General features: G+C 41.5%; 48 protein-coding genes, 5 tRNA genes and 1 riboswitch (2 of these 54 running past the window's edge). Of the genes, 24 read left to right on the top strand and 29 right to left on the bottom strand.

Translation table 11 applies throughout. The features are described 5' to 3' along the window. Positions 1 to 112, bottom strand: partial view of a phosphoenolpyruvate synthase gene (gene ppsA, locus QQK06_RS17840; RefSeq protein ID WP_284246157.1) — the start only. It extends 2,267 nt beyond the left edge of the window; 112 of the gene's 2,379 nt are visible here — the first part of the coding sequence; the start codon lies at positions 110 to 112; its stop codon lies off the left edge, out of view. Between the two features lie 158 nt (positions 113 to 270). Between ppsA and ppsR the strand changes: the two genes are divergently transcribed. The 6 genes from ppsR to QQK06_RS17810 all read left to right on the top strand — a co-directional run bounded on the left by ppsR (position 271) and on the right by QQK06_RS17810 (position 5,091). After that, a complete protein-coding gene (gene ppsR, locus QQK06_RS17835; RefSeq protein ID WP_284246155.1) occupies positions 271 to 1,080 on the top strand; it encodes a posphoenolpyruvate synthetase regulatory kinase/phosphorylase PpsR in 810 nt (269 codons plus the stop codon). A 136-nt stretch (positions 1,081 to 1,216) separates the two neighbouring features. Beyond that, positions 1,217 to 2,269: a 3-deoxy-7-phosphoheptulonate synthase gene (locus QQK06_RS17830; protein WP_284246154.1), complete on the top strand. Its 1,053-nt coding sequence runs from the start codon at positions 1,217 to 1,219 to the stop codon at positions 2,267 to 2,269. Positions 2,270 to 2,407: 138 nt separating this feature from the next. Continuing rightward, a complete protein-coding gene (locus QQK06_RS17825) occupies positions 2,408 to 3,040 on the top strand; it encodes a GyrI-like domain-containing protein (protein ID WP_284246153.1) in 633 nt (210 codons plus the stop codon). 31 nt (positions 3,041 to 3,071) lie between these two features. Further along, positions 3,072 to 3,458 (top strand): Rcs stress response system protein RcsF, encoded by a 387-nt coding sequence (gene rcsF / locus QQK06_RS17820; RefSeq protein WP_284246152.1) that lies wholly within the window; start codon positions 3,072 to 3,074, stop codon positions 3,456 to 3,458. After that, entirely contained in the window at positions 3,459 to 4,172 is a 714-nt protein-coding gene (gene tsaA, locus QQK06_RS17815; RefSeq protein ID WP_284246150.1) for a tRNA (N6-threonylcarbamoyladenosine(37)-N6)-methyltransferase TrmO, read from the top strand. Positions 4,173 to 4,203: 31 nt separating this feature from the next. Next, a complete protein-coding gene (locus tag QQK06_RS17810) occupies positions 4,204 to 5,091 on the top strand; it encodes a DMT family transporter (protein ID WP_284246148.1) in 888 nt (295 codons plus the stop codon). Between the two features lie 70 nt (positions 5,092 to 5,161). On the opposite strand, the gene QQK06_RS17805 is transcribed toward QQK06_RS17810, so the two are convergent. The 5 genes from QQK06_RS17805 to sbcD form a co-directional block, all read right to left on the bottom strand. Then, the gene (locus QQK06_RS17805) at positions 5,162 to 5,656 is read right to left on the bottom strand and encodes an FKBP-type peptidyl-prolyl cis-trans isomerase (protein ID WP_284246147.1); all 495 of its coding nucleotides are present in this window, start codon (positions 5,654 to 5,656) and stop codon (positions 5,162 to 5,164) included. A 57-nt stretch (positions 5,657 to 5,713) separates the two neighbouring features. Further along, complete coding sequence (locus tag QQK06_RS17800; RefSeq protein WP_284246146.1) at positions 5,714 to 6,601, bottom strand: DMT family transporter; 888 nt, start codon at positions 6,599 to 6,601, stop codon at positions 5,714 to 5,716. Positions 6,602 to 6,731: 130 nt separating this feature from the next. Beyond that, positions 6,732 to 7,307 carry a DJ-1/PfpI family protein gene (locus tag QQK06_RS17795; protein ID WP_284246145.1) on the bottom strand — a complete coding sequence of 192 codons (576 nt, stop codon included), beginning with the start codon at positions 7,305 to 7,307 and terminating at the stop codon, positions 6,732 to 6,734. Positions 7,308 to 7,321: 14 nt separating this feature from the next. Then, complete coding sequence (locus tag QQK06_RS17790; RefSeq protein WP_284246143.1) at positions 7,322 to 11,083, bottom strand: AAA family ATPase; 3,762 nt, start codon at positions 11,081 to 11,083, stop codon at positions 7,322 to 7,324. Continuing rightward, positions 11,080 to 12,384 (bottom strand): exonuclease subunit SbcD, encoded by a 1,305-nt coding sequence (gene sbcD / locus QQK06_RS17785; RefSeq protein ID WP_284246141.1) that lies wholly within the window; start codon positions 12,382 to 12,384, stop codon positions 11,080 to 11,082. Before sbcD ends, QQK06_RS17790 begins: the two co-directional genes overlap by 4 nt. 217 nt (positions 12,385 to 12,601) lie before the next feature. Here sbcD and ybaK point away from each other — a divergent pair, with 217 nt between their 5' ends. Continuing rightward, complete coding sequence (ybaK, locus tag QQK06_RS17780; RefSeq protein ID WP_284246140.1) at positions 12,602 to 13,069, top strand: Cys-tRNA(Pro) deacylase; 468 nt, start codon at positions 12,602 to 12,604, stop codon at positions 13,067 to 13,069. 3 nt (positions 13,070 to 13,072) lie between these two features. On the opposite strand, the gene QQK06_RS17775 is transcribed toward ybaK, so the two are convergent. Then, the gene (locus tag QQK06_RS17775) at positions 13,073 to 14,122 is read right to left on the bottom strand and encodes a zinc-binding dehydrogenase (protein ID WP_284246139.1); all 1,050 of its coding nucleotides are present in this window, start codon (positions 14,120 to 14,122) and stop codon (positions 13,073 to 13,075) included. 210 nt (positions 14,123 to 14,332) lie between these two features. On the opposite strand from QQK06_RS17775, the gene QQK06_RS17770 reads away from it, so the two are divergent. From QQK06_RS17770 to QQK06_RS17740, 7 genes are all read left to right on the top strand, one after another. Next, the gene (locus QQK06_RS17770) at positions 14,333 to 14,788 is read left to right on the top strand and encodes a methylglyoxal synthase (protein ID WP_284246138.1); all 456 of its coding nucleotides are present in this window, start codon (positions 14,333 to 14,335) and stop codon (positions 14,786 to 14,788) included. 115 nt (positions 14,789 to 14,903) lie between these two features. Beyond that, the gene (locus tag QQK06_RS17765) at positions 14,904 to 16,049 is read left to right on the top strand and encodes an efflux RND transporter periplasmic adaptor subunit (RefSeq protein WP_284246137.1); all 1,146 of its coding nucleotides are present in this window, start codon (positions 14,904 to 14,906) and stop codon (positions 16,047 to 16,049) included. Between the two features lie 12 nt (positions 16,050 to 16,061). Then, complete coding sequence (locus tag QQK06_RS17760; protein WP_284246136.1) at positions 16,062 to 16,769, top strand: ABC transporter ATP-binding protein; 708 nt, start codon at positions 16,062 to 16,064, stop codon at positions 16,767 to 16,769. A gap of 2 nt (positions 16,770 to 16,771) precedes the next feature. Continuing rightward, positions 16,772 to 17,977, top strand: a complete 1,206-nt coding sequence (locus QQK06_RS17755; protein WP_284246135.1) for an ABC transporter permease — start codon at positions 16,772 to 16,774, stop codon at positions 17,975 to 17,977. Next, positions 17,978 to 19,174 carry an ABC transporter permease gene (locus QQK06_RS17750; protein ID WP_284246134.1) on the top strand — a complete coding sequence of 399 codons (1,197 nt, stop codon included), beginning with the start codon at positions 17,978 to 17,980 and terminating at the stop codon, positions 19,172 to 19,174. 139 nt (positions 19,175 to 19,313) lie between these two features. After that, positions 19,314 to 19,619, top strand: a complete 306-nt coding sequence (locus QQK06_RS17745; protein ID WP_284246133.1) for a ComEA family DNA-binding protein — start codon at positions 19,314 to 19,316, stop codon at positions 19,617 to 19,619. Between the two features lie 105 nt (positions 19,620 to 19,724). Further along, a complete protein-coding gene (locus QQK06_RS17740) occupies positions 19,725 to 20,198 on the top strand; it encodes a DUF2947 family protein (RefSeq protein ID WP_284246131.1) in 474 nt (157 codons plus the stop codon). Positions 20,199 to 20,397: 199 nt separating this feature from the next. On the opposite strand, the gene QQK06_RS17735 is transcribed toward QQK06_RS17740, so the two are convergent. From QQK06_RS17735 to QQK06_RS17720, 4 genes are all read right to left on the bottom strand, one after another. Continuing rightward, entirely contained in the window at positions 20,398 to 20,901 is a 504-nt protein-coding gene (locus QQK06_RS17735) for a hypothetical protein (RefSeq protein WP_284246130.1), read from the bottom strand. Between the two features lie 202 nt (positions 20,902 to 21,103). Then, entirely contained in the window at positions 21,104 to 22,171 is a 1,068-nt protein-coding gene (locus QQK06_RS17730) for an AI-2E family transporter (RefSeq protein ID WP_284246129.1), read from the bottom strand. Positions 22,172 to 22,294: 123 nt separating this feature from the next. Beyond that, positions 22,295 to 24,850 carry an ABC transporter permease gene (locus tag QQK06_RS17725; protein ID WP_284246128.1) on the bottom strand — a complete coding sequence of 852 codons (2,556 nt, stop codon included), beginning with the start codon at positions 24,848 to 24,850 and terminating at the stop codon, positions 22,295 to 22,297. Beyond that, on the bottom strand, positions 24,850 to 25,587 hold the full coding sequence (locus QQK06_RS17720; RefSeq protein WP_284246127.1) for an ABC transporter ATP-binding protein: 738 nt from the start codon (positions 25,585 to 25,587) through the stop codon (positions 24,850 to 24,852). The genes QQK06_RS17725 and QQK06_RS17720 overlap by 1 nt, the downstream gene beginning before the upstream one ends. Between QQK06_RS17720 and QQK06_RS17715 the strand changes: the two genes are divergently transcribed. Beyond that, the gene (locus QQK06_RS17715; RefSeq protein WP_284246126.1) at positions 25,586 to 26,203 is read left to right on the top strand and encodes an arylesterase; all 618 of its coding nucleotides are present in this window, start codon (positions 25,586 to 25,588) and stop codon (positions 26,201 to 26,203) included. The two genes, QQK06_RS17720 and QQK06_RS17715, sit on opposite strands and share 2 nt — an antisense overlap. Positions 26,204 to 26,209: 6 nt before the next feature. Then, a complete protein-coding gene (locus QQK06_RS17710; RefSeq protein WP_284246125.1) occupies positions 26,210 to 27,778 on the top strand; it encodes a cation:proton antiporter family protein in 1,569 nt (522 codons plus the stop codon). Between the two features lie 86 nt (positions 27,779 to 27,864). Here QQK06_RS17710 and QQK06_RS17705 read toward each other — a convergent pair whose 3' ends face one another. Genes QQK06_RS17705 through QQK06_RS17695 form a run of 3 tightly spaced genes read right to left on the bottom strand, consistent with a single transcriptional unit; the run spans position 27,865 to position 37,505 of the window. Further along, positions 27,865 to 36,657 carry an Ig-like domain-containing protein gene (locus tag QQK06_RS17705; protein WP_284246124.1) on the bottom strand — a complete coding sequence of 2,931 codons (8,793 nt, stop codon included), beginning with the start codon at positions 36,655 to 36,657 and terminating at the stop codon, positions 27,865 to 27,867. Positions 36,658 to 36,681: 24 nt separating this feature from the next. Further along, entirely contained in the window at positions 36,682 to 37,227 is a 546-nt protein-coding gene (locus tag QQK06_RS17700) for a hypothetical protein (protein ID WP_284246123.1), read from the bottom strand. Next, the gene (locus QQK06_RS17695) at positions 37,215 to 37,505 is read right to left on the bottom strand and encodes a sulfotransferase (protein ID WP_284246122.1); all 291 of its coding nucleotides are present in this window, start codon (positions 37,503 to 37,505) and stop codon (positions 37,215 to 37,217) included. The genes QQK06_RS17700 and QQK06_RS17695 overlap by 13 nt, the downstream gene beginning before the upstream one ends. Before the next feature lie 115 nt (positions 37,506 to 37,620). Here QQK06_RS17695 and QQK06_RS17690 point away from each other — a divergent pair, with 115 nt between their 5' ends. Beyond that, positions 37,621 to 38,133 (top strand): GNAT family N-acetyltransferase, encoded by a 513-nt coding sequence (locus QQK06_RS17690; RefSeq protein ID WP_284246121.1) that lies wholly within the window; start codon positions 37,621 to 37,623, stop codon positions 38,131 to 38,133. Between the two features lie 43 nt (positions 38,134 to 38,176). On the opposite strand, the gene QQK06_RS17685 is transcribed toward QQK06_RS17690, so the two are convergent. The 8 genes from QQK06_RS17685 to QQK06_RS17650 all read right to left on the bottom strand — a co-directional run bounded on the left by QQK06_RS17685 (position 38,177) and on the right by QQK06_RS17650 (position 41,113). Next, on the bottom strand, positions 38,177 to 38,803 hold the full coding sequence (locus tag QQK06_RS17685) for a phage tail protein (protein ID WP_284246120.1): 627 nt from the start codon (positions 38,801 to 38,803) through the stop codon (positions 38,177 to 38,179). A gap of 32 nt (positions 38,804 to 38,835) precedes the next feature. Beyond that, positions 38,836 to 39,465, bottom strand: a complete 630-nt coding sequence (locus tag QQK06_RS17680; protein ID WP_284246119.1) for a phage tail protein — start codon at positions 39,463 to 39,465, stop codon at positions 38,836 to 38,838. A gap of 50 nt (positions 39,466 to 39,515) precedes the next feature. Beyond that, positions 39,516 to 39,806 (bottom strand): DUF6916 family protein, encoded by a 291-nt coding sequence (locus QQK06_RS17675; RefSeq protein WP_284246118.1) that lies wholly within the window; start codon positions 39,804 to 39,806, stop codon positions 39,516 to 39,518. A 179-nt stretch (positions 39,807 to 39,985) separates the two neighbouring features. Next, positions 39,986 to 40,061 (bottom strand) — tRNA-Glu (locus tag QQK06_RS17670). A 207-nt stretch (positions 40,062 to 40,268) separates the two neighbouring features. After that, positions 40,269 to 40,344, bottom strand: a tRNA-Glu gene (locus QQK06_RS17665). Positions 40,345 to 40,551: 207 nt separating this feature from the next. Continuing rightward, positions 40,552 to 40,627, bottom strand: a tRNA-Glu gene (locus QQK06_RS17660). A 217-nt stretch (positions 40,628 to 40,844) separates the two neighbouring features. Beyond that, positions 40,845 to 40,920, bottom strand: a tRNA-Glu gene (locus QQK06_RS17655). Positions 40,921 to 41,037: 117 nt separating this feature from the next. Continuing rightward, a tRNA-Ala gene (locus QQK06_RS17650) sits at positions 41,038 to 41,113 on the bottom strand. Between the two features lie 398 nt (positions 41,114 to 41,511). Here QQK06_RS17650 and QQK06_RS17645 point away from each other — a divergent pair. Continuing rightward, the gene (locus QQK06_RS17645; RefSeq protein WP_284246117.1) at positions 41,512 to 42,444 is read left to right on the top strand and encodes a gluconeogenesis factor YvcK family protein; all 933 of its coding nucleotides are present in this window, start codon (positions 41,512 to 41,514) and stop codon (positions 42,442 to 42,444) included. Positions 42,445 to 42,474: 30 nt separating this feature from the next. On the opposite strand, the gene dcd is transcribed toward QQK06_RS17645, so the two are convergent. Both dcd and apbC read right to left on the bottom strand, forming a co-directional pair. Beyond that, positions 42,475 to 43,068: a dCTP deaminase gene (gene dcd, locus QQK06_RS17640; RefSeq protein WP_284246116.1), complete on the bottom strand. Its 594-nt coding sequence runs from the start codon at positions 43,066 to 43,068 to the stop codon at positions 42,475 to 42,477. Between the two features lie 40 nt (positions 43,069 to 43,108). Beyond that, a complete protein-coding gene (gene apbC / locus QQK06_RS17635; RefSeq protein ID WP_284246115.1) occupies positions 43,109 to 44,209 on the bottom strand; it encodes an iron-sulfur cluster carrier protein ApbC in 1,101 nt (366 codons plus the stop codon). Positions 44,210 to 44,347: 138 nt separating this feature from the next. Here apbC and metG point away from each other — a divergent pair, with 138 nt between their 5' ends. Beyond that, positions 44,348 to 46,399, top strand: coding sequence for a methionine--tRNA ligase (gene metG / locus QQK06_RS17630; protein ID WP_284246642.1), 2,052 nt, complete (start codon positions 44,348 to 44,350; stop codon positions 46,397 to 46,399). A 105-nt stretch (positions 46,400 to 46,504) separates the two neighbouring features. Next, a complete protein-coding gene (locus tag QQK06_RS17625) occupies positions 46,505 to 46,933 on the top strand; it encodes a GNAT family N-acetyltransferase (RefSeq protein ID WP_284246114.1) in 429 nt (142 codons plus the stop codon). Between the two features lie 75 nt (positions 46,934 to 47,008). Here the strand turns inward: QQK06_RS17625 and QQK06_RS17620 are convergent, their stop codons facing one another. The 3 genes from QQK06_RS17620 to QQK06_RS17610 form a co-directional block, all read right to left on the bottom strand. Next, positions 47,009 to 48,097 carry an efflux RND transporter periplasmic adaptor subunit gene (locus tag QQK06_RS17620; protein WP_284246113.1) on the bottom strand — a complete coding sequence of 363 codons (1,089 nt, stop codon included), beginning with the start codon at positions 48,095 to 48,097 and terminating at the stop codon, positions 47,009 to 47,011. Positions 48,098 to 48,114: 17 nt separating this feature from the next. Beyond that, on the bottom strand, positions 48,115 to 51,234 hold the full coding sequence (locus tag QQK06_RS17615) for an efflux RND transporter permease subunit (protein WP_284246112.1): 3,120 nt from the start codon (positions 51,232 to 51,234) through the stop codon (positions 48,115 to 48,117). A 369-nt stretch (positions 51,235 to 51,603) separates the two neighbouring features. Beyond that, a complete protein-coding gene (locus QQK06_RS17610; protein ID WP_284246111.1) occupies positions 51,604 to 52,332 on the bottom strand; it encodes a methyltransferase domain-containing protein in 729 nt (242 codons plus the stop codon). A 205-nt stretch (positions 52,333 to 52,537) separates the two neighbouring features. On the opposite strand from QQK06_RS17610, the gene QQK06_RS17605 reads away from it, so the two are divergent. Then, positions 52,538 to 53,128 carry an AAA family ATPase gene (locus tag QQK06_RS17605; RefSeq protein ID WP_284246110.1) on the top strand — a complete coding sequence of 197 codons (591 nt, stop codon included), beginning with the start codon at positions 52,538 to 52,540 and terminating at the stop codon, positions 53,126 to 53,128. An 88-nt stretch (positions 53,129 to 53,216) separates the two neighbouring features. On the opposite strand, the gene QQK06_RS17600 is transcribed toward QQK06_RS17605, so the two are convergent. Then, the gene (locus tag QQK06_RS17600) at positions 53,217 to 53,561 is read right to left on the bottom strand and encodes a DUF3718 domain-containing protein (protein ID WP_284246109.1); all 345 of its coding nucleotides are present in this window, start codon (positions 53,559 to 53,561) and stop codon (positions 53,217 to 53,219) included. An 88-nt stretch (positions 53,562 to 53,649) separates the two neighbouring features. Beyond that, a riboswitch (cyclic di-GMP riboswitch) is annotated at positions 53,650 to 53,734 on the bottom strand. 151 nt (positions 53,735 to 53,885) lie between these two features. Between QQK06_RS17600 and QQK06_RS17595 the strand changes: the two genes are divergently transcribed. The 3 genes from QQK06_RS17595 (at position 53,886) to QQK06_RS17585 (ending at position 57,196) form a co-directional block, all read left to right on the top strand. After that, entirely contained in the window at positions 53,886 to 54,224 is a 339-nt protein-coding gene (locus QQK06_RS17595) for an RNA-binding S4 domain-containing protein (RefSeq protein ID WP_284246108.1), read from the top strand. Positions 54,225 to 54,343: 119 nt separating this feature from the next. Continuing rightward, positions 54,344 to 55,330: an ion channel gene (locus QQK06_RS17590; protein WP_284246106.1), complete on the top strand. Its 987-nt coding sequence runs from the start codon at positions 54,344 to 54,346 to the stop codon at positions 55,328 to 55,330. 153 nt (positions 55,331 to 55,483) lie between these two features. Continuing rightward, the gene (locus QQK06_RS17585) at positions 55,484 to 57,196 is read left to right on the top strand and encodes a proline--tRNA ligase (RefSeq protein WP_284246105.1); all 1,713 of its coding nucleotides are present in this window, start codon (positions 55,484 to 55,486) and stop codon (positions 57,194 to 57,196) included. 96 nt (positions 57,197 to 57,292) lie between these two features. On the opposite strand, the gene QQK06_RS17580 is transcribed toward QQK06_RS17585, so the two are convergent. After that, positions 57,293 to 57,671, bottom strand: the end of a protein-coding gene (locus QQK06_RS17580) for a Gfo/Idh/MocA family protein (RefSeq protein WP_284246104.1). Its footprint extends 599 nt past the window's final position; only the last 379 of its 978 coding nucleotides appear in the window; the start codon falls outside the window, past its right edge; it ends in the stop codon at positions 57,293 to 57,295.

The raw sequence follows: 57,671 nt of genomic DNA, 5'->3' as shown, positions 1-57,671 counted from the left end.
CACCAACATTTGCTAGGTTTGAAATCATCTCCCCTAATGATGCGTTTTTACCACCAACACGGTCAACATCATTCATTCCTAAGTCTTCATACCAAAGTACGTTCTCTTGCACGACAAAATCTCCAAATAGGACAAAAAGTTAAGTATAGTATTTAATTATAGCGGTGATCATTTTACACTGCTCAACCAACAAACTAAAACACATTTAGAAAGTTTTCATATTTATTTTCATTCTTAGATATACAAAACTTATTACGTAAGGAATTTGTCATGCGCACCGCGTTTTATATCTCTGACGGCACAGCGATCACCTCTGAAGTTTTTGGTCATGCGTTGTTGTCGTTATTTCCGGTTGAATTTAATCACGACACCATTTCTTTTGTCGAAACGCTCGATAAAGCTTATGAAACCAGGGATAAAATTAATCGCGCAGCTAAACGAGCAGGCGAACCACCGTTAGTGTTTCACACCTTTGTTAATCCGGAAATCAGAGAAATTATCGACAGTAGCGATGCCATTATTTATAACTTTTTAGAGCATTTTGTCTCGCCACTCGAACAACAATTAGGCGTTAGCGCTAAACCCAAAGCTCATCGTACTCACAGTATTCATGAGAACAGCTATGATTACCGTATTGATGCGGTTAACTACTCGCTTGCCAACGATGATGGTTCTAATATTTCCAATTATGAACACGCTGATGTCATTTTAGTCGGAGTGTCCCGCTCTGGTAAAACGCCAACATCACTGTATTTAGCACTGCAATATGGCATTAAAGCCGCAAATTATCCGTTTACCGATGATGATATGGATGATTTAACTTTGCCAGATTTTCTTATTCCCCATAAAAAGAAAATTTTTGGTTTAACCATAGATGCCCCGCGACTGATGGACATTCGGGAAGGCAGAATGGCAAACAGTAAATACTCTTCCGCGCGTCAATGTCGGATGGAAGTCCGAGAAGTAGAAAAGCTCTATAAAAAAGAAAAAATTCCATATTTAAATACCACTAAGTTCTCGGTGGAAGAAATTACCGCAAAAATATTGAATGAAACCGGACTGCAAAGATATAAATACTGATCTGTTTCAAGTTATTTAAACTTTTACTAGCAAAGCTGTTCACAACGCCAGTGATTTTCTGTATGTTAGCGCGATAGAGTTGAGTCGCTGCATTGTATTTAGCTAAATACAATGCAGCCGAAAAAAAGTTACTTACATGACCATCAAAACAGATGAATTTAGAACGACACTCATTGAGAATTTAGTGTCGCCTGCTGAGCTTGCTGAGCAAATCCCCCTATCGGACCAAACCGCCGAATTTATTATCAAAAGCAGAAAAGAAATAGAAGCTATTATCAATGGTGATGATGACAGATTACTCGTTATCATTGGCCCTTGCTCTATTCATGACACTGAAGCGGCGATAGATTATGCTAAACAACTGAAGCAACTGCATCAGAAGTATCAAAACGAATTACTTATCGTCATGCGGGTTTATTTTGAAAAGCCCCGCACTACCGTTGGTTGGAAAGGCCTGATCAGTGATCCGGATTTAGATAAATCTTTTCATGTAGCTAAAGGGTTAAACCTGGCAAGAACGCTGTTAATGGAAATCAACGAGTTAGGTTTACCTGCCGGTACTGAGTTTCTCGACATGGTTACCGGTCAATATATTTCAGACTTAATTTGCTGGGGCGCCATTGGTGCTCGTACTACCGAAAGCCAGGTTCACAGAGAATTAGCCTCAGCATTATCTTGTCCGGTGGGGTTTAAAAATGGCACTGATGGTAATATTCAAATCGCCGTTGACGCCATTAAAGCATCCAGTGTACCGCACGTACTGTACTCACCGGATAAAAGCGGACAAATGTGTATTTATCAAACCCATGGCAATCCACATGCTCATGTGATTTTACGTGGCGGTAAAACGCCTAATTATTCCGTTCAAGATATTGAGCAAACATTAACTAAGTTAGCTGAAAATCAAATACATTCAGGGATAATGATCGACTGTAGTCACGGTAATAGCTATAAAGATCACACTAAGCAAATGGATGTCGCTCAAGATATTGCCAAGCAAATCACTCAAGGCCAACAAAAGATTTCCGGAGTGATGATAGAGAGCTTTTTGGTTGAAGGTAAGCAAAGAGTCATCGCAGATCAGCCGCTAACTTACGGTCAGAGCATCACTGATGCCTGTGTTGATCTTGAGGTCAGTGAAGATATGCTTGAATTGTTAGCAAACGCTGTCACTCAAGCCAGAGAATAATATTTAAAAAGAGCAGCTAGTCTGCTCTTTTTTGCCTTTAATAACCATCTGCATTTTTATCAACTTTTACTTGTTGACTTCCACTTTAAAACACTGTTATTTTATACAGTCACCTAACAGAGTGATAGTAAAATAATAATGTCAGCAAAATATGAATGGCGAAAACAAGAAAAAGCAATCTATCTGCCAAAAAACAAGCCTGAAATCATCAACGTACCAGCAATGAATTTTATTACCCTCGCTGGTGAAGGCAACCCTAATTCTGAGCAATTTACACAGCATATCGCCACTTTATACGCTGTTGCCTACGCGATCAAAATGACCTTAAAAAAAGCAGAAAATACGCCGGCAAATTATCAAGACTTTACCGTCTATCCCCTCGAAGGCATTTGGGATATTAACGAGCAAGCAAAACAACAATTTAACGGCACCATCAGTAAAGACGATCTGGTCTATCAGCTAATGATCCGCCAACCACATTTTGTCAGTGAACAATATTTTCAGCAAATGCGTGAACAAGTCGTAGAGAAAAAAGCAAATCCATTGCTTAAACAGGTAAAATTTGAAACTATCACCGATGGAAAGAGTATTCAGATGTTGCACTTAGGAAAGTTTGAAGATGAACCACTAAGCTTTGAGCAAATGGAAGCCTTTGCTGACGCTGAGGAATTAGTCCGCTTATCAAAAACTCATCGAGAAATTTACCTTTCAGCCCCCCGGAAAGTAGCGCCAGAAAAACCAAAGACCGTGTTACGTTTTTCGGTAGAATAGTACATCAAATACCAACATTAAGATCTTGCATATGAAACACATCATAGTAATCATTATCACCAGTTTGCTACTTAGTGCATGCGCACAACATTATTCAGTATCAACCAACCTAGATAAAAAAAATTTCACTGAGTATTTTTCTCCTGCTAAGGTAAAAATTTATCCAAATGAACAAGCTTTCAATGCTAAATATCATTATTTAGCCGCTGTTGAAGGAGAGTCTTGTCAAACGGACAGTCGCCACGAACCAGCAAACGAAGTTACCGCTCGTACTAACACCAGACGCAATGCGTTTGAGCTTGGTGCCAATGCCATTATTTTTACCGGCTGTACCTTAATTGATTCTGCGGAATCAGATAAGCAATGCATTACTACCCGCGTCTGTTACGGCAAAGCCTATCAAGTAGAGCAGCGCTAAATGACACACTCAGCAACCTTTCAATTAAACACTTTAGGGGTGGTGACATCTCCATATGATGAAAAGTTTGCTATTCCTCGCCAACCCGGGCTTGTTAGCGCCGCTAAAGGGAAAATAACATTAACAGGTGATGCTAATAACGTCGAGTTAGTGCGCGGATTAGAGCAGTTTAGCCACATTTGGCTATTATTCATCTTCCATGGCACCGCCGAACAAGGATGGAAACCTTTGGTTAGGCCCCCCCGATTAGGCGGTAATAAGAAACTCGGTGTACTGGCAACCCGCTCCACTTTTCGGCCAAATCCTATCGGTATGTCGGTGGTAAAGTTAGATGAGATAAAAGTTAATAATAAGCAGGTAGAGCTGCATATTTCCGGTCTGGATTTACTGGATAACACCCCAATTATCGATATTAAACCTTATATCCCGTATTCGGATGCGTTAACAACTGCCAATGCCGGATTTGCCGATCAAGCGCCAGATAATAAGCTTGACGTTCATTTTACCCTCGCAGCACAATCAACTTTACAGCAGCTTAACGATAAAATCCCTGAATTAAAATCACTGATCACTCAGGTATTAGCACAAGACCCTCGTCCGGCCTATAAGCAAGCAAAGGGCGATAACAAAATTTACGGTATTCGTTTGTATCAGCGCAATATTAAGTGGCGTCTGATTTCCGCCAGCACGATTGAAGTATTTGAAATAAGCTAACACTTTAATTTATCTCGCAAGGAAAGTAACTATGATAGTTCGTCCGATAGTTGAACTGCCGCTACTCGCCGCCATTTGGGGTGGCTCATTTTTATTAATGAAAATAGGCGGACCGGAATTTGGCCCTATACTATATATGGCACTACGTACTATTATCGCTAGCATATTTTTACTGATTTTACTCGCTCGCAAGCAGCAGTTAACAAGCTTAATATCCCATAAAAAACAACTGTTTATTGTTGGCTTAATGAATACCGCGATCCCCTTTGTCTTATTTGGCTGGGCAACTTTAACCTTGTCTGCAGGCAGTACATCCGTACTCAATGCCACGGTTCCTATGTTTGGTGCTATCGTTGCGTTTTTCTGGCTAAAGGACAGGCTAAATATCACTGCAATACTAGGTTTATGCCTTGGTTTTCTAGGTGTTTACGTATTGATGCTGGATAAAATCAATGCGCCTGATAGTCAGGTAATTATACCGATGTTTGCCGTACTATTAGCGGCATTGTTCTATGCCATTGGCGCAAATTACACTAAAAAATATTTAACCGGATTAAAGCCACTGACCTTAGCCACCGGCAGCCAGCTCGCCGCAAGCTCGGTGTTATTACCACTGAGCATGTTTTATTTTCCAAGCCAATTGCCGAGTATTGCCGCCATTAATTCAGTATTATTATTGGGAGTACTATGTACCGGCTTTGCCTATATTTTGTTTTTTCGCTTAATTGCTGAAATGGGACCGACTAAAGCGATTTCCGTCACTTACTTGATCCCGGCCTTCGGTTTGTTTTGGGGTGCTGTATTTCTTAAAGAAACCATCACGTTAACCATGCTAGCCGGTTGTGCCTTAATTTTAATAGGGGTTGCATTAACCACGGGGATGTTGGCAGTATTTAAACGTACCGCCCTCAGTAATTAATAAAGCGTAAAGTCAGCAAAATAAAAAAAGCCGACAAATTGTCGGCTTTCTCATATGGTAAACTGATTATTTAATGATGATGACCACCAACGCCGTGGGCATGACCATGCTCGACTTCTTCATCAGTGGCATCGCGCACATCAATCACTTCAAGATCAAAAGTTAACACTTTACCAGCAAGTGGTGGATTAACATCGACAGTAACCATAAAACGTCCTGGCTTAATCACAGTCACTTGACGTTGCCCCTGCTCGGTTTCAACCACAGCGACCATCCCCGGCTTCCACTTAGCATTTTTAGACGGCAGACCTAATAAATGTTTAACCGGTACACGTTGGATCAGATCTTCTTTACGCTCGCCATAAGCATCTTCAGGTTGTAGGGTCACCGAAAACTTATCACCCGCAGCTTTATCCGTTAGCGCCTTTTCAACACCAACCAACATATTGTTAAACCCATGCAAATAGGCTAGCGGATCAGAGCCTTTTGAAGACTCCAGTTCTTTACCGGCTTCATCTTTTAAAGTGTAGTGAAACTGCACAACTTTTTTATCAGTAATTTTCATTATCTTTCCAAATGGACAATTGTTTTGCGCGAGTGTAACAAAAAGCAATAGCAGGCTCTACGCCCATAGCAACAAAATCACCACACTAGCAATAATTAACACCATCCCCAGATACTCTCTTAACGAAATTTTTTCTTTAAAAATACGATAAGTAAGGATCAAGGTAATAAAAAACTCCACTTGCCCTAACGCTTTGACATAAGCGGCATTTTGATAACTAGCACCGGTAAACCAGCCAATAGAGCCAAGCACACTGGTAATGCCTACAAACAAGCATAAACGCCATTGTGACACCATAGTTTTTAACTGCTTGCTATCAGTAACAACGATATAAATTAATGAAATCAACGATTGCGTCACGATCATAAATACTAAAGCGGTCGCTGCACTGACCATCAAATCGGTATTTAATGCCAGACTGGCTTCACGAATAAGCAAAGTAGTAATCGCAAGTCCTAAGCCTGATGCCAGACCAAAGCCGGCGCCCGGATTTTGAAAAACGTCGGCGTAGGTAAACCTAACTTTCGAGACAATCAATACCCCAATAACACCGATGATCACCGACAACCAACCGAGTAAACTCAATGACGCAGAAAATACGATAGCACCGACCACCGCCACTTGAATCGCTTCAGTTTTTGACAAACTGGTCGCCACGGCAAAGTTGCGATATTTAAATGCCGCTACTAAACAGGCCGTGCCGAGAATTTGCATCACACTGGCAATAAGTGCATAGATAACAAAGGACTCAGTTAACTCAGGTATGGGGATATCGCGATAGTCTACTATCCAAACCAGGTAGCCAATCGCAAAAGGTAAGGCGTAGAGGTAGCGCACTGCCGTTGTTGCCATGGCATTAAGATGCCCTGATAATTGTTTTTGTCCTGCAGTACGTACCGCCTGCATAAAGGCGGCGAGTAAAGTGAAATAAACCCAGGTTTCCAATTCAGTAACCTATTCAATGGATGAAAATAGAAAAGACTAGTATTTTAAATAACTTAATCACGGATGTCGTTAAATTATTCAGTCCAAAACGTTATATTTGATACTCACTATTTCTCGCTTTCTTTGCGGGTTAATTAGTTTGCCAGTCAAATTCCATTTGTTTTGCCGTTTGTGTAGCCAGTTGCCGAGAGTACAGCCGTTCTATTAAGTGCAAGCTCATATCTATACCAGCAGAAATGCCTGCCGATGTAATAATTTTTCCTTGATCAAGCCACCTGAGATCAGAGCAAACCTCGACATCAGAATATCTGGCCTGTAAATTGGCAATATCCTGCCAATGAGTCGTCACTTTTAATCCTGACAATACCCCTGCTTCTGCCAGTAAAAATGCGCCAGTACACACCGAGGCTAAAACATTCACCCTAGTGTACTGCCTGGCTATCCAGTTAATCACAGGTTGATTAAACATTTCCTGGTCATGGATACCGCCAGCAACAATCAGCACATCAAGTGGCGGATGCTCCGCAATGGAATAATGTGGCGTGACAGTAAAACCGCCGCGCGCCTTAACCGGCGCAGTGCTTTGTCCAATAAGCAGCACCTGATGCGGCTGTTCAAGAAAACGATTAGCGGTTGAACACACTTCAAATGGCCCGGAAAAGTCCAGCACCTCTGAATTCTGGTAAATATAAATGCCAATATTCATATTATTTCCTTATTTTAAGCCTCAGCTGTTACTGCAGTGAAACGATACTGTTTATCCAGTTCACTGATACCAAGCCCTGCTTTTTTATGGACCTTAATTTCCACCGGAATACGTTTTTTTAACTCTTCAACATGACTGATCACACCGATCATTTTGCCACTAGCGTTTAAGTTATCGAGCGCATCTAATGCGATATCTAAAGTTTCGCTATCTAACGTACCAAAGCCTTCATCTAAAAATAGTGAATCGATACTGGTTTTCGCACTGGCAAGCTCAGATAAAGCTAATGCTAACGCCAAGCTCACTAAAAAGCTTTCTCCGCCGGATAAGGTTTTAGTATCTCTGACGCTATCTGCCTGCCAGGTATCAACCACCAAAAGACTAAGCTTTTCATCATCGCTACAACTGAGTTGATAACGGGCGTGTAATCGAGCCAACTGAATATTCGCTAGATGTACCAAGTGTGCCAAGGTCAGGCTTTGGGCGAAACGGCGGAATTTATCTCCGGTTGCCGAGCCAATTAAACCGTTAAGGTAAGATAAATCATCAGCAAATAGCTGCTGCTGACTAATTTGCTCTGCTAAGCCTAGTTGCTTCACCTTATTTTGCTGATCTTGTTTCAATTGTTGCTGTTTCTGTCCCTGCAATTGCTGGGTTTGTTTTAATATTTGAGATAACGCTGCTAATTGCTGCTGACAATATTCAACATCATTCGCTCTAGTTCCTGCGTTATTAAGCTTTTCCTCCTGACTAATTAAACCCGCCAATTGCTGCTGATAATTGGCTAATTGCACATTCGCTTTTGCTATTTGTTCTTCTATTCGCTTGGCTAACGTGGTTAGCATTTGTTTTTCATCAGCCGGTAATAATGCGTCGATAAATGCCGCTTGGCTATCAAACTCACTGTCTGCCAGTGCTTGTTGCCATGCAAGATGCTTTTGCTCATATTCAGGGGTTAGATCACTTAACTGGGTAGTTAAGCTATCGATGCGTCCTTGTATTTTTGCTTGCTCAGCCTGCTTGTTATTAAGATTGCGCTGATTTTCCGTTAACTGCTGAGCAAGCTGTTGTTTGTTATGGCTTAACTGCTGGCGAATTTCTTCGGCTGATAGTTCGCCAACAAGTGCCTGACGCTGCGCAATTAACGCCGTTAATTGTTCGTTGTACTGACTCACCGTTTGACTCATTTTAGCCCGTTCGTTAACGCTTCGTTCAATACTAAGAGTTAATTGCTCAATCGCCTTTTGTTGTTCTTTTAATTCGTCATTGACCGTGGTTGATTGTTGCTGCTGTTGTTTTAACTGCGCAAGCTGTTGCTGCTGTTGTTGACACCAGCTGAGCAAATTATCCGGCGCGATCAGTTGCTGCCCGCCACTCGCATTTTGAATAAATGCTAATGAATGCTCTGGTAAATATTGGCGAATTTCACTTATAAGCGCTTGCTGCTCAGCAGTTATTTGTTGCTCGGCGCTGACTAATTGCTCAGTTAATTGTTGCGCCTGTTTTTGCAAATGAGATAACTGATTTTCTTTAACTGCCAGCTGACTTTTTTGCTCATTTTGTTGTTGCTGTACCCCATTTATTTGCTGAGTTAATTGTTCTATCGCCTGTTTATCGGCGATAAACTGTTGTTGTTGCTGTTCTAATTGTTGCAAGAGACTTTGATTATTTTCTTTTTGTTTTTCAATTAGTTCAACGTCCCCCTTCAACAAATCACCTGGTAACGCATAACTAAACTCTTGCATTGAATGTTGCAGGTTTGTCTGACTTTGTTGCAATTCAGCGATGCGCTGCTGGCAATGGAAAATATTATTATCGGTGGTCGCCAATTCGGTTTTAATGTGATTACCGTGCGTTTCTAAATCAGTCAATTGCTGTTTTAATTGCGTCAGTCTGTGCTGCTGTTCATCACTCACGCCATGCTGATACTGCTCAACATAAGGGTGCTCAGTTGAGCCGCATAACGGACAAGGCTGCTCTGCCTGCAGCTGCGTCCTTAACTGTTCAAGTGAACGAATAGTTTTTTGCTGTTCGACAATGGTTTCCATATCCTGAACACTGTCTCGGCACTGCTTATATTGAGTACGACATTGATTAATTTTTTGCTCAAGCTGAGCTTTCTGTTGTTGCTGACTGACTAGTAAATTTTGCTGTTCCGTTAATTGATCAGAGGTTTGCGTAAGTTGCGTGGCCAAAGTGATTAACTGTGAAAACCCTTGCTGACGCTCTCTTATTTGTTGTAACTCCTGTTGCAATCCAGTTTCATTGTCACAATTCACACTAGCTAACACTTGTTGCTGCTGCTCATTAAGTGATTGCAATTGCTGATTAAATTGCTGTAAAACTGGCTCTGTTTCAGCCAATTGCTGCTGCACTTGATTTAGTACTTGTTGTTCTTGCGCTAGTTCTTTCTCTATCCCTGATTGTTGTTGAGTTAACAGGCTTATTTGCTGTTGTTGCTGAAGCAACTGTCCGCCTTGATGTTGCCATAGCGGTAACTTATCTTCGAGCGATAATAAATAATGTTGTTGCGACAACTCCTGCTCTAATGCTTGTAACTGAGTACGCTGTTGTTGTTCAACCTGTTGCAGATCGGCTAACTGCTGTTGCTGCTGTTTAAGCTCAGCCGTTAATTGTTGTTCATTCTCGTTACTGGTCTTTAATTGCTCATGGGTAAAACTTATTTGGCTATCGAGTGGCATGACCTGTTCGACCAGCTGCGTTTCTTTTTGCTCAAGCTCTTCAACTTGTTGCTGATGGTGCTTTTCAGTCTGCTGAAATTGCGCTTCAACGCTTTGTAGTAAAATTTGTCCCTGCTCACCTTGCAACTGACTTGCTTTAAGCTGATCAGTAAGCTGCTGCTGCTGGGCAGATACTTGTTCAAACACACTAAATACCGGCCGTAAGTATTCTGCCGGCTCAGCCAATGCCAATTTAGCAAACGCACTTTGATTATCAACAGCAAGCTGTTTGCTATCAGTAAGCGCTTGTTCAGCCTGTTGCTGCTTTTGCGCTAATTGGCTTTGCTGCTCAAGATTATTAAGCAGTGCTTGCCAGCTTTTCTGACTTTCAAGTTGCGCTTTTTCTTGCTCAGTCAGCTCTAATAATTGCTGCTCAATCTCAGCTATTTGCTCGTTACTTAACAGTTCAATGTCACTGCTCTTTTCCTGTAAACGTTCAAGTTGTTCCTTTGCCGTTTTGTTTTGTTCAAATACCCGCTGAGAGATCAAGCTATAAATCTCAGTACCGGTTAATTGCTCTAACAGCTCGGCGCGATCTTTATCCTGAGCGTTTAAAAATGCCGCGAATTGCCCTTGTGATAACATCATCGACTTGGTAAAACGAGCAAAATTAAGGCCGGTGATCTGCTCTACTTGCTGCTTAACGTCAGATATTTTCGATGCGAGGATATCACCGTCGAGTTCTGCCAATTCCGCCACTGGCTTTTGTAGTTTACCATCAATCGCCCCTTTCGCTCGGCGCTGGCTCCAAAATGCCCGATAGCCTTTACCTTTTACCTCAAACTCAACTTCCACTAAACAGCTGGCGCTATGTCGCGTCATTAACTGATTTTGATTATCAGTAACACTGCTAATTCGTGGTGTTTGATGGTACAACGCTAAACAAATAGCGTCGAGAATGGTGGTTTTTCCGGCACCGGTTGCGCCAGTAATAGCAAATAGTGCGCTGGAGTCAAATGGCGGCTGGCGAAAATCAATGCACCAGGCACCTTTTAATGAATTGATATTTTCAAATCTTAGTGAGAGTATTTTCATTTGCTCGCCTGCTGTTGTTCTTCCTGCAGCGGCTGTTGTTCTTCAATAGCTTCCTGGTGGCTCACTTGATCGGCAATTTCATTAAACAATGTCGTTAAGCGCGTTTTACGCTGCTCTGCCTGTGGATCAGGCCAGCTTTCCAGTGCTAAACGCGTATCAAACACATCTTGCAATCTGAGCTCTGCTAAGGTCGTATTTTCCTCAGTCACCGAATTTAGCGCTCGGTTTTTCTTTGCCCTGCGCACTAAAATCACTTCAACCGGAAAATCGTGAACAATTTCATCAACCCGCAAAGTTAAATCATTCAAATAATCACTATGACTTAACTCGATATCGAGCCAGATCCTACACTGTTCATCACTTTCTCCTGCTTGTTGTTCGGCTAAATGATCAGTAGCCGTTAGCATTGTTAGCCGCTGCTTAAGACTATCGAGATCTGTTTTTACCATCTCCATCGGCTGAAAACACGGAATAGCAAGTTCAGTAACCTGAGCAAGTTTGCCTTGAGAAAAATCAACTAGATTAACGCTCTTTTGCTGCGCAGCTTCATCAAAGCTTAATGGAATAGGAGAACCGCAATAACGGATATGCTCAGATTTTGCAACCTTTTGCGCCTGATGAATATGACCAAGCGCGATATAATCTACTTCGGGAAAACACTGTGCAGGGAATGCCTCTAAAGTACCAATATAAATATCACGCACTGACTCACTGCAACTGACGCCAACCGTGGTTAAATGACCGGTTGCCATAATTGCCACTTGTTCACCATATTGCTGATGTGCTTGTTCAACAAGTTGCTGATAATGTGCCTGAATTGCCTGCTGTAACTGCTGTTGTTTATCTTTTGCCGACTGCCCACTGCTACTGACAACAACATCTCGTGGTCGGATAAATGGGATCGCGCAAACCACGAGTTGCTCCCCTTTGGCATTAGTCAGTGAAAGCAATTGTTGCGCTGTGACACTAGATGCTTGGGTAACCACATAACAGCCTAGCTGTGCCAATAACGATTGAGATTCACCTAACATAGCAACCGAATCATGATTGCCCGCCAAGACAATCAGTTGACAATTAAGCTGGTGCAAGCGAACGATAAAATCAAAATACAGCTCTCGCGCATAACTTGGCGGTGTCCCGGTATCAAAAACATCCCCCGCGACAACAATTGCGTCAATTTGCTGTTCCGTTACCTGTACTAATAGCCAGTTAATAAACCCCTGATGCTCTTTAAGACGACTTTTGCCGTAAAAATTTTGTCCTAAGTGCCAATCAGAGGTGTGTAAAATCCGAAATGTCATTCACTATGAAATTATTGTTTTTATGATAGTAAAATTTTACCTTACTTTTGGGACGAACAGAATCGCATTTGCAAATTTGTCCTAAGCAATACATAGTATTTAAACAAAAAGTTAAGATACTTATTCTTGATATTCTCATAGATGAAGTAACTTGCATTACCATGCTAAAACACAGAAGAAACACTGTGTCGAATAATAAAGTTTAAAAGGTTAATACGTGACCCCAGCAGTCAAACAGTTAGAAAAATTAGCAATTTATTATCAGTTACATCAATATCATCATGATAAAACCAATCACAATTATGGTTTAGAAGCGGCAGAAAAACTGAACATAGCGGCAGAAAAAATTTTTAAAACACTGGTCATTGAAACTGAAGCGCATCAATTCGCTGTTGCTATCGTACCGGTAGCTCAACAGCTAAATCTCAAAGCTACGGCTAAAGCACTTAACGCTAAAAAGGCGATCATGGCCGCTCCAAAAAAAGTACAAACTACTACCGGGTATGTTTTAGGCGGAGTAAGCCCTTTTGGTCAGAAGAAAAAGTTGCCGACGATAATCGACAGCAATGCACTCAAACACAGCGAGATTTACGTTAGCGGTGGTAAACGTGGTTTAGAAATAGCTATTGCGCCAAGTGATTTACTTTCAGTACTTAACGCTATTCATGCCGACATTGCCGATTAAGCATCACTGCTCGGGTTTAAGGATGACCTTACCATCACTTTTATGTTGGGCATAATGATCTAGTGCTGCCGGGAAATCTTCAAAGCCGGCTGTTTGATAAATATCGGTATGAAAAATACCCTGCGCAAACAACGATTGCACACGCCGGCTCAACTGGAACACTTGTAACGGATTAGCGTCCCGCATATATTTAGCTAGCCAGAAGCCTTCAATTTTAATATCACGAAATATTACATCAGCGACGGAAAATAGGCCGCCTAGCGGGTGATACGTTTCCGTTAATCGGCCATAGACAATAGCGGTCGAGCCATTAGGCATAGCTTTTAACACCCTAGGAGTATCTTCAGCAGCTACGGAATCAAGTAGCACACTGGCCTGATAGTGCTGACAAGCATTAGCTAACTGCTCACTATATTTTTCATCCGTCGTTAATAGCACCTTATCTGCACCTAGTTGCTGCAATACTTCAAGATTTGACTGACTACGTACTGTCGCAATCGTTTTTATATTATGGCGCTTAGCATAACGGATCACTCCTTTGCCAACCTGACTAGCCGCAGCATTAATCACAATCGCTTTCGCACCAAGTTGTTTTGCCCGTTCAACTAAACACACCGACGTACAAGGGTTAACAATCAATGTTGCAGCCTGTTCATCACTAATCGACTTGCGCACTGGCAGACAATAATTGGCTTTAGTTATCGCATACTTTGCCCATAAGCCATCTTCTCCGGGTTGCGCCGAAACTGCCACTCGCTTACCGGTTAACCATTTACCATAAAGCCCAGCATTAGCATCAATGACAATACCGACACCTTCAAAACCAACATAAGCACCATTATTGGGCGCAAGGCCATACTTTCCTAATAAATACACCAGATCAGACGGATTAACTGGCGCTGCCAGCATCTTGATTAGCACCTGTCCCTTTTTTAGGGCCGGCACTGGTTTTTCTCTCAGCTTGATACGCTTTGATGAAGGTAAATTTGCATCGTCGGCCAGATTTAACGCATAGCCAAGATTAATCATTTTTTGTTGCGGGCGCTGAGACAAAATAAGGTTCCATTATCAATATAATTGCAATCAAGGTTAACAGGTCTTACCACTATTAAAAAGCTGAAACACGGCAAAACAATACATTCAATAATCATGGTCACGACTGTGGTAACTATAGTGGAAACATTTCACTTAACAAAACAGTAAAACTACAGAAAGTGTTTATGCTAATCTGAAAGTGAAGCTAAACCAAAATGAGCACAGAACATGCAATATAAAACCATTAACGCACCTGAAACAAAATCAATTTCCTTAGTCGCCCACGACAATATGAAAGCAGAATTAATTCAGTGGTGTAAGGAATACCAAACTACATTGCAAGCTCATACTCTCTACGCAACCGGTACCACAGGTCTGCATATCGAAAAGCACACGGAATTAACCATCAATAAACTGATCAGTGGTCCATTAGGGGGTGATCAGCAAATTGGCGCTTTAATAACCGAGCAAAAGATCGATGTCATGATCTTTTTCTGGGATCCTCTGGAAGCCCAGCCGCATGATCCTGACGTCAAAGCGCTATTACGACTTGCTGCAGTATGGAACATTCCCGTCGCCTGTAACCGAGCAACTGCGGACTTGTTGGTAACTTCACCGCTATTTTCATCAAGCTACGCAAAGTCAATTCCTGACTATCAGCAATATATTCAATCGAGGAGCTAATTTTTCTAACGCTTGCGACAGTTACAATTTTTAAACAATAACTCTTAATCTAGATCATTGTTGTCAATGACTATTTCCCCTAGTATAAAATAGTGTTGAACAATGGATTAATACTATGTGGAAATGGTTACGTTGGTTATTGCTGGCACTGCTATTAATGGCCCTTTATTTATGGCTTAGCCAAGATAAAACCATAAAAATCAAAGTAGTGCATGCCAGTCATGGTACCGTTGAACAAACAATCGCAAATACTCGAGCGGGCACAGTTACAGCATGTCAGCGAGCAAAAATGTCACTCCCTATAGGCGGGCAAATAGAAAAAATACTGGTAAAAGAGGGGCAACATGTCAAACAAGGCCAGCTGTTGTTGTCTTTATGGGCTAAAGACAAACAGACGAAAAAACAACAATTACTTGCCTTAGTCCGTGCCAGTCAAGGTCACAAAAATCAGGCCTGTATCTTGTCAGAAAAAGCGCAAAAAGATGCCAAACGGCAAGTGAGTTTGTTACAACAAAAACTGACTTCAGAAGAAAACTTAGAACAAGCACAAGCACAAGCAGATGCTGCTCACGCCAACTGTTTGGCGTTAACCGCTGAAGTTCAGGCTAATCAGGCAGCGGTAAAAAATATTGATGCCTACTTAGAACAAAATTATTTAACCGCACCGTTTGACGGTATTATTGCCGAAATCACCGGCGAAATAGGTGAATACACCACCCCGTCTCCACCTGGCGTTGCCACACCACCAGCTGTGGACATATTAACCGATGATTGTCATTACATTAGCGCGCCGATTGACGAAGTTGATGCCGCTGATCTAGCAATAGGTCGACCGGTAAAAATCACTCTAGATGCCTTTCGCGGTCAAACCTTTGCAGGCACGTTAAAGCGTATCGCCCCTTATATTCAAGATTACGAGAAACAAGCGCGTACCGTGACAGTTGAAGTCGCTATTGATAACCACCAGTCTCCCCACTTTCTGGCCGGCTATAGCGCTGATATTGAGGTTATTTTAGCAACGAAAGAAGATGTGCTAAGACTGCCTTCAGATCTGATCATAAATAACGAGCACGTTTTAGTGGTTAATCAAGATAATATTATTGAGCGCCAACCTATAAAAACCGGGATCAGCAACTGGCAATTCACTGAAATTGTCCAGGGCCTGAGTACAAAAGATAAAGTAGTAGCCTCTATCGGTTTAACGGGCGTTACTACAGGTGCCAAAGTCGCTATTGAGACACAGCAGACAACAGGGAACTAAAAGAGCATTACTATGAATGAAATTGCCATTAAGCTCACTGATGTCAACAAAAGTTATCTGATGGGAGAACAACCATTACATGTACTCAATCATATTAACCTGACCATTCGTTCTGGTGACTATATCTCTATTATGGGGCCGTCGGGTTCAGGTAAATCTACCTTACTTAATATCATCGGCATGTTAGATCAAATCGATTCCGGTGCTTACCAGCTTCTATCAAAGGAAACATCACGATTAGATGAAGAACAACGTGCACTGTTACGACGACAACATATTGGCTTTATTTTCCAGAATTTTCATCTGATCCCCAGATTAACTGCATTTGAAAATGCCAGCTTACCCTTGATGCTCGACGGTAAACCCCTGACAGAACGCCAGGAAATTGTGACACCACTATTTCAACAACTCGGCATTGAACATAGACTCCATCATTTACCAAAGCAGCTTTCAGGCGGACAATTGCAGCGTGTAGCAATTGCCAGAGCAACCGTGATGTCGCCCAATATATTGCTAGCGGATGAGCCGACAGGTAACCTCGATCAAGCTTCCGGCATTGAAGTTATCGAGTTACTCGAACGTTTAAATACTCAGGGCATCACCTTAATTGTCGTGACCCATGATAAAGCCCTGGGCAAACGCGCACGGCGACAGTTAACTATGGTAGATGGCCAGATAGTAAAAGACAGCACTAACGCAATAGAAACCGAGAGTAGCTAAGCATGCGCGTACTCGATAACCTTCAGTTTTGCTATATCGCACTTGTGCGCCACAAAATACGCACCGGGTTATTGTTATTAGCAGTTGCTATCGGTGTTACTTCCGTTTTATTGTTAACCAGCTTAGGCGAAGGGGCACGGCTATTTATCGAACAAGAATTCTCCTCTCTTGGTAATCAGATGCTAGTGGTGCTGCCGGGAAAAAAGGAAACCACTGGCGGTGCAGTGCCTATTTATGGAACGTCTCCTAGAGACCTCACTATTGACGATGCTAATGCGTTAAATCAACTGCCCAGCGTTGAAACTACGGCTCCTATTATCGCCGGTACTGCGTTGGTCAATTATCAGGGATTAAGCCGTGAGGTGATCACCATTGGCAGTTCAGCCGCGTTTTTTGAGGTCAGACAACTAAAATTACAACAAGGGAAAATATTACCACAAAACAGCAATGACCGCGCATCAGCCGTATGTGTCCTCGGCTATAAATTAAAAAAACTCCTGTTTGGCCAGCAGCAAGCATTGGGCCAATGGCTGAAAATTGGTGGTCAGCGTTTTCGCGTTATTGGCGTATTGGAAGAGCGCGGTGAATCCATGGGACTCGATATGCGTGATATGGCAATTATCCCGATACGCTCAGCAGAAAGTTTGTTTAATGCCCCTAGCCTGTTTCGTATCGTACTGACGTTAAAACAAGCGGGCAGTGAAAGCTATACCGAAAAAAGAATTCGAGAAGTGATCGCGAAACGTCACGATGGAGAAGACGATATTTCCATTGTCAGTCAAAACGCCCTGCTTAATTCCTTTAACAACATCATCACCTTAGTAACGGCAGCAATTGGTGCTATTGCCGCCATTAGCCTGATCGTCGCCGGCTTTTTGATCATGAATGTTTGCTATGTCTCTGTCAGTCGCAGAAAAAGTGAAATAGGACTGTTAAAAGCATTGGGAGCCAGTAAAAATGAAGTCCGTCGGCTGTTTTTAACCGAATCGGTAATCTTAGTCAGCATAGGTGTGACCATTGGTGTACTTGTTGGTTACAGTCTGGTTTTTCTTGCTCATCAATTATGGCCTGGCTTTCCATTACGCATCCCCTGGTGGGCGACGATATCAAGTACCCTGCTTGCTGCCATTATCGGTATTCTCTTTTCCTGGTTACCAGCTTCCATGGCGGCTAAACAAGATCCTGTTATCGCATTACGGGGTAGCTAGATGAAATTTAGTGATATTTTTTACTGGGTTAAAACCTCGATATTATCTCAACGGATCCGTGCATTATTAACCATTGCCGGCTTTGCAACCGGCATGGCAGCCGTAGTGCTAATGAACTCTATTGGTGAAAGCATGAGAAATTATGTATTGCAAGAGTTTACCCAGTTTGGCAGTAATATTATTGCGGTAACGCCAGGAAAAACAGAAACTTTTGGTATGGGTGGATTACTAAATACCGTCCGACCATTATCATTAAATGACAGTGAATATTTAAGTCATTTATCCGCGATCAAATATGCTGTACCTGTGTTAATGGGCACAGCCAAAATAAAGTACGAACAAAAAGCAAGATACACGGATGTTGCCGGAGTCAGTGATAAAGCGATAGACGCCTGGCAGCTAACGCTAGCACAGGGCAAGTTTTTACCTGCCGATGATATGTTAAGACCAAGAAGTTTTGCCGTACTTGGTGCTAAACTCAAGCGGGAATTGTTCGGCAGCTCTAGCGCTGTTGGTCAGAATATTCATATCGGCAGTCAGCGATTCAGAGTCGTTGGTGTATTAGCAGACAAAGGCCAATTTATCGGACAGGATCTCGATGATATGATCTATATTCCAGCCGCTAAAGCAATGCAGCTATTTAATCGCGAAAGCTTAATGGAGCTCGACTTATTCTATCACCAAGGGATATCAACTGAGCAAGTCAGCAAGTTAGTGAAATCTAAACTTATTCAGCGCCATGGTATGGAAGATTTTACCCTGATCACTCAAGATGACATGATAAAAAGTTTAGATAATATACTGGTTATTATCAAAATGGCGGGTTCAGGATTAGGCTTGATCTCATTGATTGTCGGTGCCGTTGGTATCGCTACGATAATGTCGATAACCGTCACCGAACGTACCAGTGAAATCGGTTTACTACGGGCACTGGGATTTTCAGCCCTTGATATTCGTAATTTGTTTTTAGCCGAAGCGATTTTGCTGGCAGTATTTAGCGGAGTTATCGGCTACTTCATTGTTTTCATTATCTTGCTGGTAGCGAAATTACTCTTAGTCAGTGTACCTGTCACACTCAATATTATGGTATTAGTAATTGCCGTGCTGTTTTCAGCATTGATCGGTTTAGTTGCTGGCGTATATCCGGCAATGAATGCCGCAAAACTAACGCCTATCGATGCACTTAGAACGGAATAAAGCGCCTGTCTGTTCATCTAACAACAGCAAAATAACAAAAGCGATTTGACAAATCTTGGTTATTTTTCTAAACCTAAAGATGTTAATACCAATGGTGTTAACCATCTTAAATGGAAGCAACAATATAAGGACATTAACCATGAAAAAAGTCATTTTTAGTGCGATTGTGATCGCGTTTTCCACCCTAAGTTTTGCTAATCATGCGTTTGATAACGATTCTGGTAAAGCAGTAGCAACCAGCGTCGTTTCAGACAGCGTGATTAATATAAATCAGGCTGACACTAAAGCATTGGCCCTGTTAAAAGGCATCGGTAAGAAAAAAGCACAAGCGATAGTCAGCTATCGCCAAGCGCATGGCGACTTTTCTTCTATCGACGATTTATTAAAGGTAGAAGGCATAGGCAAAAAAATCATAGAGCAAAATAAAGCTCGTCTAAGCATTTAAGCACAACAAAATGTGCCAACATTTCAATTTTGTTGGCACTCTCCATCAACAAAACATTTAACTACTGATATAATAGCGCGCAATTTCCCAGTCATATAAAAACAAATGAACTACATTCCACTCGATAATTTTAAATACGCCTGGATTTTTAAACACCAAAGCATGCCGGTAGCCACTAGTGCTCTACCACAAATAAAAGTAATGACAGAGCAACGTGCCATGGTGTTATGGGATACCTTTATCAGTAAATCAGCAGATCACCCTGACTTTTTTAAAGCAGGTGATTGGCCCTTTGATAAAAAGACCTGGAGTGATAATGGCAAGTGGCAAGGTATATGGGAAAATGATGAGCAAGCATTACCGCAAGCTATTAGTACTCACCTTCAATGGGACGATAATACCGTTGTCTATTACTGCCTCAGTAGAAAGCAGGTGATTGAAACGAACTGGAACATTTTTAAAACTTACTGGAAAAACTTTCTCTTTCTCGATGATGGCAGCCTACTAATCGGCAAAAAGCGCAATGAAGTTGTGCAATTTAGCGCAAATGGCCAATTTAAAATTGGCAATAAGAGCTAGCGCAGTCTAAGGAAAAATAAAAGGAATGTTCCTTTTTAACTATCGGTTATTACTCTAGTCCATGGATAAATAAGAATGTTGCTATGGCGATAAGAGCAAGCGTTCCGCATGAATGTTAGTGTTGAACGTCCATGGACGGAGTTGCAGTATTTTGCTTGTATATCTAGCAACAGTTATCGAGAAAATAGCCATTAAAAAACTAAAAAAATACCGTTAGCTTCACTCCGGTAAATACCTGGTTATCGGCTTTCCAATACTCACCATCAATTTGACGATAGCGGCTAAAGGCTTCTATGGCGAAATGCTCTAACTTTACCCCTAGGCCTGCCCCCAGATAAGCATCAACATCGTTATCCTGATCATAACGTTTACGAGACTCGCCAAACAACATAGCATCAGCTATTTCAATAACAAGCTCGCCATCATAATGCCGCTCATCGTATTCGTCTTCATCGCGATCTTGTAAAATTAATTCACTCAAATCTACCCCAACTTCGACATAAGCAAAGACATCAGAAAAATACCCATATTTAATGCCAAAATCCCAACTGATAAACTCTTGTTGCCAACCTTCAGTATCTTTAACTTTGCCTTTGCCCAAACTGCTACTGACTGCCAAGCCCAAATTAGATAAGTTATCAGTCAGCCATAATTCAGTACCAATACCATTAATATAGTCATCACCGTTAAATTCAGATTTCACAAAAACAGCTAACTGATCATGCTGACTAGCCAATGTAGGTAAACAAAGCAAAGATAACAAACAGAATAATAGGTATATTTTAAACATTAATAGTGAGGAATAAACTGACATGGCGGTATAATATCGAACACCGCCAGTAACTTACAATGGCAAATAAGTAAGAAAAATAAGGATATTTGTTAGATAGTGTAAGCGCTAAATACTATTCAGATTTTTGCGCTATCTTTTGCTGATAATCCGATAAATCATCACCGGCGAGCATTACCGCAAACCAACGCCCCTCTTTTGAGCTTTCCAGCGCAATTTTAATTACCATAGTTAAAGGTACAGATAACAGCATGCCAACGGTGCCCAGTAGCCAGCCCCAAAAAATTAAGGATAAAAATACCACTAACGTGGAGAGTCCAAGTCCGCGACCAAGATACCTAGGCTCTACCATATTCCCCATCACAGTATTGATCACCATATAGCCTAAACCAATAAAGCCGGCTTGTGCAGCACCAAGTTGCAATATCGCAAGCGACATCGCAGGAACAGCGGCAATAATAGAACCAATATTAGGAATATAATTTAATAAAAATGCCAACACCCCCCAAAGCAGTGGAAAATCTAGACCAAACAACCATAACATCAGCGAGACACAGGCACCTGTAGCAATACTCACTAAGGTTTTAATCGCTAAATAATGATTAACAGAGGATAAAAACCGATCGATTTGTTTAATACGCATTTGCGGATCATCGAGCGCTAGATGCAATTTTTTAGCCAGTGACGGCGCTTCAAATAACATAAAAATCACAGTAATAATGATCAAAAATAAGTTCGCCATGACATTGCCTAAACCGCTTAGCATGTCTGCCGCCAGCCCCATAGCTGCGGCGGGATCGACATATTCCGTCACTAACGCTGATGACAGCACGATATTAAAATGAGCCAGTTGCTCTATCACCCAGGATAACTGGCCTTTTAACTGCTCCCGGTATTGCGGCATTAACGCAGACAATTCACCCAAGGACTTCCCAACTAAACCGGCCAGTGAAACCACAATAATGACAAATAACGCAATGACCAATAACACAGCTAACGGCTTAGGTAATCGATATTTCTGCATTTTCATCACCAACGGATTACAAATAATAGCGATAAAGGTCGATAACAAAAATGGCACAATAATATTAGTTGCGGTTTTAACACCGGCAAAGACAATAAATAACGCAGCGGTTACTAGTAATGCCTTTAAAATCCCTGTTGTTTGTTGATTCAATGCCATAATTAAATTTATTTTTATTAAATGAATACCAATAATATACGTGAAATAACTCAAAGGGTAGGAAACTTATTGCATAACGTTTCCTACCCTTACTGACTAACCCGAATAATTGCTTTATAACGGCTACATGGTTCTGCGGATCAAGGTAACGCTAGTTAAATGCAACAAACGCCAACAACTGAGCATACCGATGGTACCAACAAATGCGGCCCCCGATAAAATCCCAACTAACCAATAGCTAAAGTGGAATGTAGGATCCATCTCGAAGGTTTGAGTTTGTAAAATAAAAACACCTATTTCCATACCAACACTTGCCATAAAACCGGCAATTGCACCGAGGGCTACAAATTCAAATAGTACACTGTTTCTTAATAATGAACCTCTTGCGCCTAAGGTTCTAAGTATCGCTAGCTCACGTTCGCGCTCTTCCATACTAGCTTGTACTTGGGCAATCAGCACTAAACTACCAGCAAGTACTACCAGCACTAAAATCAATTCGATTGCGATAGTTACTTGCTCAATCATTTCATTCAGCTGTTTCATAATGACATCAAAATCTATCATCGAAATCGTTGGATACTGTGCAATCAAATCATAGAAGGCATCTTTCTTTTCTGGTGCAACATTCCAAGCAGATATTGAAGTCGTTGGAAAGTCTTCAAATACCGCTTGGTTAAATACCATGATGAAGTTTAACTGCCGAGTTTTCCAATCAACCTCACGAATGCTAGTAACCGGCACGGAAAATGTGCGCCCGCCTAGATCAAACGATAACTCATCGCCTAATTTTATTGCTAATCGCTCAGCAACGCCTGATTCAATAGACACTTGTGGCGTTGTATCACCTTGTTGCCACCAACTTCCTTCAAGAATTTCATTTTGATACGGTACATTATCTTGCCAAGTTAAACCAAGCTCACGTCCCATACCTCGACGACCTTCACTTTCTTGCTCGCCATCGGTTTTTTCAGTGTTTGATTGTTCACCTTGTTTTTCGTCATCGCGATCGATACTCACCGTTTTTTCACCATTAATTGCCGTTAAGCGACCACGATATACAGGATAGAAGCCGCGATGAGGAATATCGTATTCTTCGGTAAATGCCTTAAGTGGTGATATCTGCTCTTGGGTAATATTAACTAAATATTGATTCGGCGTATCATCTGGAAATTGCGCTTGCCATTCATCAATGATTGAGGTTTTCATCACGGTGATCAACAGTAATAACTTAATGGCAATGGTAAAGCTGACTAATTGCACGCTATTTTCATTGGCACGACGCTTTAAGTTAGCTAAGGCTAAATGCCACGACTGCCCTGCTTTCGTTCCGACACTTCGTCCTGCGTTCATCACAACGCGTCCAATGATCAATAAAATTGCTGAAACTAATAATCCCCCCACTAAGAGAGAAATACTCATGACAAAGTCACCACTAAACATCAGCAACAAGACAAATAACGCAAGCAAAGGAATTAGCTGATGCCCACCAAACGTAGGTAGTGCATTGCTCTTAAATCCACGAATAACCGACAGTGGCGATGTTTGAATAAGTTCCTTAATCGGATGAATAGCAAATGCAACCGCACAGATCAGCCCGGTGACGATTGCCGTGACAAAAGGGATAAAGGTCAGCGGTGAATCATCTAATGAAAGATAGCTTGCAATCGCATTGGCACCGAGTAACAACAAACCATAACCGAGTAATAAGCCTGCAGCTATGCTGATCACACTGAGTAACGTCCAATGCAAGCAATAAAGCTTTCTAACATGTGACATGGTGGCGCCAAGGGCACGAAATACCGCAACTACGGATTGATGACGTTGACCATATCGGCGACTAGCAACGGCAACGGCAACTGCCGCTAAAACAATACCTAGCATACTGGCCAGTGATAAAAATCTTTCAGCACTGTCTAACGTTGATGATAAGCGATTTTGAGCGCGTTTAGCATCATACCAGCGCTGTGTATCATTAACCTGTGGCTTTATCCACTGCTCGAAATCTTCAATATCATCTTGCTCTCCGGCAAATAAATAAGCATGCCAAAGACGACTACCCGGTTTGACAAGCTCTGTAGCGGGTAAGTCATCAACATGCATAATAATGCTAGGCCCTGCTACTAAAAAGCGGTAAGAGCGATCGGGCACATTAACTAACACACCGGCAATTTTAAGTGGTGCTACGCCGATTTCTACAGTGTCGCCAATACTGACACCTAACCGACTTAACAAACTACGTTCAACCCAAAGTTCGCCACGGTTGGGGCCGCCAACAATTTCTTCCTTCCCGTCAATTGAACGTTTAATAGACAGCTCACCTCGCAAAGGATAGTTTTCACTCACCGCATCGATTTCGCTGAGCAGCATATTATCACCGTGAAATACCATTGAATCGGTGTACACTTTATTAGCTATCTGTAAATTCAGTGATTCTGCCTGTTTAATAATATTTTCATCAGCGGGAGCATTAGCACGAAACACTCGATCGGCTGCTATGGTATTCGTGCTATTGGCGACAATCGCATGTTTAATTTGCCCTGAAAATCCTGTTAACGAAAAAACAGTAGCAACGGCTAGCACAATAGCTAAAAAGATGATCGTTAATTCACCTCGCCTTAATTCATGATCAAGTAAACGAAACGATTGTTTGATCCATATATTATTTTTTACTGTCATCATTAACCCATGTTCGCTACGTTTTCAGTGCTAGGTTCAACAAAATCACTATCTGACTGGGCATCCGTTAACACACCACTATCCATTTCAACTTGTCGCTGACAACGCGCTGCAAGCTTAGGATCATGGGTAACGAGCACCAGCGTGGTGCCAGTTTTTTTATTCAACTCAAATAATAAATCAGTGATCGTTAACCCCGTTTTAGTATCAAGATTACCTGTTGGTTCATCGGCAAATAAAATATCAGGTTCCGTAATAAAGGCACGAGCAATCGCAACCCTTTGTTGCTCACCACCTGATAGCTGACCTGGGTAATGATCCATTCGATCACCTAAGCCGACTTGCTCAAGTAACTTTTGTCCGCGTTCAACTGCATGTTCTATATTGGCAAGTTCCGCTGGCAACATAACATTCTCTAGCGCAGTTAAACTATTAACTAACAGAAATTGTTGAAAAATAAAGCCAACATGTTGCGCTCTTACTTGGCTACGTTGTTCTTCATTAAGCTGGTGTAAAGGGTGAGTTTTAAGATACACTTCACCAGAACTCGGTAAATCTAATCCGGCTAAGATTGACAATAGTGTGGTTTTACCGGAACCAGAAGAACCCACTATTGCAAGGGTTTCTCCAGCATTTACCGTTAGATCGGTTGGCTGTAACAGCGATAATGATTTATCTTCTAACTGAACCGACTTCGTCAGATCATTAACTTTGAGAATTGTATCGGAACTTACCTGCATGAAAAACTACCTACTGTTTATTTACTTAATACTGTTTTCTTTATTAAATGGCTCAAAAGCTCAAGCATTTAACACCATTTTACTATTAGGTGATAGTGTCAGTGCAAGCTACGGGATGCAACAACATCAAGGTTGGGTTCATTTACTTAATGAACAGCTCAGCGAGCAAAAAGCACCTTACTCTATCCTTAATGCTAGCATAAGTGGTGAAACAACAAGTGGCGGTTTATCTCGACTTCCGGGCATTTTAGCCGATAATGAAGTGGCTCATTTAATTATCGAATTAGGGGGAAATGACGGTTTAAGAGGCTATAATCCAAAAGCTATAAAAAACAATTTGTTACAAATGGTCTCGCTTGCGCAAGAAAAAAACATTCCAGTTTCGCTGATGCAAATAAAAATAACGCCTAACTATGGTCCTCGCTATAACCAAATGTTCGAGGCGGTATTTAAAGAGGTTGCACAAGAAACCGATGCAACCCTACTCCCTTTTTTTATGGAACAAGTCGCACTAAATAAAGCGTTAATGCAAGCTGATGGTATTCACCCCAATGTCAAGGCACAACAGATAATTGCCGACTATGTCGAACAACAGCTCAATCAACTGATGAATTGATAAATTATGGATTTTATCTGGATTTTATTTGCCTTTAGCTGCGGTTTAGCGGCGAAACTTATTACTCTGCCGCCATCTATCGGTTATTTAGCAGCAGGGTTTATTCTTCATTTTCTCGGTTTTCAGGCTGATTCTATGGTTCTAGAATTGGCTAACCTTGGCATTACCCTAATGCTTTTTACTATCGGGTTAAAACTCAATATCCGTGACATCACCAAAATGGAAGTATGGGGAACAAGCCTAAGCCATACTGCTTTTTGGCTATTAATCATATTAATTCTGATTAAATTAGTTGCTATTATTTCACTGCCATTTATCAGTGACTTAAACTGGCAATCAAGCGCTATTGTCGTCTTCGCCTTATCATTTAGCAGCACTGTCTGCGTGGTTAAGCTGATGGAAGATCATGGTGAGATGAAAACTCGCCACGGTAAACTTGCTGTAGGCATCTTAGTCGTGCAAGACATAATTGCTGTGATTTTTCTTGTCGCGGCTACAGGTAAAATGCCGAGCTGGTATGCAGTGCTATTAGTATTAGCACTGCCGCTAAGACCTATTTTAGGTAAATTACTCAACAAAGCTGGCCATGGTGAATTACTGCCACTAACCGGATTTTTTATCGCCTTTGGTAGCTATGAATTATTTGAACTGCTGCATATTAAAGGAGATTTAGGAGCGCTGCTCGCGGGTATGTATTTAGCCACTCACAGTAAATCGACAGAAATCACCAAGTCATTACTTAACTTTAAAGATCTATTTTTAATTGGCTTTTTCCTATCGATTGGCTTTACCGCTTTACCAACTTGGGAAATGCTGGCAACTGCATCGCTGATCACTTTACTCTTACCGATTAAGTTTTTGTTATTTTTTATACTGGCTACAAAATTTAAACTCAGAGCACGCAGTGCGTTTTTGTCCGCGCTAGCACTGACAAACTTTAGTGAATTTGGCTTGATCATCGCTTCTCTTAGCACACAGGCAAACTGGTTAGCAAAAGAATGGTTAGTTATCTTATCGTTAGCTGTAGCTATTTCATTTATCACCACTAATATTTGCTACAACTTTGCTCACAAGATATATAGTCGTTATAAAGAACCATTAAAACAATACGAGCACGCAAAAAGGTTGCCGGAAGATGAATTTACCCAACCCGTTAATGCTCCAATTATGATCGTCGGAATGGGTCGTGTTGGTCTAGGTGCATACCGAGCGTTAGACTCACATATAAAAAACCAAGTCTGGGGCTTAGATACTGACCGAGATAAAGTTAACCGCCTCACTCAGCAAGATATTCATGCCTATTATGGTGATGCTGAAGATGTTGAATTATGGGAAAAAATCAACCTCAGTGAAATTAGATTAGCACTTTTAGCACTACCTTCAGTCGAAGATATAGCAAATATTACAGCGCAACTTAAAAATGCTCACTTTGCGGGACAAATCGCAGCCATAGCCCGTTATGATGATGAACGCATTGCCTTAGAACAACTTGGCGTTGATAAAGTATTTAACTTTTATGCTGAAGCCGGGGTAGGTTTTGCAGAAGAAAGCATGAGCTTATATCAGCAAGCCTGAAAAAATCACCGGTGATTCCGTGATAAATAGCGAAGCCAGTATAGTTTTAACTTAAATAACTTTACTGGCTTCATACAATCAGATGATTAAAAACGCTTATTGCTATATTCCCGATAACGACGATACATTAACGCTAACACCAGACTAATCAACCCGAAAAACAGGCTGCCGCCGCCGGATGATTTTCGTTTAGTGACAGTGATAGTTTCATAGCGGGTAACCGTCACAGCTACATTTGCTTGACTTTCGCCACCACTTCCGTCTGTTATCCAATAAGTAATATTATCTACACCTTCAAAACCTTTTACCGGTGTATAGGTCAGGGTATTATCGCTATTAATAACAACGCTACCATGTTCCACACTTGCTGCGGTCAAAATCAACGTATCTTCTTCATCAGCGTCTGAATCATTGACTAAGACATCGATAATTATGCTGGTATTATCATCCGTTTCTGCACTATCATTGACCGCTACTGGTATATTGTTAGGTAAGACAGTAACGGTCACTTTGCTGCTGGCTGAACCACCATTACCATCACTAATTCCATAGTTGATATGAGCCTCTCCATAATGGTCTTGCTCGGTGAGATAATAAAGACGGTTATCCACTATCGACACCTGGCCGATATCGCTGCTTGCACTGGTAATGGATAGGTTATCACCATCGATATCGGAATCATTAGCCAAGACATCAATGTAGATATTGTGGTTACTTTTCACTGTAACAGTATCAACTTCAGCAACCGGCTTATTATTATTGGTTACTTGCACCGCAATACCACCAGGATCATCAATCGCCCCGTTGACTTCACCGTCACCATCGTTAGGACCACCATCTTCTATGGTCAATTGTACGCACCAGTGACCCTCTGTTAATCCAATAGTATAAGCTTCGTCCGCAGGCGGTGGACAAAATCCTTCAGAACCAGGTGCTGACGAAATATTATTGAACTCATTAACAACAAAGTTCTGCCACTGACCCTGAGCTAATTTACGATAAACGGCATTAGCAGGAATAGGTGTAAACTGAGCAATAACAATATTAACCGACTGCCCAGCGACCGGTAACTGTTCAACAGAAAAATCAAATAAGCCATTGCCATAACTAAAGTCGCTGTCAATAGGATTTCCCTGGCCTTGATTACTATGAGATTCAATATCCTGTTCACTAACGCCGGTATTACTACCACTGGCTCTAAATGCAACTTCACCTAAGGAGAGCATTAATCCAGGTTCAGTTTCCATTAAAAAGGCTTCTGCATTCGCCTGTCTCTCCTGCACCACATTAGCTGCCACTTGAGCTGCATCTAGATAATTAGGAATACCGTCATTATCACTATCACCTAATCCTTCATTTTGGTCATTGATACCATCGCCATCACTATCTTGCTCGGTCAGTTGTGGCAATGTCGCTTCAACTCGGATTTTCAAACTGTCTTGACCGACTTTTTCACCATCACTAACGGTCAGTTTTATCGGATAGACTCCAGGCGTTAATTCAGCGGGCTCAAAAGTAAAGCTTCCTTCATCTGCATCAATATCTGTTAACTTACTATCAGTTGCAGACCAATCATAACTATGGCTATCGCTTAGGTTAGGATCCGTCACTGTTGCATTGACTACCACAGGACCTTGTGTTTGTGAAACTAACCGAGTCACAGTGTTTAATTGGCTAGCCATTAACTGAACCTCAGGTGCAATATTACCTTCGGCGATAGTAATAGTATGACTAGCCTTTGCTCCTAACACGGCATTTTCCGGCTCAGTTAAGCTGATAACTAATGCTTCATTATCTTCCCCTGGGCCATCATCAATCAAATGTGCGCTCAAAACTTTTTCAATTTGTCCCTGCTCAAATGTTATCGTAGCCGGTACAAGATCGTGATCTAATTCATCGGCATTGCCACTTAAATTAAAGGATACTGTTACCGGGTAAGTGACAGCAGGTCCATTAAGAATAACCCTAAAGTTAACGTTTGAACCTTCAGTAGACACTTGGTCTTTACTCAGACTGATAAGTGGAATGACATTAACATTTTGACTAGCAGCAACTTGGGAATCCCCCTCAACAGCAGACCAAGAGACAATATGATGACCAGGAGCGAAGAAACCAGTAGCGTCAACACTGACAGGAATATTATTGCCTTGTTCATTGGTAGCAATCGCAGTGCCCATATTTACTTGCGTAAACAGCCCGGAAGCATTAACCGTCACATCGGCTGGAGGTGTTATCGAAATATTGCTAACTGCCGAAGCTAATGTCAGCATAGCTTCTGCACTCGCTTGTGCCCCTGCAACATCTTGTATAATGTAATTCAATTTAGCGCTACCATTATAGCCTTTAGGCGGTAAGTAATTTAGCAGGTTATTAATAACTTCAACGGTACCTATATCTGCACTGGCCTGATAAATACTAAGATCATCGCCATCTATATCACTATCATTTGCTTGCACATCAAGTGGCTGATATTCGCCACTATCTGTGTTTATAGTAAAGCTATCATCTTGTGCTTGCGGGGCATCATTAACTGGATTTACCGTGATGGTAACACTGGCGACAGCTGAAGTTAGCTGACCATCGGAAACCTGATAACTAAAACTGTCTTCGCCATGAAAATTGGCATTTGGCGTATACAGCCAGCCACTATCTTGCTGAACAAGCTCGCCAACAGTTGGCCCAGTTGTGACACTAACCGTAAGTTCATCCTGATTAGGATCTGAGATATCTAGTTCGAAACTAATACTGGTATCTTCATCCAGAGAAATATGACTATCTTTGGCAATCGGTGCTTGATTACTAAATTCAACCACAGCTGTTTGCTCAGATCCCACACTTTCAAAAGTACCATTACCGTCGGTAAAGCTCGCCTGCACACTAATTTGCGTACCGACGTCGTCGAGGACTAAAGTATAGCTAGCGCCTGTAGCACCAGCAATCGCAATCTCATCTCGAAACCATTGATATGAAATATCTCCTAAACCGTCATCATCAGCAAGCGTATTGCTAGCCGTTAATACTTGCCCTGTATGCGTAGTACCTGAAATAGTAACGCCACCTGATGGAATATCATTGATATTTGCGACCACGGCTGTTGCATTTGAAGTAACGCTCTCAGCCGTACCTTGGCCATCAGTGTAACTGGCTCTCACCTTAATATTGCTGCCGACATCTTCGTCACCTAAGCCGTAACTACTACCTGTTGCCCCTGATATCACTACGTCATTTCGAAGCCACTGGTATGAAATCACACCTAAACCATCTGCATCAGCAAGCGTATTGCTAGCGTTAAGGATTTGATCTTCTACTGCTGAACCAGAAATTAGGACGCTTCCGGTTGGGCTATCATTGACACTCAAAATACTTACCCTAGCAACTGCCACTGGGCCTTGATTATCATCGTTGTCTGTCGCAATAAACTCAATAGCACGAATCGTCGTATTAGGCTCTCCGCTACTATTAGCATACTGTATGCTTTGTATTATCGCTTGCATAGTCGTACTATCGGCGGAAGCATCATCTATAGTAACACTTAGCTCCCCATTTGCAGCGTTGTAGCTAGACACAGTGACTGACTCACTGTTCACCACCTGACTACCACTGCCTAAAGTTGAACTTAAGGTTTCATTAGCTCCATCAGGACGATTAGTTAAGGTAGCGATAACTGCTTTATAACTACCATCATCTGAAATAGTCACATCACTATCAGCTAACGCCACCGCACTGCCACCTTCACTATAGTTGGTGGTAAAATCATTATTACTTGCGCCACTACTATTGTCGCTATCAAGATCAATTAGAGGCGCTCTAATTAAATTAACCGTAATATCCTGATTGCTTGAGCTTGAATTACTTGCTTCGCCATCATCTAGATATATCCGCACAGTACGGGCAAGTAAATTAAGTGTAGAGTTGTCTGAGTTAGCGTACTCAATTGCTGATACCAACTGCTGTACTCTAGTAAGAGTAGCATTGTTGTTTAGTGAAATAACGAGATCTGTACCAGCACTTCCCCCAGTAAATGTTCCAATAATTAGCCCGCCACTATCACTATGATTGACATTACTGCCCGACGTTGAAATAGTACCTAGATCTCCTATTTTAAGTAAATCTTCAGCAGCTTGTGCATTAGCAATAATACTGACAGTTAGACTACCGCCGTTAAGTTCGCTTGTGGTTAAATCGGTTAGAGTGACATTACCACCATTATCTAATACTACGTCATTCCCCCCAACAATATAGGAAACCGAATCACCATTAAGGCCATTAAAACTAGGCGCAGTATTAGCCACTGTGATTCCAGCACTAGCATCAGAGGTATCACCACTCGTAACACTAGTATTCCAGTCATCTGCTGCAGCTAAATTGTAACTAGTATTATCAGCTGACTGATTCCCGGTATTGTTTAGTAAAGCATTGACAGCTGACTTATCAGTTGCACTAAGAGTTAAGGTGAACTGAGTAATAGAATCTCGTTCAACATCTGCAGTATCAGTTAGGCCATAGCTGGCCCCAGTTTCTCCGGTTATGCTGAGCATGGAGGCATCAATATCACTGCCACCACCATTTGCTTGAATATTAGAACCAGTGACAATCAGAACCCCAGTGTCTGGATTATACACTGCTGATGCGAGTTGTGGACTAACTTCAACGCTAGTGCCAATCGTTGTATCAGCAATATTAGTCGCAGCATCTGCTGCCGTCATCCAATCTTCGGCAACAGCAACGTTGTAAGTTGAACCGCCACTGGAAGTACCGCCAAGCTGATCTAACAAAGCATCAACATTGGTTTTATCTGCGCCAGTCAAAGTAAAGCTAAAGGAAGTAGCTGAAGTAAGTTCGATATCTGTAGCAGAAGTTAAGGTATAGGTTTGATCACCAACACCACCGGTAAAAGTAAAAGCAGACACATCAATGTCATTACTAGCGCCGACTTTTTTATAAAAACAACTACCCGCTACTGTCACAACACCGGTGTCAACATCATAAGCAACACTGGTGATACTTGGTGCACAAACATTACTGGCAGTGATAGCATTACTGGTCAAATCAGCAATATCATTCCCAACAGGTGCGCCCGCTACCCAATCGTCCGCAGCAGCCAAATTATAAGTCACCGCACTGCTGGAAACCGTACCATTTTTGTTTAACAGGCCATGAACATTAAGCTTATCGGTTGCACTTAAAGTAACAGTTGCTAAAGTATCGCTGGTTATTTCAACATCGGCAGTATCCGTTAATGTATATGACCCTCCTTCGCCAGTTACACTAAGCAACGAAGCATCAATATCATTGCTGCCCCCACTCAGACTTATCAACTCAGAAGCCGTTATGACCAACTGACCTGTATTCCAATCGTAACTAGAACTGGTTACACTTGGCGTAGTGTAGTTACTCACAGTGACACTGTTACCTGTGAGATCGGCTATGTTTACCGTAGCATCAGCACCTATGTTCCAATCTTCTGCCGCCGCTAGATTATAGCTAGTAGCCGAGGTCGCCGAGGTCGTACCGTCTTTATTCAGTAACGCTTCTACATTATAAATATCCGCACCGGATAAGGTAACTGAGAAACTGGTACCTGAACTAATTTCTACATCAGACGAAGAAGCAAAGGTATAAGTCGAACCACCTTCACCGGTGACAGTCAACATCGACACATCAATATCATTAGCTGCGCCGTTGGACTTTAAAAAACCAGAGCCAGAGACAGATAATACGTTAGTGCTGTAATCATAAGCAGCTAAACTAATACTTGGAGCAACGACATTGCTAACAGTAATGGCACTTGTTGCATCCGAAGTGTCACCACTAGTGACGACAGTAATAAAATCATCTGCTGCATTTAAATTATAACTGGTGCCACCGGTGGAACTACTGCCGTTTTTATTCATTATTTGATTCACTGCTGCTTTATCGGTGGCACTAAGTGTCAGAGTGAATTGTGTTGTACTATCAATTTCTACATCAGCGGTATCAGTTAAGGTATAAGTGGCTCCACCTTCTCCTGTTAATGTCATAAGCGAAGCATCAACATCAGCCCCCCCTCCATTTGCAGTAAAACCTGTACCCGTAGCCACCACAACGCCATTATTCGCATCATATGTTGCTAACGTAATTGTTATCGATTGCGATGTAATATTTGAACTATCCGTCAGAGTCAATCCCCCTGAGATTGCTCTTAAAGTAAAGGTTTCATTGCTACTTGCTCCGGTATAAGTGATGTTAAGTCCAGTAAATGTAGAGACTCCTGAGCTTGGTGTAATACTTACTGTCGCACCATTGCCGTCAGTATCACCAGTTCCGGTCATCGTCGCGGTGCCAGCGCCATTTTCAGCTAGTGTAATATCGGTACTATAACCAGTATCGATAACATTATTAGCATCCACCGCTGAAACCACAGGTACTGTAGTAAAACTTTCAGCTATACCACTTTGTACAGTTAATGGAGCAGGTTGAGTATCAAATACTAATTTACTCGCTACAACATCTGAAGTAACAGCATTAGCATCAACAGTGGATAAATCAGAACCAACGCCATCTTCATCATTGGCGGTCAAAGTAAAGCTCTGCTGATCAGCCGTTGCGCTATATACCACATCGGTAAAAGTCGCCACACCACTAACAGCCGTTATGTCTGTATCTCCAGATAAGGTGCCTGCACTAGCTTCTGTTACCGTAATAGTTTCAGTAAAATCAACATCAATATTGCCAAAAGCATCTCTTGCCATCACCACAGGCTGAGTACTCAACACACTTCCCGATGTTGAACCCGCAGGTTGAGTGGTGAAGGCTAATGCGGTAGCTGTGACATCCACCGTGCTTCCGCTACCATTAGTCAATGCCGAGGTGGTGCCCATCTGGGTACCAGAACCACCTATCGTTAAATCGGTATCACCATCGACACTCAAAATAAAGGTGTGATCTTCAGTTAAATTAGTATTGTCGTTATAATAAGCATTTACGGTGTAGGTTTCACTGGCACCATCTGCAACCGATATTGATAAGCCAGAAAAAGTAATGGTATCACTACCGGCATTGTAAACACCCGTGACATTAGACGCATCATTACCGTTAAGACGCCAGGTAAGCTGATCTCTTACTGTGTCACTCGCAGTACCAGAAACATTAACAGTAATCGCAGAAACAGTTAATGCTTTCCCATCGGAAGTACCACCATCACTGATGGTAAAATCAAACACCCCCAACGCTTCACCCACTGTATCCACTGTGGTATCAAGGCCAATGGGTTCAGATACACCTCCAGCCGCAGTAACATCACCGTCACTGTCTGTAAAATTGTTAACAGTGATAGTAAAACTTTCTTGATAGCTCGCCGTACCATCACTAGTTTGCACACAAACATCATAACTGCCTGACGATACACTGCCTGATGTTTCCAGATCATCATTAGTGTTATCAACCTGAAAACTGGCATTATCGTCATCACCAGAAGCGCCACAACTGCCATTATCCGAAGCACCATCGGAGACTAGTGAATAAGTATGCGTATCACCACCATCGGTATCAGTGGTAGACAAATTGCCAATGACAGCCCCAGAACTGGTAGCAATATCATTGATAGAACTGCTATCAAGCCCAATATCTGTTGGGGCACTATTTGCAGCAGTGACATTGGCGACCACTATATCGTCAATTTTTAACCAAGACAAAGTCGAGTCATCAGGATATTTTACGGCAAGCTTAGTAATACCTTCCCAATTGGCACCGCTAACATTAATGGTTGCGCCAGAGTTGCTAACTAGATTTGGCGTATCCATTGCGCCACCTTTGTCAGAAGTAATTCTAATCGCTTTAGTTCCTCCGGATGCGTTGTAAACGTAAATTGAAGTTACGTCAAAGGTCTCATTATTGGAAAAATAGAGATAAGTTTTATTATTGGTGGAACTTACCGTACCTGCATAAACATAACCACTTACGAAATTATATAGGTTATTGGCACCACTTGGGTCAGAAACCACTTTAAAGGTATAGGAAGTTGTCGGTACTACGTAAGATTTTGCAGCCGCATATCCCGTGGGCAAATTGTTTAAACTCAAGTTACCACTAAACCCCAAAACATCGTCAAAATTCAGCAGAGCCTTTGAGTCAAATAATGGCGCAGATTTAACATCACCTTTTTTAACTTCCAGATCCCAGTCGCCTCCCATAGAATCATGTCCAGTTAAATCATTAGACGCTGCTATATCCAGACTTGTTTGGTGAGACAATAACGCCAAAGTCTCTTGTCCATTACCTGACTTAGCCAAGTTACAACCATAAAAGAAAATATCTCCACCTGGCTTAATCGCTGACTTTAACCCATCAACATTGTTAGCGGTGGTTAACTCGCTCAGCTCAACTTTATCTTTCCCTAACTGAATATAACCGTCACCTGCATGTGAAATTAAATGTAACGCTTGTAAGCCATTAAATAGCTGTAATATTTCATTCAGTTGTTCCAACCCTGGCTTAGTGTTATCAATAAACCTGATTTCAGCATTCGCTTTGATTCCCTGTAACAAGGTTGAGTAATTAGCAACCCCTTTATCAACAATCACTAATTCATCTGCCAACATCCCTGAGGCTATTTCTAATGGCACAGCTGGATACTGCTCAACAACCTTAAAGTCATTTTTATAACTCAACAATTGCAATGACTGATGAGCATGAGGAAGTTCAAGAAAAGGATTTATTGAGCTTAGCGATTCACGATTAAATTTATTATTATCTGAAAAGTCGGAGAACAGATAATTTTCTTTACTTGCCGTTCTATAACTTGTTGTCAGGTATGAATAGGCACCGGTCATTGGACTTAAGGCTCCCACACCTAAAGGCATCATGACTGCCATCAACTGATTAAATTTAGACTGTCTCACTTGTGGTCCCTCACTTTTTAGATGCTAACTACTTGATGATTTTGCAACAATCGTACTGGCACTTGTGCCATTACTGTCTTGCCAAAATGCCATATCGCTATATTTGGCAAATAACTCAGGCGGTAAAATGGTTCGTCTGGGAGTAAACTCTACTTTTTGTTTGACCTTATGCTGGCCTTTAACTCCTAATAAAGTATCAAACTCCCCAGCTTCGTATTCAACATGATCAAAATCATGAGGAAACGGTGATTGGTCTATGAACTGATAAAGTAGTTCCATGCAACGTGCTGGCCGGCTAACTAATAAGTCATTATCAACCAGTAACAATCTGGCAGAGTGCTCACCATAGTAGGCCTCTTTTAATGCGATCCATGCACAAACACCAACTGTAGACATCATGGACTCACAACGAGAATAAACAGTTTGTCGGGTTTGTGGCGTAAACATACGGCTATAGTCAAAAGGATTTTTCCGGTAAATACGTTCAACACTATCCATGCCCCAAGCAGGATTACGCACACAATAAATGATCTTAAAATCGTCATCTAATAATTCTGTTAGCTGGTGCATACGCGCCGTCCACTGTCGATTCGTATCAAAAATAATGTCTTTGTCTTGGTGTTGATAATAATAAGCATTAAATAAAGACTGACAGATCCATTTTCGTATTTCTTGATTAAAAAAAGGATAAAACTCGCTACTCGCCCCATCTGCTTCAGAGCACTATTGATCAAAGCGCCTATAGGACTGGACATAGCAGCATAAAAATGAGGATGTTGTCGTAAAATCCCAGCAAGTAAAGTAGAGCCTGACCTGGGCAAGCCTGAAATAAAATGGTACTTCGTCATAAACCATCCGTGATATTTTCATTATTATGCAATGACCTAAAACCATAAGTCTTTACAACTGATAAAAATAAGTATAGATAATAAACAATGGAAGACAAAAAAATAACCAAGGATAATGATGAACAATAAAATTCAGCTACCGGACGGCTTAGGCATTCGCCTAGCAAACACTTCCGACAACGCCTTCATTGAGCAATTATTTAATTCGACACGACAGTTTCTCGATCTGGCTGACGCTGAAACTGACTATCTAAATATGGTGAAATCACATCAATTACAGTTACAAACTGAAAGTTATGGCCAACAATCACCCGATGCCATGACATTTATTATAGATAAACAAGGCACATCTATTGGGCGTATGGTATTGGATTTTGGCAAAAATATTGTGCATATTATAGATATTGCGCTAATTGTCGATGCAAGAGGAAAAGGTTATGGTAAATCAATTATTCAAGCCGTGCAGCATATCGCATTAAAGCAATCCCTACCGTTAGGCCTAACTGTTGACGTTAGAAACCTTAAAGCAAGACAGCTTTATGCTTCTTTAGGTTTTCAACTAGCAGAAGCTCATGACATATACCAGTTTCTACTTTGGTACCCTACTGCAAACAGAATACAAGTTTAAGTTGAAAATGTGCCCATTAAATGGGCACATTTTGACTTTATCACTAGTTCCTAGGTGGAAAAACTCCAGCAAGGGCGACACTGAAGTTTACCGCTGTACACGGGTTTAACAACACTAAGGAATCATTGTTACCTGCGTTTTGAATATTTACCGTACCATCCCCCTGCCCACCGCCATGAACACCACCTAAACTGACTAACGAACCAGATGATGGGCTGGTCTTAAAGATTTTCTCCGGCGCATCAGTGCCAGGTAAATCTGCAGGACTAGCAAGATAATCGCCATGAGTCAGTGTAGCAGTTGTTCCCTGATCTTGGGTGACTGCCACATCAACCTCTGGTACTCCACCACGCGCATTAAAGCTTGTCTGGTGTTGATGGGTAGGCAAATGTGCTGTATGCAATGATTGATACTGCCCACCTCTTTTAGTGCCTATGACAAAAGCTTGTTGGCCATAATTATTACCCATATTAAAACCAACACTTGCTCTCGAAGTTAAGTTAGGTAAGCCAAAACTTGTACGACCATCACCACCGTAATTATTACTAAATATCGCAAACAATGCCTGATTTTGGACAATTCCCTGTAGGGCACCATTACAAAATGCCCATTCTCTGGGGGGAAAGCTAAAGGCAAATAGTTCTATCTGCCCTAAATATGGTTCTGACATAATCATCTCCTAAAACAAATAATTTCCCTGCATTAATTTCGAGAAGGAAATATGCCGGTTAGAGCAATACTAAAGTTAACGGCAGTAAACGGATTCAACAAACTAAAAGCTTGGCTACTGCCAGTAATTTCGACCGTGACTGTACCACCCGCAGAGGCACCTCCGCCTGAAACTCCACCAAGCAACACTAATGAACCAGAAGAAGGGCTACTATTAAACATTTTTTCAGGAGCATCCGGTCCTGGTATATCGGATGGTGCAGCAAGGTAATCCCCATGATCAGGAGTTGATTTATCACCTTTATCGGTTGTCACCTGCACCTGTGCAGCATTACTACCACCTACAGGTGTGAAAGTTGCACCATGAGTATGAGATGGCATCTGTTGTTGAGTTAAGGTATGGGTTTGCTGTCCATGCATTTCCCCTAAATCAAACGTTTCCAACCCAGGACCATTTCCCATATTAAAACCAACGGGAGATCTTGAAGTTAAATTAGGTAATTTAAAATTTGTTCGGCCGTCCCCCCCATACGCAGTACCTAACAATGAAAATAATGCGGTATTTTGGCTAACGGATAAAGTTGCACCATTACAGAAAGCCCAACCGCGAGGAGCATAATTAAAACCAAATAACTGTATTTGGCCGTAGAAAGGTTCAGACATATTGATTTCCTTTTCTTTAGTTAAAAAAATCGCAGCTCTGAGCTGCGAAACTAATCCTTAATGGGGGATGAAATAATTGCTTCATAATCAATTAAACTTTTAGGAGAAATAAATAGACTATTAAGCGTTAAATCAGGATGGGTTAACGAATAACTACCTTGAGTGAAATGAAACTCTGGAGAGCCTTTAAAACAAATAGCATGTGAACACCAACCTTCATTGCTGTGCTTGCTTGGTTTTACTGCCGTTATTTCAAGTTCAGCCGAATTTCCTTTATCATCGGTAAGTTGAATATTTTCGCCAATGAGATTTATAAAACTTTGACAATTCAATGCCTGCATAAACTGATTCCTTGTTGGTAAATATGCATAGTATCCTTTGCGCGTGTACTATAAATAAAAGCAGGATAATGGCGAAAATCAATAAATTTGACAAAATAAATTAAAAATGAAGAAGTGGCTGAGTTACAACAAAGAAGAGATAAAGAAAAAGCCCGCTCAGTTGAGCGGGCTTTTGAAAGTGGCATCCCTAAGGGGATTCGAACCCCTGTTACCGCCGTGAAAGGGCGGTGTCCTAGGCCTCTAGACGATAGGGACACTAAAACTGCTCGCGAAATATATTTCGCGGTTTTAGTGTAAGGTGAGTCTTGAGCTTGCGAAAGCGAACGACATTTTTCACACTAAAACTAATAGTATCTTCGAATAGGTACTTTCATACCTACTCATTTCTGGCTTTCACCAAGGTATAAAACAAGACCTAGATTGCTTTACCCTACTCCATTGATTTTACTCAACAGATGAATGTGGCATCCCTAAGGGGATTCGAACCCCTGTTACCGCCGTGAAAGGGCGGTGTCCTAGGCCTCTAGACGATAGGGACACTAAAACTGCTCGCGAAATATATTTCGCGGTTTTAGTGTAAGGTGAGTCTTGAGCTTGCGAAAGCGAACGACATTTTTCACACTAAAACTAATAGTATCTTCGAATAGGTACTTTCATACCTACTCATTTCTGGCTTTCACCAAGGTATAAAACAAGACCTAGATTGCTTTACCCTACTCCATTGATTTTACTCAACAGATGAATGTGGCATCCCTAAGGGGATTCGAACCCCTGTTACCGCCGTGAAAGGGCGGTGTCCTAGGCCTCTAGACGATAGGGACGCTGAAATCGGTTAGAAAAGCATGCTTTTCTATTTCAGCGTAAGGCGAACGGTAAACTTGTTTACCTGAGCGACCTTATTTACTCGCTGAACATTTCATACTAATTATATTGAAAACAACACAATTAACGTCAAACTTTTTCTGGCTTTCACCAAGGTATAAAACAAGACCTAGATTGCTTTACCCTACTCCATTGATTTTACTCAACAGATGAATGTGGCATCCCTAAGGGGATTCGAACCCCTGTTACCGCCGTGAAAGGGCGGTGTCCTAGGCCTCTAGACGATAGGGACGCTGAAATCGGTTAGAAAAGCATGCTTTTCTATTTCAGCGTAAGGCGGACGGTAAACTTGTTTACCTGAGCAACCTTATCACTATTAGGAATCGTTATAGAACCATTCCATAAAATTTGGTGGAGCTATGCGGGATCGAACCGCAGACCTCTTCGCTGCCAGCGAAGCGCTCTCCCAGCTGAGCTATAGCCCCACTTAGCTGTAATATCCGTGGCCTAGTACTTCAATTACAGTCTCAACAAGTAAATAGCTACTCGTCGAAAGCGAGGCGCATTCTAAGCAGAGGCCATGATACTGTCAACCCTTATTTTAGATAAACAAGCGTTTTTTTAACAACATTAGTTTAAGTGCTTATATAAACGACAACTTGGCTAATTTTTGTTATCAACATTGATTAAATTCAAATCAATTCATAGATATAGTGACAATAATAAAAATAAGCACAACAGACTAAAAATTGTTTAACCGTTAACAAATTAAACATTAACATTAGTCAATTATCCAGCGATCCCTTGCTCTGCCTGATAGTTACTTTATTTTTTCCCCGAAAAGCGCTATGGTTTAGGCTCGCTTAAAAGATAAGAATACTGCATGCATTTAGAAAACAAAAAAGTCGTTGCTATTGGCGGAGGACATGGTCTAGGGCGAGTTCTGTCAACACTTTCCTTTTTAGAGAAACAGTTAACTGGGATAGTAACAACAACAGATAACGGCGGTTCCACCGGACGTTTACGAAAAAGAAGTAGTTCTATTGCATGGGGTGACTTAAGAAATTGTCTAACTCAATTAGTTGACGAAGAATCCATTGGCAGTCAGTTATTTAACTTTCGCTTTGATGGGCAAGATGAATTAGGCGGCCATAACCTCGGTAACTTGATCTTATTTGCGCTGGGACAGCTGCAATCTAGACCGTTAGACTCAATTAAACTCGTTCGCCGCCTATTAAGGGTTAGAACACCTGTGTTACCTATGTCAGAAACCCCCACGGATCTGATTGCTTTTTATCCGGAAGGACGTTGTCGGGTTGGAGAGCTTTCTGTCGATGAAATGCCAGTAATGCCGAAAAACTTAATGTTAGCCCCTTTAGTCAAAACTTTGGATTCATGCAAAGATGCGATTCTATCTGCAGATTTAATCATACTCGGTCCTGGCAGCTTTTTAACCAGTGTTATTCCGCCACTTTTGGTACGAGATATAGTTAAAAGCATAAATAAAAGTCAGGCGCATTGTGTATTTATTGAAAACATTGAGCCTGAAGCTAGCCCTGCTGCTGCACTAACCTTAGATGAAAAGTTACTGTGGATAAAAGAAAATATCGGTTGTTTGCCAATAGACAGCGTTATTGCGCACAGTAAGGAAGTAGTTTCTGAATTAGTACCAGTACTTTGTTGTGACTTAGCCAGTGAAGAAAACCACCACTATCATGACAGGAAAAAACTAATCACCGCACTTAATCAATGTCTTACCTTAACAAAACATAAAGCAAATAAAAGTGAGCCGTTCGCAAAAGTCAGCAACTCCTGAACAGAAAACGGCTGACTTATCGAAAAGATATTAGCCTGACCTCTCGTCTTCACTAATGCGACTGGCAACTGCGCCTTTCTGCCCTCTATATTTCGCATCATTACGTTTATTATACGGGCGAAGCGCACTACCAGACATAGTCTCAAAATTCAGCGCCGCTATTTTCATTTTAGGACGCAGCGCTAGTGGCAACTTACCACTGTTATAAAATTCCAATACGATTTGCCCTGACCAACCTGGATCAATACGATGTGCCGTTACGTGTACCATCAAGCCTAAACGCGCTAATGACGAGCGGCCATCTAACCAGCCAACAATATCATCAGGTAAAGTAACCGATTCATAAGTGACGGCCAGCGCCAATTCTCCAGGATGTAGGAAAAATGCTTCACCGTCTGGGATCACTATTTCTTCACTCATTACCGAATCCATCGCGGTTTGCACTTGCTCTCGCGGACCACTTAAATCGATAAAAGCAGCGGTATGATCTTGAAAGACGCGAAACTCATTACCTAAGCGAATATCGACACTCACCCCGGAAATCATGCTGAGATCTGGTTTAGGTACGATGACAATTTTTTCTTGTTCGATCAGGGTTTCAATATCTTTATCACAAAGTCTCATTTGCTGGAATCTTCACTTGTTACTATCAGATGTTAACGGGTTAATCGACTTGTTTGATCAGTATTTCGTTTGTTGCTGGACTACGAGCATCAAACTGTCGAAATAGATCCGCGGCGATTTTCCCCGCTATTCTACGGTATTGTTGGGCAATATCACCAGCGCTATTTTCAACGAGTGCTGATTTGCCCTGATCGGCATGCTGACAAATACTGATATCTAGCGGCAGTTGGCCAAGTAATTGAGTACCATAATCTTTACTAAGCAATTCACCGCCCCCCTGACCAAACAAATGTGATTTTTCACCACAATTTTGACAAAGGTGATAGCTCATGTTTTCAATGACACCTAACACAGGTACATTCACCTTATTAAACATCGCAATGCCTTTTGCTGCATCAGCAAGCGCAATATCCTGTGGCGTGGTGATCACCACAGCCGCCGCTACCGGCACTTGCTGCGCCAAAGTTAACTGAATATCCCCGGTGCCCGGCGGCAGATCAACGATTAAATAATCAATATCTTGCCAGGCGGTTTCATTTAATAATTGACCAAATGCCCTACTCGCCATTGGCCCGCGCCAAATAGTAGCGTCTTTTTCATCGACTAAAAAACCAATAGACATCGCAGCTAACTCATTGACCTCTATAGGATCCATTAGCTTACCATCTCGTGAGGTTACTTTAACGTCCTCTTTACCTAACATTTTAGGAATTGACGGGCCATAAATATCGGCATCTAAAATACCAACACGCGCCCCTTCTGCTTGCATAGCATATGCTAAATTAACAGCAGTCGTTGACTTACCCACCCCGCCTTTGCCTGAAGCAATAGCAATAATGTTCTTAATGCCAGTGATATCGTGCTTTTTAATATTAAGCACGTCGAGCCGACCATCGACAATAATGGAAACTTGCTGTTCGCTCAGCAATTGTTCGGCAAAGCAATCAAGCTCACTTTCACAAGCAAACGGTACCGTTAAGCTTAAGGTTATATTACCGTCGACTATTTCCAGATCGCGTAGCTGACAAACATTGGCGATGCCCTCAGGAAAAATGTCACTACGGTAACTTTGATAAAATTGCTCTATCGCTTCAATTTGTTCTTTGGCAATCGATTTTTTAGAAAAAAATTTAGAAAACATGATTATTTGCCACTCATCGACCCTAAATTCAATAAATGTCGATAATTATTAATGAAAATTACCAATAAATTCTGTACCATTCCCCCCTTAATTACCACCCTATTTTAAGAAACTTATTTTTCATTGTTGAAGACACTTATGCATTCAGATACGCCATCATCAAATAAACGTAAAATACTTGTGACCTGTGCCTTACCTTATGCCAATGGTTCCATTCATTTAGGACACTTATTGGAGCATATCCAAACCGATATTTGGGTTCGCTTTCAACGAATGCGCGGTCACGAAACTTACTTCGTTTGTGCTGATGACGCACACGGCACGCCAATTATGTTAAAAGCACAAGAATTAGGCGTAACTCCTGAGCAAATGATCGCTGGCGTACGCGAAGAGCATATGGCGGACTTTCATGATTTTCATATCAGCTTTGATAATTACCATTCTACCCATAGCGATGAAAACAAAGCATTTGCTGAAGAAATTTATAATAAACTTCACGCAAACGGTCATATTAAAACCCGTATCATTTCTCAACTGTACGATCCGGAAAAAGGTATGTTTTTACCCGATAGGTTCGTTAAAGGTACTTGCCCTAAGTGTAAAAGTGAAGACGAGAACGGCGACAGTTGTGATAATTGCGGTGCAACCTACTCACCAACAGAAGTGATTAATCCCCGCTCTGTTGTTTCTGGTGCAACGCCGGTATTAAAAGATTCAGAACATTACTTCTTTGATCTACCCGCATTTGAGCAAATGCTAAAAGACTGGACCACTAGCGGTTCACTACAAGAAGAAATGGCCAATAAGCTCAACGAATGGTTTGAGTCTGGTTTACAGCAGTGGGATATTAGCCGTGACGCCCCTTACTTTGGCTTTGAAATTCCTAATGCATCAGGTAAATTTTTCTACGTCTGGTTAGATGCACCAATCGGCTATATGGGGAGCTTCAAAAATTTATGTGATAAACAAAATATTGATTTTGACCGCTACTGGAGTGAAAACTCAGATGCTGAGCTTTATCACTTTATCGGTAAAGATATTATCTATTTTCACAGCCTGTTCTGGCCAGCGATGTTAGAAGGTGCCGGTTATCGCAAACCAACATCGGTATACGCCCACGGTTTTGTCACAGTTAATGGCGCAAAAATGTCTAAGTCGAAAGGCACCTTTATTAAAGGACGGACCTATTTAGAACATTTAAACCCAGAATATTTACGTTATTACTACGCGGCAAAATTAACCAACCGTATTGATGACTTAGACCTTAACCTCGAAGACTTTGCCCAACGCGTCAATTCAGACTTAGTAGGTAAAGTAGTCAATATTGCCTCTCGTTGTGCCAGCTTTATCACTAAGCGCTTTGACGGCATGTTATCAAGCAATATTGATGATCAGACACTAGCTGATGAAGTCACCAGCGCTGGTGATCGTCTAGCTGAGCTTTATGAAAACCGCGAGTTTGCTAAAGCGATGCGTGAAATCATGGCTCTCGCAGATAAGGTGAATGAATATATCGCGGTAAAAGAACCTTGGGTATTGGTTAAAGATGAAAGTAAACAGCAACAAGTTCAAGACGTTTGTTCGTTAGGCATTAACCTGTTTAGAACTTTAATGATCTACTTAAAACCTGTGCTACCAAAACTGGCGGAAAGCAGCGAAGCATTTTTAAATGATGCACTATTATGGGATGGCCATAAAGCGCTCCTAACCAACCATAAAATCAATAAATTTAAAGCGTTATTACAACGTGTCGATATGGAAAAAATTGACGCTATGACTGAAGCATCAAAAGAATCATTAAAGCAAACTACGCCAGCACCAGTAACAGGCCCACTAGCCGATGATCCAATTGCCCCGGAAATTCAGTTTGATGACTTTGCTAAAATCGATTTACGTATCGCCAAAATTGTTAAAGCAGAGCATGTTGAAAAAGCGGACAAGTTACTACGCCTTGAATTAGCGCTTGATAACGATGGTCAAGAAACTCGCCAAGTATTCGCCGGCATTAAATCTGCCTACCAGCCGGAAGACCTTGAAGGCAAGTTAACAGTGATGGTCGCTAATCTGGCTCCTCGAAAAATGCGTTTTGGTATGTCAGAGGGTATGGTATTAGCTGCAGGCCCTGGCGGTAAAGACCTATGGATCCTCAATCCCGACGATGGTGCACAGCCAGGTATGCGAGTTAAATAACTTGCTAACCAATAGGATAAAGCGCTAAGTTGGCGCTTTATCCCAATTGAAGTAAATATTTAACCCATTCAGAGCTATGTAGGGAAGTGAGAACAAAGCAAATTGATGCAAATAATTCGTGCCGATAAAAGTGATAAAAAAGCCATACTGCGCTTTTATCGTTCGCAGCACTATTCAGCACGCTATTTGGGCCATGATCAGGTCTATATGATTAAACAGCAACAAACCATCATTGCAGCTGCTATGGTGTCGCAAATACAAGCAGATAGCCCAGTCTACTTTTTACATGCTGTCGTAGTGAATAGTCATTATCAAAAGCAAGGTCTAGCAAGTGCATTGCTATTAGAAATAGATAAAGCGCAACAATCATTACTTTGTTTTGCCAAGATAAGCTTAGCACCGCTATATCAGAAAATTGCAATGACACACCAACCCTCAAAGCAAATTCAGCAACTACCGACGCACCTTCAACAACGTTATTACAGCTATTTAATCAAGCAACCGGCACTCAAAGTGTTTGCCCGTTATATTTAGAGCACAAAATACAATCCAATGCCTTAGCTGTGAACTAAGGCGCGATTAATTCGTAATCTAACCCTGGTCTTGAGACTATTCAGTCGTTAGCATCTGTGCTTTTGCGAACAAACGTTGATCTTGACGAACTTTTTGTCCATGTTGCAAACGCTCACCCCCTCGAACAATCACTGCGTCCCCTGCCCATAAATCTCCGGAAACAGAGACCCAGCGGCCTTTACCTTGCCCAACCAAGACATTAACTTTCTTCGCCTGGTTTTCTTTATCTATGGTCAAAACAAACGTTTCATTCTCTCTTAAGACTAACGCATCACGAGGTACTAATGTCGCTTCCTTACTATCTTGTTTAGGCAATGATACCGTTACTGCGCTACCAGCGATTAAATCAATATTATCTGCTGATAAACGAACATCAAAAGTACGGGAAGCCTGATCCCCCGCCTGACTCCAGGTTCTGATCGGCAGTTCGATTAATTTATCCTGCCACTTCACCATCACTTCTGCCTTGGTATCAATAAATTGTGCAATCGTTAATGGCGCGGCAATCTGAATATCTAAATGCTTGGTATCGACTAACTGCACGATCGGGCTGCCACGGGTAATAAGCTGACCTAAGTTAACAAAACGTTGGCTGATACTGCCACTAAACGGCGCTTTAATCGCAGTTTTTTCTATCTCTAATGCAGTTTGCTTAACTTGCATTTCCAGCGCTATTACTTCATTTTTGGCAACAATTAAATCTTTGCTGACCCGTTCGAGCTCGCTAACCGAGGTATTATTAGTTTGATTTAACGCCGATAAACGCTTCTTCTGCTTAGTTAAATAATCGACATCAGCCTGATGCTGCTTAACCTGCGCCTGCTGACGGGCTAATTGTAGCTTTAAGTGGCGATTATCAATGGTAGCGATCAGTTGTCCTTGTTCAACCTCAGCACCTATTTCTTCTACCCAGAGCAATTGCCCTGCTTGCTCAGCGGAAATCGGTGCATTATGACGACTGATAACATTACCTGGCAACCAAATAGTCGGATTAACCCGTTCCTGTTTTGCTAACTCAATAGACACCAGCTGAGCGGGCGTTTCTTTTTGTTTAGCCGTAGTGCCGTGGCTCAATGAAGCCCATAAAGCACTAGTTAAACATAAGCTTAATATTAATTTTTTCATAATCGCTGCTCCATTAATTAGGCAGAATGATGCTTGACAGCCGCTTGCTCAGCACAAGATTTAACTGACATTACGGGGTTAGCAAATAACAAGGTAAAGTCCGTACGTTTTATCCGTAACAGACAAGGAAGTAATACTATGGTAAATAACGTACTAACTGCTAAGCCTCCCACGATTACAGCCGCTAGACCACGATAAATCACGCTGCCCGTGCCAGGCATCAGTAACAATGGCAACATGCCAAAAAAACTGGTTGAAGTACTCATAAATATCGGTCTTAACCGTAAGCTCAACGCCTGTTCCACCGCGGCAAAACGAGTTAGGCCATTGCTTTGTCCCAGGCGAGTTTGATGTACCAGTAAAATCGCATTATTTACCACTAACCCTAGTAAAATGACGAAACCTATCATGGTCAGTAAATCAAGCGGCTGAAAAACAACTAGGTTAAGTAACTGTAATGCGATAACACCGCCGACAGTTGCCAATGGTATGGTGATCACAACCAGCAAACTGTCTTTTACTGACTTAAATAATGCTGCCATCAATAAAAATAAGATCACAAGTGCAAAAGCAAAGTTCTCAGCCATTATCGAAATCGCTTTAGTCAACTGATCGGCACTACCACCGTAAAGAATATGCCCGTCGTCAGATAACACCTGACGCAGTTTCGGCTCAACCTCTGCTTTTAAAACCGCTATGGTACGCTCTAATGACCAGCCCTCTGGTGGATTTACATTTAAACTGATAGTGCGATTACCATCTAAGCGGGTCAAATTAGACGGACCAACGGTGCGAGTAATATCCACCAACTCAGATAATTGGGTAATAGCGCCGGTACCTGTTACCACAGGAATATCAGCTAAACTGTCAGGGTCATCCCAACCATCAGTTCGCAAGATCATATTAAGTCGTTTAGTACCATTGAAGTATTCTCCGACAAATAAGCCATCACCTAAGGTCCGTACCACTCGTCCAAGTTCGCGACGGCTCCAACCTTGTTCTAGAATATTTCGATCATTGGGCGCTAACCGTAATTCAGGCTCTGCATTTTCCGTCCCTGGATTTGCCTGTACGCTAACACCGGGAATAGCCTCTCTGACCCAGTCTAAGCCCTGACGAGCCGCACTTTGCAACACTAAAGTATCTTGAGATTGTAAGTTGATTCTGACCTGGCGACCGCCACCGAAGCCACCAAATAAGTTACCTTGTACAGCAAACGCCTGAGTATCTGGCAAATCCACCAGGATTTCATTTCTAACTATCGCTAATAATTCGTCAACGCGACTTTGATCTTTTGCCCTTACCCCTAAACGACCACCAAATTGCCCACTAAAGAGATAATAATTTTTCAATGCCGGCTGCTTTTCACCGTCCATATATGGCTGTAAGCGTTCAACAATCGGTTCAATTACTTCTTTTGTGATGGTTTCGACATTAGCCCCAGGCGGAAAACGCAGGTTAGCATCTACCGCATCTCGTTTAACTGGAGGCAGGTAATCTAAACTCGGCATTGCCAGATAGGTGATAAATACTGGCATCACTAATAAGGATATCGCTAACAGCAGCCGTCTTTTACCACTATTAGTGAGCTTAATAACAATATCGCTAATGCGCTGCCACAGCCTTTGATTCGGATCTGCAACTTGGGTTGTTGTTAAAAAATATTTCGCCAACACTGGCAACAAAACTACGGCAACGATTAATGAAATAGCCACCGCAATAGCAATAGTTAGCGCTAAATCACCAAACAACTGGCCTTCAATATCCTTTAAGAAAAACACCGGCAGAAAAATAGCCACTGTGGTTGCGGTGGAAGCCAATAATGCCCCCCACACCTGTTGCGCTCCCTCAATAGCACTTTGATGGCTATCCAGCCCTTTATCTCTGGCGCGCAAAATATTCTCCAGCACCACAATTGCTGCATCGAGTACCATACCAACAGCAAAGGCCAGCCCGGCAAGCGATATGACATTCAGCGAGCGTCCGGTAAATTCAAGCACAATAAAGGTACTTAACAAGCTGATAGGAATGGCCGTCGCGATAATAAGCGTTGCCCGTACCCGACGAATAAAAAACCATAAAATCGATATTGATAAAATAACGCCTGCAAATAAGTTGCTAGTGACTAAATTAATCGCTCGGTAAATAAATACCGAAGCATCAAAAGATTGCACCATTACCAACTTTTTCTCAGCTAACAACTGCTGATTAATCAAAGCCACCTCGTTTTTCACCCGATTAAGGGTTTCCAGTACATTCGCGCCGTTGGCTTTATTGATCCTCATGCCAAATGCTGGATTACCATTTTGTACTGCAACACTTTGTTTATCAGGGCGGCGAATTTCAACTTTTGCAATATCCGCTAGACGAATGTTGCGGCCATTTCGAGCGGTTAGAATCAACTGTTCCAGTTCACTAACCTGATATTTACCAGTAAAACGTAAAGTATATTGCCGGCGACCAACGTCGATAAAACCACCTGAAACATCATTAGTCGCTGACACTAAAGCGATCAACTGTGGAATTTCGATACCATATTCTGCTGCTTTTATTGGATCAAAACGAATTTGCAATTGCTGGCGGTTTTGCTGATTAAACGTCTGAACACTCGCAACACCGTCCAACGCTTCAATACGGGGACGAATTACATCATCAGCAAAATCAATATAATCATCAATGGCTTGGCTGTTACCAGGTAGCGCCTGTAAAAAGAAAAAAGTTAATGCCGGTGCTGAGCCACCAAAGCCTCCAAGCATGATCCTAGGAGGACGGGCATCCCGGGGCAGATTGTTTACCCGGGTCATACGGCTGATAACATCAATTAACGTTTGATCCATGTTAGTGCCAACGCCAAATTCTAAATTAATAAACGCACTGCCACGATTGGCAAAAGCATTCATCGCTCTAAGCCCTGGGATACCTTTGAGCACTTGCTCCTGAGGTTCAACAACTTCAGATTCAATTTCCTGGGGAGATGCCGCCCGCCAAAAGGTCTGAATGGCAATGGTTGGCCGTTCGATATCCGGAAATAACTGCACCGGTAATTTAGCTAAGCTTAATAAGCCAACTAAGATGATCAAAGCAACTCCTACTGCAACCGCAGCCGGACTAGCTAACGCACTAGCAGTTAATTTCATACCGCCTCCTTATTTGGGCATTGCCAAACAAGCTCAATAGAACAAATTAACGTTAAAGCTAGTTGATTCAAGCAAAATAAGTAGTGTAGATACGACTAATCACCGGGAAAATGCGCTTAATTACAGCATGGATAAGCTTTGAAATCTAACGACATAGTTTGATACATTTAGCCCTGAGTTCAGTAGCGATATTAGAGAGATAAAAGCTAAAAAATATGACGGTAAAACGTAAGAACAAAGTAAAAGAAAAAGAAAAAGAAAAAGAAAAAGAAAAAAGTACGGAAATAGTGGTATAAATTAGGCTTAATGATTGCCATTAAGCCCCGTTAAAAGATAACTCAGCTAAGGTCTAATTTGTGCTAACTCAGCTTAGGCTTTTTCAAATACCAAAATGAAGCGATCGGTTTTACGACGAATTTCCGGCTTAAATGGTGAAATCATCCGAGAATCCTGCTTATTTTCTAGTATTGAACTCTTTTTCACCAGCGTTAACCCTAACTGAGTTAACTCATCGATGACATATTGTTGATCGATACGATGTAATTCTTGCGCATGTTTAGTTTTACTATCCGCTACCGCAGAATGATCAACTATCACTAGCTGGCCCCCTGACTTAAGCGCGCCCAGCACATCCGATAAAAACTGCGCTTTATTAATATCCCAACCTTCGGCTTTATGGTACAAGTCGTGATAACCAAGGATGAAAAATACCGCATCAAACTGTTTATCGGCTAACTCTAAATTATCGGTTTCTCTGTCATAACGGATCACATTAGCTAAACGATTATCTTTTAGTCGTGCCGCCAATTCTTTTTCAATATAAGGCATATATGCTTGATTGTTATGCAGATAAACCTTACCGCTATTCCCGACTTTTTCTGCGAGCAGCTCACTGTAATAACCTCCACCTCCGAGTAAATCTAATACTGTCATTCCTGAACTAACTTTTGTTAATTCTATTACTTGAGGCCCCTTTCGTTGCACATCCAAAGCAAGATCAGCTGCCGACCTTTGCCCTTTAGTAAAAGAAAAGTCAGCCGCAAAGCATAACGAACTAAGCAACAAACAAGTCGATAGTAATAATATTTGTTTTTTCATAGTGTTCCCCATATTGTTTTTGTTAACATAGCGTTATGAGTGCAAGAGTAAATATTCTATTGCGCTCATTAGCATAATTTTATCGATGAACCACATTGCAAATCTTTTTTAGCATAGGGTTAAATTTAATTTAACCTACTAATTACTGTGATAATAAAGAAAGTACTGCGATACTAGAACGAGAATTCAAACCTATTATTTCATTATGAATATCACAAAAATAAAAAAACGCATCGTATTAACCGGTGGCCCGGGCGGCGGAAAAACTACCGCGCTTGATTTGATCCGGCGAGAATTTTGCGGGAAGATAGCCTCGGTCCCGGAAGCTGCAACCATGATATTTAGTGGTGGTATCAGTCGTGCGATGACACCAGAAGTACTTAAAGCGCAGCAAGTGGCGATCTTTAACCTGCAAAAAAACTTAGAAGATATTCAACGAGCCGCACATCCAGATTGTTTAATTTTATGTGACAGGGGTTCATTAGACGGTCTGGCGTATTGGCCTGAAAGTGAGCAGGACTTTTTTACTAAAATGAATACCTCCTTAGAACTAGAGTTAGCCCGTTATGACGCGGTGATATTTTTCGAAACGGCAGCCAGGTCCGGGGAAAGTATAAAAAGTAACAACCCGGTCAGAAACGAATCGGAGCAAGCGGCGATTGAATTAGATAAAAAATTAAAAAAAGTCTGGTCTCAGCACCCAAACTTTAACTTAGTCGGCAGCTCTGAATCTTTTATACGCAAAGTAATGTTTGGCATTATGACGGTAGAAAATGTTATCGGTACTTATCGTTAACTGTGTATCAATTAATGACAATAAAAAAGCGCTGTCTGAATACAGACAACGCTTCTCATTTATAGATTAACAGCAATTAATTAGGCAATTAACCTTGCACTCGCTTTTGCGCTACGCTAGCTAATTCACTATTAGCTAATGCAGATAAATTAGTTTCAATCACTTTTTTCGATAACTTGCCAATTATCATAGCACCTGTTTCCGTAGCATTACGAGACGCAGCAAATGCTAGCAAGTTTTGACCATTACACTGAATACCGTCAAATACATTACGAATTTTAAGTTTGTTAGTTTTTAGATATGAACGTAATTTTGATTTGTTATCAACATTGACGTATTCACATAAATTTTGCGCAATAGTAGAGGCTTGAGTTTTTGGTGCAAAGCTAGCAGATAAAGAAATGATAGTAGCAACAGCAATAATGTTTTTCATGAATAATCCTATTAATAAACAACCTAATTAGTATTAAAGAAACGGTTGTACTATTACGCTTGATTACCTGAACATAGTGATTTGTTGCTGAGGTAACTCCGCTATCGTAGGCATAAGCCCTTAGACCGGATGTTTTGCGTAGTACCCTTTCAAGCACCTTGCCGTTTCTAGCTGGCGCGCATTCTACGGAAATAAGCGTTCAGTTCAATAGATATTCCTGCTTTTTTGTATCTGCTTTGTTTCTACACACTCGCTGCCTTTATCTTGTGCTCACCTGAACATGCAAGTTACAATAACTACAGTGCAATAATTAAGGTGTAAAAATTGAACAATACCATTAGCGTCGAACTTGAAAATCAGCCAATTGAGCTATGTAAGTTGTTAAAGGTTGCCAACCTAGTCAACGGTGGTGGCGAAGCAAAAATAGTAATTAGCGAAGGCTATGTTGCTGTTAATGGTGAAATTGCATTGCAAAAACGTCGTAAAATTTATCATCAGGATGTAGTTGAGTTTAATGGTGATTTTATTGAAGTCATTTGCCATACGCCATTAGAGACTCCTAAAGCTAAACCAGAAAAGAAAAAAGCGCCGTTATCCACGAATAAAGCTTCAGCAAATAAAAAAACTACGGCATCAGGAAAAAGAAAAAAAATCTCATTTTAAAGTCACAACCATTGCTGAGTATATCAGCTCAGCAATGACCCCTTTACTCCTCAGTACTAACATAGCTCTAGATAACTACCTAATTAGGCAAAATATTTTCTGCTGACTATACTGGCGGTATGAACAAAAATCATCACCTGTGCCAATACGATGATCCGGACGGGATCCCATGTTTAGAAGAAGCGATGAAACATTCGCATTATTGCTATTGGCATGACAGCAGTGTCGATAAATCGGGTCCCGAAGTCAAAGAAGCATTGATAGAGTTTACACGCTCGGGCGGTATGACTCGCGGCATTTGCTTAAAAAATACCGATCTGAAAAATATTGATCTGGTCAATCATTACCATAAAGAAGGTTTTGATTTTTCTTACGCCGATTTTTACCGTGCTAACTTGTCCGGTGCTCACCTTTTTAACATTAATTTTAACCACACCAGTTTAATGAAAAGTGATCTTCGTTATGCCAACTTAAATTGTGCCAACCTTAACGGTGCCAACCTCTTAGGGATCAAATGGAAAGGTTGCAAAATCGAGCACCTTTCCATTGGCAAAAAGTTAGTACAGGAAGTGCGGGCGAAACAATTGCTCAAAGAAGGCGAACAAGCTTTGGCTTTAGATCAGTTTGAGCAAGCAGAAGAAATTTATCGTGATCTAAGAAAGCACGCTGAAATGGAAGGTATATTTACCATGTCAGGCGAGCTTATTCAAAAAGAGCTCACCATGCGTCGAATGCAAATGCCTAAAGCCAGTTTTCGGCGCTTTAGCTCCAAAATTGTGGATTTATTCTGTGGTTATGGTGAAGACCCAATCCGCATTGTTGGTATCTCCTTACTGCTTATTGTTATATGTGCTGCATTATATACGTACACCGGATTAAGTTATCAAGGCGATGTCCTCACCTACGATAGCAACAAAAGCATCACCGAGAACTTTTCCCTCTTTCTCTCCTGTTTATATTATTCGATCGTCACGTTTACCACCTTAGGCTACGGCGATTTTACCCCTGTTGGTATCTCGCGCGCAATCGCCGCAATAGAAGCCTTTACCGGCAGTTTTACCATCGCGTTATTCGTCGTAGTATTTGTTAAGAAAATGACCCGCTAAATAAATTTTCCTCTTTACTAAAAATAAGCACAATTTGTGACTATTAACTGATAATAAAACACAAATTGTGGTCAATTTCTCTTTTTCATCCCCTTGCGCCCTGCTAGAATAAAGGCACTAATTTATAAACCCTATTTTTTGGAATATCCATCCATGCGTACTAGCCAATATATGCTTTCAACGTTGAAAGAAACCCCTGCTCATGCAGAAGTGATCAGCCACCAATTAATGTTACGGGCGGGACTCGTTCGTCATGTTGCATCAGGCTTATACACTTGGCTACCGACGGGACTAAAGGTACTACGTAAAGTTGAAAAAATTGTCCGTGAAGAAATGGAAAAAGCCGGTTCAATCGAAACCTTAATGCCTATGGTGCAACCTGCTGATTTATGGGAAGAATCAGGTCGCTGGGATGATTATGGCCCGGAATTACTGAGATTAAACGATCGCCATCAACGTCCATTTGTTTTAGGTCCAACGCACGAAGAAGTAATTACTAAGTTAGTAAGTAACGAAATCAGCAGTTACAAGCAGCTGCCGTTAAACCTATTTCAGGTGCAAACCAAGTTTCGAGACGAAATTCGTCCACGCTTTGGTGTAATGCGTGGCCGAGAATTCTTAATGAAAGACGCGTACTCTTTCCACTTAAGTGATGAATGTTTGAAAAAAACCTATCAGATCATGTTTGATGCGTATTGCCGTATTTTTGAACGTTTAGGCTTAGATTATCGTCCGGTAATCGCTGACAACGGTTCTATTGGCGGTGAAGGCTCACATGAGTTCCATGTTTTAGCGGATTCTGGTGAAGACGATATCGCCTTTAGTGACGAAAGCGATTACGCAGCCAATATCGAAAAAGCAGAAGCATTAGCCCCTACGAGTGAACGCCCTGCTGCTAGCCAGGAATTAAAAGAAGTTGCAACACCGAATGTCAAGTCAATTGATGAAGTTGTCAATTTCTTTAACATCGACGCTAAGCAAACAGTCAAAACACTATTGGTAGCTGGTGCTGACGAAAACGGTGAGCCACAAGGCATAGTTGCCATAGTAGTACGTGGTGATCACCAGCTTAATGAAATCAAAGCAGAAAATTTATCTCAAATTGCTAGCCCATTAACCTTCGCAACAGATGAACAAATTGCTGACGTGGCAGGTTGTGATGCAGGATCTATTGGTCCAGTTGGTTTAACTATTCCAGTCATTGTTGACCGCAGCGCCGCACACTTAGCTGACTTTATCTGTGGCGCCAATAAGAACGATACTCATTATAATGGAGCAAATTGGGACAGAGATATCCAAAACTATCAAGTTGCTGACATTCGTAATGTAGTGGCCGGCGATCCAAGTCCATGTGGCAAAGGAAAAATAGTGATCAAACGTGGTATTGAAGTCGGTCATATTTTCCAGTTAGGCGATAAATACGCAAAAGCAATGAATTGCGGCGTGTTAACCGAAGCAGGTAAAAATCAAACCTTAACCATGGGCTGTTACGGTATCGGCGTTTCACGTATCGTTGCCGCTGCAATTGAACAAAATCATGATAAATACGGGATCAAGTGGCCAAAAGCGATTGCGCCATTTCATGCGGCAATTGTGCCAATGAATATGGCAAAATCAGCGCGAGTTAAAGAAACAGCTGAAACCTTGTATCAGACACTGCAACAAGCCGGTATCGACGTATTATTTGATGATCGCAAAGAGCGCCCCGGAGTGATGTTTGCCGATCATGAACTTATCGGTACGCCAATTTTATTAATTGTTGGAGAACGTAACCTCGACAATCAGGAAATTGAAGTAAAAGATCGCATCACAGGTGAAAAATCGCTAGTTGCGATTGATGAAGTCTTGTCCTTATTTACTCAATAACTTTCAAAACTAAAATCAAATCGCTGATAAAAAGCTTGGCCTTAGCCAAGCTTTTTATTGTTGTCTACTCTTCAATTAAGCTTTGCAGTATTAGCCCTAGGTTCTTAATATTTCATCCATCACCCAACTGGTATGGGCGGCTGTCGCACCTGTTGATGGGTGAGAGGTTTCACCAAGCAAATAGTCTCTGATATTTTGTACATGATAGAACTGAATATTTTCAGGGTTTTCAATAAAAATATCTTGTTGATGATCTTCACTAATAATAGATATAGGTTGCTCATCAAAAACAGAAAATGATATTTCTCCTTTACTGCCATAGATAGTCACCATGTCTTGGCGTGATCGGCTAGCGAAATTCCAGCTTCCTGTTCCAGTGACACCACTTTTATGGCGCCAACACGCAGAAACTGCGTCATAAGCCGAGTACAAATTCTGTTGGTTGATACCAAGACCTTTAACTTCAGCAAACTCA

Source organism: Thalassotalea insulae (assembly GCF_030161395.1).
In the GTDB taxonomy this organism is placed as follows: Bacteria; Pseudomonadota; Gammaproteobacteria; order Enterobacterales; family Alteromonadaceae; genus Thalassotalea_E; species Thalassotalea_E insulae.
The sequence above is the reverse complement of the archived record's forward strand: the minus strand, read 5'-3'. Positions and strand labels throughout refer to the sequence as shown.

What these genes read in the sequence shown, in the direction of transcription:
- ppsR (WP_284246155.1), top strand. Translation starts at nt 271, where the DNA reads ATGCGCACCGCGTTTTATATCTCTGACGGCACAGCGATCACCTCTGAA.
- QQK06_RS17830 (WP_284246154.1), top strand. Translation starts at nt 1,217, where the DNA reads ATGACCATCAAAACAGATGAATTTAGAACGACACTCATTGAGAATTTA.
- QQK06_RS17825 (WP_284246153.1), top strand. Translation starts at nt 2,408, where the DNA reads ATGTCAGCAAAATATGAATGGCGAAAACAAGAAAAAGCAATCTATCTG.
- rcsF (WP_284246152.1), top strand. Translation starts at nt 3,072, where the DNA reads ATGAAACACATCATAGTAATCATTATCACCAGTTTGCTACTTAGTGCA.
- tsaA (WP_284246150.1), top strand. Translation starts at nt 3,459, where the DNA reads ATGACACACTCAGCAACCTTTCAATTAAACACTTTAGGGGTGGTGACA.
- QQK06_RS17810 (WP_284246148.1), top strand. Translation starts at nt 4,204, where the DNA reads ATGATAGTTCGTCCGATAGTTGAACTGCCGCTACTCGCCGCCATTTGG.
- QQK06_RS17805 (WP_284246147.1), bottom strand. Translation starts at nt 5,656, where the DNA reads ATGAAAATTACTGATAAAAAAGTTGTGCAGTTTCACTACACTTTAAAA.
- QQK06_RS17795 (WP_284246145.1), bottom strand. Translation starts at nt 7,307, where the DNA reads ATGAATATTGGCATTTATATTTACCAGAATTCAGAGGTGCTGGACTTT.
- QQK06_RS17790 (WP_284246143.1), bottom strand. Translation starts at nt 11,083, where the DNA reads ATGAAAATACTCTCACTAAGATTTGAAAATATCAATTCATTAAAAGGT.
- sbcD (WP_284246141.1), bottom strand. Translation starts at nt 12,384, where the DNA reads ATGACATTTCGGATTTTACACACCTCTGATTGGCACTTAGGACAAAAT.
- QQK06_RS17770 (WP_284246138.1), top strand. Translation starts at nt 14,333, where the DNA reads ATGCAATATAAAACCATTAACGCACCTGAAACAAAATCAATTTCCTTA.
- QQK06_RS17765 (WP_284246137.1), top strand. Translation starts at nt 14,904, where the DNA reads ATGTGGAAATGGTTACGTTGGTTATTGCTGGCACTGCTATTAATGGCC.
- QQK06_RS17760 (WP_284246136.1), top strand. Translation starts at nt 16,062, where the DNA reads ATGAATGAAATTGCCATTAAGCTCACTGATGTCAACAAAAGTTATCTG.
- QQK06_RS17755 (WP_284246135.1), top strand. Translation starts at nt 16,772, where the DNA reads ATGCGCGTACTCGATAACCTTCAGTTTTGCTATATCGCACTTGTGCGC.
- QQK06_RS17750 (WP_284246134.1), top strand. Translation starts at nt 17,978, where the DNA reads ATGAAATTTAGTGATATTTTTTACTGGGTTAAAACCTCGATATTATCT.
- QQK06_RS17745 (WP_284246133.1), top strand. Translation starts at nt 19,314, where the DNA reads ATGAAAAAAGTCATTTTTAGTGCGATTGTGATCGCGTTTTCCACCCTA.
- QQK06_RS17740 (WP_284246131.1), top strand. Translation starts at nt 19,725, where the DNA reads ATGAACTACATTCCACTCGATAATTTTAAATACGCCTGGATTTTTAAA.
- QQK06_RS17730 (WP_284246129.1), bottom strand. Translation starts at nt 22,171, where the DNA reads ATGGCATTGAATCAACAAACAACAGGGATTTTAAAGGCATTACTAGTA.
- QQK06_RS17725 (WP_284246128.1), bottom strand. Translation starts at nt 24,850, where the DNA reads ATGATGACAGTAAAAAATAATATATGGATCAAACAATCGTTTCGTTTA.
- QQK06_RS17715 (WP_284246126.1), top strand. Translation starts at nt 25,586, where the DNA reads ATGAAAAACTACCTACTGTTTATTTACTTAATACTGTTTTCTTTATTA.
- QQK06_RS17720 (WP_284246127.1), bottom strand. Translation starts at nt 25,587, where the DNA reads ATGCAGGTAAGTTCCGATACAATTCTCAAAGTTAATGATCTGACGAAG.
- QQK06_RS17710 (WP_284246125.1), top strand. Translation starts at nt 26,210, where the DNA reads ATGGATTTTATCTGGATTTTATTTGCCTTTAGCTGCGGTTTAGCGGCG.
- QQK06_RS17700 (WP_284246123.1), bottom strand. Translation starts at nt 37,227, where the DNA reads ATGCACCAGCTAACAGAATTATTAGATGACGATTTTAAGATCATTTAT.
- QQK06_RS17695 (WP_284246122.1), bottom strand. Translation starts at nt 37,505, where the DNA reads ATGACGAAGTACCATTTTATTTCAGGCTTGCCCAGGTCAGGCTCTACT.
- QQK06_RS17690 (WP_284246121.1), top strand. Translation starts at nt 37,621, where the DNA reads ATGATGAACAATAAAATTCAGCTACCGGACGGCTTAGGCATTCGCCTA.
- QQK06_RS17685 (WP_284246120.1), bottom strand. Translation starts at nt 38,803, where the DNA reads ATGTCAGAACCATATTTAGGGCAGATAGAACTATTTGCCTTTAGCTTT.
- QQK06_RS17680 (WP_284246119.1), bottom strand. Translation starts at nt 39,465, where the DNA reads ATGTCTGAACCTTTCTACGGCCAAATACAGTTATTTGGTTTTAATTAT.
- QQK06_RS17675 (WP_284246118.1), bottom strand. Translation starts at nt 39,806, where the DNA reads ATGCAGGCATTGAATTGTCAAAGTTTTATAAATCTCATTGGCGAAAAT.
- QQK06_RS17645 (WP_284246117.1), top strand. Translation starts at nt 41,512, where the DNA reads ATGCATTTAGAAAACAAAAAAGTCGTTGCTATTGGCGGAGGACATGGT.
- dcd (WP_284246116.1), bottom strand. Translation starts at nt 43,068, where the DNA reads ATGAGACTTTGTGATAAAGATATTGAAACCCTGATCGAACAAGAAAAA.
- apbC (WP_284246115.1), bottom strand. Translation starts at nt 44,209, where the DNA reads ATGTTTTCTAAATTTTTTTCTAAAAAATCGATTGCCAAAGAACAAATT.
- metG (WP_284246642.1), top strand. Translation starts at nt 44,348, where the DNA reads ATGCATTCAGATACGCCATCATCAAATAAACGTAAAATACTTGTGACC.
- QQK06_RS17625 (WP_284246114.1), top strand. Translation starts at nt 46,505, where the DNA reads ATGCAAATAATTCGTGCCGATAAAAGTGATAAAAAAGCCATACTGCGC.
- QQK06_RS17620 (WP_284246113.1), bottom strand. Translation starts at nt 48,097, where the DNA reads ATGAAAAAATTAATATTAAGCTTATGTTTAACTAGTGCTTTATGGGCT.
- QQK06_RS17615 (WP_284246112.1), bottom strand. Translation starts at nt 51,234, where the DNA reads ATGAAATTAACTGCTAGTGCGTTAGCTAGTCCGGCTGCGGTTGCAGTA.
- QQK06_RS17610 (WP_284246111.1), bottom strand. Translation starts at nt 52,332, where the DNA reads ATGAAAAAACAAATATTATTACTATCGACTTGTTTGTTGCTTAGTTCG.
- QQK06_RS17605 (WP_284246110.1), top strand. Translation starts at nt 52,538, where the DNA reads ATGAATATCACAAAAATAAAAAAACGCATCGTATTAACCGGTGGCCCG.
- QQK06_RS17600 (WP_284246109.1), bottom strand. Translation starts at nt 53,561, where the DNA reads ATGAAAAACATTATTGCTGTTGCTACTATCATTTCTTTATCTGCTAGC.
- QQK06_RS17590 (WP_284246106.1), top strand. Translation starts at nt 54,344, where the DNA reads ATGAACAAAAATCATCACCTGTGCCAATACGATGATCCGGACGGGATC.
- QQK06_RS17585 (WP_284246105.1), top strand. Translation starts at nt 55,484, where the DNA reads ATGCGTACTAGCCAATATATGCTTTCAACGTTGAAAGAAACCCCTGCT.